Annotated in this window: 46 protein-coding genes (2 of these 46 running past the window's edge); 20 read left to right on the plus strand and 26 right to left on the minus strand. The window is 33.5% G+C overall.

The genetic code is table 11. From position 1 onward, the window contains the following. From Trichorick_RS00565 to nuoG, 9 genes are all read right to left on the minus strand, one after another. Positions 1 to 336 carry the 5' end (the start) of a biotin--[acetyl-CoA-carboxylase] ligase gene (locus Trichorick_RS00565; protein ID WP_323738334.1) on the minus strand. It extends 420 nt beyond the left edge of the window, so only the first 336 of its 756 coding nucleotides appear in the window; it begins with the start codon at positions 334 to 336; its stop codon lies beyond the left edge, outside the window. 106 nt (positions 337 to 442) lie between these two features. After that, positions 443 to 1,825, minus strand: coding sequence for an NADH-quinone oxidoreductase subunit N (locus tag Trichorick_RS00570; protein ID WP_323738898.1), 1,383 nt, complete (start codon positions 1,823 to 1,825; stop codon positions 443 to 445). A gap of 300 nt (positions 1,826 to 2,125) precedes the next feature. After that, positions 2,126 to 3,613 carry an NADH-quinone oxidoreductase subunit M gene (locus Trichorick_RS00575; protein WP_323738335.1) on the minus strand — a complete coding sequence of 496 codons (1,488 nt, stop codon included), beginning with the start codon at positions 3,611 to 3,613 and terminating at the stop codon, positions 2,126 to 2,128. Between the two features lie 11 nt (positions 3,614 to 3,624). Continuing rightward, positions 3,625 to 5,547, minus strand: coding sequence for an NADH-quinone oxidoreductase subunit L (gene nuoL / locus Trichorick_RS00580; RefSeq protein ID WP_323738336.1), 1,923 nt, complete (start codon positions 5,545 to 5,547; stop codon positions 3,625 to 3,627). Between the two features lie 4 nt (positions 5,548 to 5,551). Beyond that, a complete protein-coding gene (gene nuoK, locus Trichorick_RS00585; protein ID WP_323738337.1) occupies positions 5,552 to 5,866 on the minus strand; it encodes an NADH-quinone oxidoreductase subunit NuoK in 315 nt (104 codons plus the stop codon). Continuing rightward, positions 5,859 to 6,470, minus strand: a complete 612-nt coding sequence (locus Trichorick_RS00590) for an NADH-quinone oxidoreductase subunit J (RefSeq protein WP_323738338.1) — start codon at positions 6,468 to 6,470, stop codon at positions 5,859 to 5,861. The genes nuoK and Trichorick_RS00590 overlap by 8 nt, the downstream gene beginning before the upstream one ends. 481 nt (positions 6,471 to 6,951) lie before the next feature. Next, complete coding sequence (nuoI, locus tag Trichorick_RS00600) at positions 6,952 to 7,431, minus strand: NADH-quinone oxidoreductase subunit NuoI (RefSeq protein WP_323738339.1); 480 nt, start codon at positions 7,429 to 7,431, stop codon at positions 6,952 to 6,954. Between the two features lie 215 nt (positions 7,432 to 7,646). Continuing rightward, the gene (nuoH, locus tag Trichorick_RS00605) at positions 7,647 to 8,663 is read right to left on the minus strand and encodes an NADH-quinone oxidoreductase subunit NuoH (protein ID WP_323738340.1); all 1,017 of its coding nucleotides are present in this window, start codon (positions 8,661 to 8,663) and stop codon (positions 7,647 to 7,649) included. Next, complete coding sequence (nuoG, locus tag Trichorick_RS00610) at positions 8,660 to 10,711, minus strand: NADH-quinone oxidoreductase subunit NuoG (protein WP_323738341.1); 2,052 nt, start codon at positions 10,709 to 10,711, stop codon at positions 8,660 to 8,662. Before nuoG ends, nuoH begins: the two co-directional genes overlap by 4 nt. A gap of 51 nt (positions 10,712 to 10,762) precedes the next feature. Between nuoG and Trichorick_RS00615 the strand changes: the two genes are divergently transcribed. The 5 genes from Trichorick_RS00615 (at position 10,763) to parC (ending at position 15,222) form a co-directional block, all read left to right on the plus strand. Then, entirely contained in the window at positions 10,763 to 10,906 is a 144-nt protein-coding gene (locus Trichorick_RS00615; protein ID WP_323738342.1) for a hypothetical protein, read from the plus strand. 6 nt (positions 10,907 to 10,912) lie between these two features. Beyond that, positions 10,913 to 11,626, plus strand: coding sequence for a UMP kinase (pyrH, locus tag Trichorick_RS00620; RefSeq protein WP_323738343.1), 714 nt, complete (start codon positions 10,913 to 10,915; stop codon positions 11,624 to 11,626). Positions 11,627 to 11,996: 370 nt separating this feature from the next. Continuing rightward, positions 11,997 to 12,557 carry a ribosome recycling factor gene (gene frr / locus Trichorick_RS00625; RefSeq protein ID WP_323738344.1) on the plus strand — a complete coding sequence of 187 codons (561 nt, stop codon included), beginning with the start codon at positions 11,997 to 11,999 and terminating at the stop codon, positions 12,555 to 12,557. A gap of 59 nt (positions 12,558 to 12,616) precedes the next feature. After that, entirely contained in the window at positions 12,617 to 13,000 is a 384-nt protein-coding gene (locus tag Trichorick_RS00630; protein WP_323738345.1) for a coiled-coil domain-containing protein, read from the plus strand. Between the two features lie 17 nt (positions 13,001 to 13,017). Then, positions 13,018 to 15,222, plus strand: a complete 2,205-nt coding sequence (gene parC, locus Trichorick_RS00635) for a DNA topoisomerase IV subunit A (RefSeq protein ID WP_323738346.1) — start codon at positions 13,018 to 13,020, stop codon at positions 15,220 to 15,222. Between the two features lie 427 nt (positions 15,223 to 15,649). On the opposite strand, the gene Trichorick_RS00640 is transcribed toward parC, so the two are convergent. The 7 genes from Trichorick_RS00640 to queF form a co-directional block, all read right to left on the minus strand. After that, positions 15,650 to 19,294, minus strand: coding sequence for a pentapeptide repeat-containing protein (locus Trichorick_RS00640; RefSeq protein WP_323738347.1), 3,645 nt, complete (start codon positions 19,292 to 19,294; stop codon positions 15,650 to 15,652). Positions 19,295 to 19,420: 126 nt separating this feature from the next. Then, positions 19,421 to 20,473 carry a COX15/CtaA family protein gene (locus Trichorick_RS00645; RefSeq protein ID WP_323738348.1) on the minus strand — a complete coding sequence of 351 codons (1,053 nt, stop codon included), beginning with the start codon at positions 20,471 to 20,473 and terminating at the stop codon, positions 19,421 to 19,423. A 281-nt stretch (positions 20,474 to 20,754) separates the two neighbouring features. Next, a complete protein-coding gene (locus tag Trichorick_RS00650) occupies positions 20,755 to 21,738 on the minus strand; it encodes a polyprenyl synthetase family protein (protein WP_323738349.1) in 984 nt (327 codons plus the stop codon). A 137-nt stretch (positions 21,739 to 21,875) separates the two neighbouring features. After that, entirely contained in the window at positions 21,876 to 23,567 is a 1,692-nt protein-coding gene (locus Trichorick_RS00655; protein ID WP_323738350.1) for a hypothetical protein, read from the minus strand. A gap of 21 nt (positions 23,568 to 23,588) precedes the next feature. Further along, positions 23,589 to 25,100, minus strand: a complete 1,512-nt coding sequence (locus tag Trichorick_RS00660) for an Npt1/Npt2 family nucleotide transporter (protein ID WP_323738351.1) — start codon at positions 25,098 to 25,100, stop codon at positions 23,589 to 23,591. A 219-nt stretch (positions 25,101 to 25,319) separates the two neighbouring features. Beyond that, the gene (locus Trichorick_RS00665; protein WP_323738352.1) at positions 25,320 to 25,880 is read right to left on the minus strand and encodes a hypothetical protein; all 561 of its coding nucleotides are present in this window, start codon (positions 25,878 to 25,880) and stop codon (positions 25,320 to 25,322) included. 77 nt (positions 25,881 to 25,957) lie between these two features. Further along, positions 25,958 to 26,779 carry an NADPH-dependent 7-cyano-7-deazaguanine reductase QueF gene (gene queF, locus Trichorick_RS00670; RefSeq protein WP_323738353.1) on the minus strand — a complete coding sequence of 274 codons (822 nt, stop codon included), beginning with the start codon at positions 26,777 to 26,779 and terminating at the stop codon, positions 25,958 to 25,960. A 384-nt stretch (positions 26,780 to 27,163) separates the two neighbouring features. On the opposite strand from queF, the gene Trichorick_RS00675 reads away from it, so the two are divergent. Then, positions 27,164 to 28,996: a ribonucleoside-diphosphate reductase subunit alpha gene (locus tag Trichorick_RS00675; RefSeq protein WP_323738354.1), complete on the plus strand. Its 1,833-nt coding sequence runs from the start codon at positions 27,164 to 27,166 to the stop codon at positions 28,994 to 28,996. Between the two features lie 419 nt (positions 28,997 to 29,415). On the opposite strand, the gene Trichorick_RS00680 is transcribed toward Trichorick_RS00675, so the two are convergent. The 7 genes from Trichorick_RS00680 to Trichorick_RS00710 all read right to left on the minus strand — a co-directional run bounded on the left by Trichorick_RS00680 (position 29,416) and on the right by Trichorick_RS00710 (position 36,843). Beyond that, on the minus strand, positions 29,416 to 30,468 hold the full coding sequence (locus Trichorick_RS00680) for a phage minor head protein (protein WP_323738355.1): 1,053 nt from the start codon (positions 30,466 to 30,468) through the stop codon (positions 29,416 to 29,418). A 42-nt stretch (positions 30,469 to 30,510) separates the two neighbouring features. Beyond that, positions 30,511 to 31,116 (minus strand): hypothetical protein, encoded by a 606-nt coding sequence (locus tag Trichorick_RS00685; protein WP_323738356.1) that lies wholly within the window; start codon positions 31,114 to 31,116, stop codon positions 30,511 to 30,513. 70 nt (positions 31,117 to 31,186) lie between these two features. Next, a complete protein-coding gene (locus Trichorick_RS00690; RefSeq protein ID WP_323738357.1) occupies positions 31,187 to 32,029 on the minus strand; it encodes a hypothetical protein in 843 nt (280 codons plus the stop codon). A gap of 279 nt (positions 32,030 to 32,308) precedes the next feature. Continuing rightward, a complete protein-coding gene (locus Trichorick_RS00695; protein ID WP_323738358.1) occupies positions 32,309 to 33,484 on the minus strand; it encodes a cation:dicarboxylate symporter family transporter in 1,176 nt (391 codons plus the stop codon). Between the two features lie 94 nt (positions 33,485 to 33,578). After that, positions 33,579 to 34,217, minus strand: coding sequence for a 3-oxoacid CoA-transferase subunit B (locus Trichorick_RS00700; RefSeq protein WP_323738359.1), 639 nt, complete (start codon positions 34,215 to 34,217; stop codon positions 33,579 to 33,581). Between the two features lie 4 nt (positions 34,218 to 34,221). Beyond that, on the minus strand, positions 34,222 to 34,920 hold the full coding sequence (locus tag Trichorick_RS00705) for a CoA transferase subunit A (protein ID WP_323738360.1): 699 nt from the start codon (positions 34,918 to 34,920) through the stop codon (positions 34,222 to 34,224). A gap of 207 nt (positions 34,921 to 35,127) precedes the next feature. Then, the gene (locus tag Trichorick_RS00710) at positions 35,128 to 36,843 is read right to left on the minus strand and encodes a hypothetical protein (RefSeq protein WP_323738361.1); all 1,716 of its coding nucleotides are present in this window, start codon (positions 36,841 to 36,843) and stop codon (positions 35,128 to 35,130) included. 227 nt (positions 36,844 to 37,070) lie between these two features. Here Trichorick_RS00710 and pgsA point away from each other — a divergent pair, with 227 nt between their 5' ends. The 5 genes from pgsA to Trichorick_RS00735 all read left to right on the plus strand — a co-directional run bounded on the left by pgsA (position 37,071) and on the right by Trichorick_RS00735 (position 41,335). Further along, positions 37,071 to 37,619, plus strand: a complete 549-nt coding sequence (pgsA, locus tag Trichorick_RS00715; protein ID WP_323738362.1) for a CDP-diacylglycerol--glycerol-3-phosphate 3-phosphatidyltransferase — start codon at positions 37,071 to 37,073, stop codon at positions 37,617 to 37,619. A gap of 150 nt (positions 37,620 to 37,769) precedes the next feature. Continuing rightward, positions 37,770 to 39,197 carry an NAD-dependent succinate-semialdehyde dehydrogenase gene (locus tag Trichorick_RS00720; protein WP_323738363.1) on the plus strand — a complete coding sequence of 476 codons (1,428 nt, stop codon included), beginning with the start codon at positions 37,770 to 37,772 and terminating at the stop codon, positions 39,195 to 39,197. Positions 39,198 to 39,610: 413 nt separating this feature from the next. Then, a complete protein-coding gene (locus tag Trichorick_RS00725) occupies positions 39,611 to 40,270 on the plus strand; it encodes a hypothetical protein (RefSeq protein WP_323738364.1) in 660 nt (219 codons plus the stop codon). 32 nt (positions 40,271 to 40,302) lie between these two features. Then, on the plus strand, positions 40,303 to 40,809 hold the full coding sequence (locus tag Trichorick_RS00730) for a hypothetical protein (RefSeq protein ID WP_323738365.1): 507 nt from the start codon (positions 40,303 to 40,305) through the stop codon (positions 40,807 to 40,809). After that, complete coding sequence (locus Trichorick_RS00735; protein ID WP_323738900.1) at positions 40,763 to 41,335, plus strand: phage minor head protein; 573 nt, start codon at positions 40,763 to 40,765, stop codon at positions 41,333 to 41,335. The genes Trichorick_RS00730 and Trichorick_RS00735 overlap by 47 nt, the downstream gene beginning before the upstream one ends. A 215-nt stretch (positions 41,336 to 41,550) precedes the next feature. Here Trichorick_RS00735 and Trichorick_RS00740 read toward each other — a convergent pair whose 3' ends face one another. Further along, the gene (locus Trichorick_RS00740) at positions 41,551 to 43,224 is read right to left on the minus strand and encodes a ribonuclease J (protein ID WP_323738366.1); all 1,674 of its coding nucleotides are present in this window, start codon (positions 43,222 to 43,224) and stop codon (positions 41,551 to 41,553) included. 76 nt (positions 43,225 to 43,300) lie between these two features. On the opposite strand from Trichorick_RS00740, the gene Trichorick_RS00745 reads away from it, so the two are divergent. Next, positions 43,301 to 43,987 carry a phosphatase PAP2 family protein gene (locus Trichorick_RS00745; RefSeq protein ID WP_323738367.1) on the plus strand — a complete coding sequence of 229 codons (687 nt, stop codon included), beginning with the start codon at positions 43,301 to 43,303 and terminating at the stop codon, positions 43,985 to 43,987. Then, positions 43,960 to 44,892: an NAD kinase gene (locus Trichorick_RS00750; protein WP_323738368.1), complete on the plus strand. Its 933-nt coding sequence runs from the start codon at positions 43,960 to 43,962 to the stop codon at positions 44,890 to 44,892. Before Trichorick_RS00745 ends, Trichorick_RS00750 begins: the two co-directional genes overlap by 28 nt. Before the next feature lie 536 nt (positions 44,893 to 45,428). Here Trichorick_RS00750 and Trichorick_RS00755 read toward each other — a convergent pair. Continuing rightward, positions 45,429 to 46,733, minus strand: coding sequence for a hypothetical protein (locus Trichorick_RS00755; RefSeq protein ID WP_323738369.1), 1,305 nt, complete (start codon positions 46,731 to 46,733; stop codon positions 45,429 to 45,431). A 300-nt stretch (positions 46,734 to 47,033) separates the two neighbouring features. Here Trichorick_RS00755 and Trichorick_RS00760 point away from each other — a divergent pair, with 300 nt between their 5' ends. From Trichorick_RS00760 to Trichorick_RS00775, 4 genes are all read left to right on the plus strand, one after another. Further along, positions 47,034 to 48,395, plus strand: a complete 1,362-nt coding sequence (locus tag Trichorick_RS00760) for a TolC family protein (RefSeq protein WP_323738370.1) — start codon at positions 47,034 to 47,036, stop codon at positions 48,393 to 48,395. 31 nt (positions 48,396 to 48,426) lie between these two features. Then, the gene (locus Trichorick_RS00765; RefSeq protein WP_323738371.1) at positions 48,427 to 48,822 is read left to right on the plus strand and encodes a DUF2497 domain-containing protein; all 396 of its coding nucleotides are present in this window, start codon (positions 48,427 to 48,429) and stop codon (positions 48,820 to 48,822) included. After that, entirely contained in the window at positions 48,809 to 50,377 is a 1,569-nt protein-coding gene (locus Trichorick_RS00770; protein WP_323738372.1) for a hypothetical protein, read from the plus strand. Before Trichorick_RS00765 ends, Trichorick_RS00770 begins: the two co-directional genes overlap by 14 nt. A gap of 92 nt (positions 50,378 to 50,469) precedes the next feature. Then, positions 50,470 to 51,129 (plus strand): hypothetical protein, encoded by a 660-nt coding sequence (locus Trichorick_RS00775; protein ID WP_323738373.1) that lies wholly within the window; start codon positions 50,470 to 50,472, stop codon positions 51,127 to 51,129. Between the two features lie 186 nt (positions 51,130 to 51,315). Here Trichorick_RS00775 and Trichorick_RS00780 read toward each other — a convergent pair whose 3' ends face one another. Beyond that, on the minus strand, positions 51,316 to 52,236 hold the full coding sequence (locus tag Trichorick_RS00780; RefSeq protein WP_323738374.1) for a DMT family transporter: 921 nt from the start codon (positions 52,234 to 52,236) through the stop codon (positions 51,316 to 51,318). 127 nt (positions 52,237 to 52,363) lie between these two features. Here Trichorick_RS00780 and miaB point away from each other — a divergent pair, with 127 nt between their 5' ends. From miaB to Trichorick_RS00795, 3 genes are all read left to right on the plus strand, one after another. Further along, positions 52,364 to 53,701 carry a tRNA (N6-isopentenyl adenosine(37)-C2)-methylthiotransferase MiaB gene (gene miaB, locus Trichorick_RS00785; protein ID WP_323738375.1) on the plus strand — a complete coding sequence of 446 codons (1,338 nt, stop codon included), beginning with the start codon at positions 52,364 to 52,366 and terminating at the stop codon, positions 53,699 to 53,701. 67 nt (positions 53,702 to 53,768) lie between these two features. After that, complete coding sequence (locus Trichorick_RS00790) at positions 53,769 to 56,135, plus strand: penicillin-binding protein 1A (protein ID WP_323738376.1); 2,367 nt, start codon at positions 53,769 to 53,771, stop codon at positions 56,133 to 56,135. A 213-nt stretch (positions 56,136 to 56,348) separates the two neighbouring features. After that, positions 56,349 to 57,671, plus strand: partial view of a hypothetical protein gene (locus Trichorick_RS00795; protein WP_323738377.1) — the 5' end (the start) only. It continues 1,434 nt past the right edge of the window; the window shows 1,323 of its 2,757 coding nt (coding positions 1-1,323); its start codon is at positions 56,349 to 56,351; its stop codon lies beyond the right edge, outside the window.

The following is a 57,671-nucleotide window of genomic DNA, read 5'->3' on the forward strand; positions in this document are numbered from 1 at the left end:
GACATCATTAGGCCACTTTAGTCCAATTGTTAAAGTAAGATTTGCACTCTTTGCTATAGCTATAACAGTATCATAAACAGCTAATGCTGTAACAAATGATAATTGTGGCTGTATTTCAATAGGAATATTTTTTTCAAGTAGTATACTAGCATAGAAATTACCAGGCTCTGAATACCATTTTTTAGAATATTTACCACGTCCAGCTGTCTGACTTTGAGCCCAAATGACAAAATTACCGGTTACTCCTGCTTTAGCTAACCTAATTGCCTCAGAATTTGTACTATCAATCTCATCAAAAATCAGTAAATTGTATTTTTTAAGCCATGGCAGATGCATTATTCATCTCTTACTGTCTAGTATAATAGCTGGGTTGAAATTGCCAACAACACAATTCCAAACGCTGAAGATTAGATTCAAGTATACATTTAAGCAGTCAGTAATTCTAAATAATTAGCAGTAACAATGAAAATAATAATAGGAAAGTTACCACAAGACAGGTAATAAATAATAAACCGTTGCTAGTTGGTATTATTTCTGTTTGCTTAATATTGTCAGCAAAATACATTGACCTAACAATCTTTAAATAATAATAACTAGCGATAATACTGCTAATCATCCCAATGACAGCAAGCACTATTTCTTGTTGTTTAATGGCCTGGTAAAAAATATAGTATTTACCAAAAAATCCTGCCAGTGGTGGCAAACCAATCATAGAAAACATCATCACTGCAATTGCAGCAGCAATTGCTTTTCTGTTTGTGGCTATACCGCTAATATTATCAAAAGTTGCTTCTTCAGCATTTTTTCCAAGCAACGCAATAAGACAAGCAAAAAAACCTAACGCTGCAATAATATAAATAACCATATAAATTATGGCTGATAAAATTCCAGCAACATTCTGCAAAGATATTCCCATTAAGACATAACCAACATTCAAAATTGTACTATATGCCATTAATCTTTTGATAGATTTTTGCATAATGGCTCCAAGTGAACCAATAACCATCGAAAATATAGCAACAATTTTAATTAAAGACCCAGTAATTTGTGGATATTCTCCAATCATTAAAGTAAGTATATTTAATAAAACAAATAGTACTCCTATTTTTTGCGCTGTGGCAAAATAGGCAACAGTAGTTACTGACGATCCTTCATATACATCAGGCGTCCACATATGCAGCGGTGCCGCAGAAAATTTAAATAACAAACCACTTAACATTAATACAGCACCAATAACAATCCCTATATTAGGAATCTGTACTGCATTATTAAACATCGCAACGATTACTTTAAAGTCCAAACTGCCAGCAAAGCCATATAAAAACGACATGCCTAACAAAGTGATACAGCTAAGTAATGCTCCCAATACAAAATATTTTACTGCGGCTTCTGCAGATTTTATATCTAGACTAAACCCTGCTAAAGCGTATCCAGTCAAAGCAGTTAATTCTAATCCACAAAATAATAATAATAAATTACGTGATGAAATCGATAAAAAAATCCCAAGCATTGAAAATAATAACAAGGTTATATATTCCATTCTGACGTTTAACGCAGATATCTTACAAAATTCATAATATATTATTATACTCATTATTGTAAAGCCAAGTACCAGTAATTTGTAAAATGAGGTAACAACACTGCTGACAAATGATCCGTTACATCCTATACCATGAGAACCTAATAATACCACCAATACTAACATTAAAAATATTAGTACTACAATCGTAACCTTAACAATTAAGTTTACACGCTCACGATAAAATACGGCCGCCACTTGCGCCAACAGCGCAAGAGCCGTCAATATAAACTCTGGTATTATCATCATAAAATGTGTTAACACAAATGTACTTCAATTAAATTCAACAATTCCAGTTTTTTACCAGGCTACTATCGAGGCATATGCGTCAAGTTTAAGGAAAAAGAGACTACATACAAACTTCTTACTTAAGCACACAGTTATTGCGATGGCTCTGCCTGAAGCAATCCAGTGAAATAATTATAACCAGATTGCCACGTTCGCTGCGCTCTCTCTCAATGACGGTGTGGTGTAGGTGTATACGGTTTACATCGCCTCTTTTCCTTAATTTGACGTGTATGACTACACTAATTCTCAAAATTTAACCTAGTAACCAGTGTAGATTTGTGTAAGACTATGCACTGGCAACCCCAATGCTTCCATAATCCCACTAGGTATAATCCCAAAATAAATAATACAGATAATTAACGGCAGCAAAGCTAGTGTTTCATACCATCTCAGATCTTTAAAATCTACGATCTTTTGCCCGACAGTGCCTAACATCACTTCCTTGTATAATTTTAGCATATATACTGCACCAAATATTACTCCAGTTGCAGCAAAAATCGCTGCTGTGATATTTATTTTTAAAATACCTACTAAACTAAAAAATTCTCCAATAAAACCACTAGTGCCTGGTAATCCTACCGATCCAAGCATACTAATCATAAACAACACTGCTAAAAGCGGCATTTTATGTGCAACACCACCATATTGATCAATCATCTTAGTATGATTTCTTTCATATAAGATACCAACGATCAAGAATAATGCAGCAGACACAATGCCATGACTGATCATCTGAAATATTGCTCCACTAATGCCAGCTTCGGTAAAAGTAAAAATACCAGCAGTAACATATCCCATATGAGCAACTGATGAATAAGCAATCATTTTTTTCATATCAGCTTGCGCAAGCGCTGTAAATGAAGCATAAATTATGGCAAAGGCACTAATAATCAAAACATATATTGAAAATTCAGCTGAAGCTATAGGTAGCATTGGTAAAGAAATTCTTAGAAAAGCATAAGCTCCTAATTTTAATAGAATACCTGCCAACATTACTGATCCTGCTGTTGGAGCTTGAACGTGAGCATCAGGCAACCATGTATGAAATGGCGGCATAGGCACTTTCACTGCAAAAGCAATAAACATTGCGATCCACAAGATTTTTTGTGTTGAATCTCTAAATCCTGAGACAATATTAACTAAAGCCGGAATACTAAAAGTGTGAGCATTGACATAAATATAAATCAAAGCTAACAAGAAAAACACTGAGCCAAAAAAAGTATATAAGAAAAACTTAAAGGCTGCATATATCCTGTTATCTCCACCCCATACTCCAATAATGAGATACATTGGTATTAAGATAACCTCAAAGAACAGATAAAATAATAATAAATTGAGCGAGCTAAACGCACCTATACAAAACGATTCTAGTAGTAAAAAACATAATAAATATTCTTTTATTTGTTTCTTTATAGTAAAAACACTTGATATGATGCAGATCAAAGTAAGTAAGGCTGTTAGAAAGACGAAATATATCGATATACCATCAATACCTACATAAAATTCAAGCCCAATAGCATTAATCCAATTATATTGCTCAACAAATTGATAATCAGGATTACTACTATCAAACATCACTAATATATATATAGTAGAGATTAAAGTTAGAATTGAGCTTAAGGTGGCCACATACATAGCATATAATTGCTTGTTAGCAGTTTGACTTTGGCTAATAAAAAAAGCAATATATAACGCACTAGCTAATGGTAACAAAATACTAATGGATAATACTGGCAATTCTAACATTCCTAAAAGCTCTACAATACTTGTATAAAATTTATTACAAAAAACGTAACACACACAGTGATGGTCAGAATTATAACAAAAGCATAATTAAAAATATATCCAGTTTGTAATTTACTTACCACCCAACCACAACCATTAGTCAGTTTTGCAACAGCTCCTGGCCCTCCACAATCAATTACTCGCGAATCAAAAATAGCAGCTATTCTAGCCAAACAATTTATTGTCTTGATCAGTGCATAATCATATAGCTCATCTACATAATACTTATTTTGTAAAATACGATTTACAAAGCTAAATTGCTCAGCAATAGCTACAAACAGCTTATTTTTATATATATAAACCCCTACTACAATACCTATTATTCCAACTAATAATGGCAATAGCTGAATCACCGAAGCAACGGAATCACCGTGTGCATCATGCGGTAAATTATAAATACTATCCAGAAAATAACCAGGTATTTTACCAATATCTAAAATATACTCACCCGCAGCTCCAGCACAGATCGCGCAAGCAGCTAACAATATCAATGGTATGTTCATTATACCATTTGCTTCATGAGTATGAGCAAAAACTTCAACCGATAAATTAGTATAGCCGTGAAAAACCAAAATAATAATCTTCATCGAATAAATTGCTGTAAGGATAGCTGCAATAATTCCCAGGCCAAATACAATTTCGCCTATACCGCCAACCTCATAAGCAGATTCAAGGATTAAATCCTTGGAGTAATAACCAGCGAGCGGAAAAATACCAATAATGGCCAGCGAGCCAATTAAAAAATAAGCATAAGTAATTGGCATCTTGCTCCGCAGACCACCCATCTTAAAAATATCCTGCTCATGACAAGCATGAATTACATTACCGGCGCATAAAAATAATAAAGCTTTAAATGCAGCGTGAGTAGCTAAGTGAAATATCCCCGCTTGATATGCAGAAACTCCACAAGCAACAAACATATAACCAAGCTGGCTGCAGGTAGAATAAGCAATAATTTTTTTAATATCACTTTGTGTTACCGCAATTGTTGCCGCAAATAAACAAGTAATGCCACCAATAATCGCAATGAACTGCAATATTGCTGGACTATATTCAAACAGATAGGAACACCTTGCCAATAAGAATACTCCAGCAGTTACCATGGTAGCCGCATGGATCAAAGCTGAAACCGGCGTTGGACCTTCCATAGCATCCGGTAGCCATACGTGCAATCCAAACTGTGCCGATTTACCCATACAACCAATAAATAATATTGCGCATATCACATCCAGCACCACAAACTGTAATCCAGCAATATTAATAAACTCTTTAGATAAAGATTTTGCTTGTGCAAAAACATTATTAAAATCAGCACTATCTGTATAAATAATGATTATTACCACTCCCAGAATAAACGCACAGTCACTAACTCTATTGGTAATAAAAGCTTTCACTGCCGCACTATTTGCCGAATCCTTATGAAACCAGTAACCAATTAGCAAATATGAACATAATCCAACCCCTTCCCAACCAAAAAATAATTGGATAAAATTATCTGCCGCAACCAAAGCAAGCATAAAGAAAGTAAATAACGATAAAAAACAAAGAAATTTTGGTAAATGCTGATCATCATGCATATAACCAAGAGAATAAATATGAACAATAGTTGATACACCGAGGACCACTAAAAACATTATACTAGTAAGCTGGTCAACGTAGATTGCCCAATTCACTTTAAACGCTCCGAGTTCTATCCATCGCAACAATATTACATGATGTATATTGCCCTTAATCCCAACGTCAAAAAATATAACACAAGCACAAATTGTAGCGGTCAACATTAGCAAACAAGCTATAATGCTAGCATTTTTATGACTAATATTACGACAGCACAAACCATTAATGATTCCAGAGAATAACGGTAAGGCTACTATCAAAATTGCTAATATCTGCACTCGCTTAACCTTTCATTTGACTAATTTCTGTTAATTGCACAGAACGCTTATTCCTAAAATACACTACTATTATAGCCAAACCAATTGAGGTTTCAGCAGCAGCAATTGTAAGAATAATGATACTAAAAATTTGTCCGGACAAATCCTGCAAATATGCAGAAAACGCTACAAAATTGATATTAATTGATAACAACATTAGTTCTATTGACATTAAAACTGTAATCAGATTTTTACGATTCATGAATAGACCGGTAATACCGATAGTGAAAACTAAAGCTGCTAAAATCAGATAATGCTCTAAGGTAATGATATTAATCATATTGTATTTCCTGAACCCCTTGTTTTACACCTAGCTTAGTAACATTCATACCACTATCTTTATTACGTTTTAATTGTTGATTAATATTTTGACGTTTTACAGCTGTTGATGGCCTTAAAGTTAGAGCGATACAAGCAATCATTGCTACAAACAGGATCAGACCCGCTGCTTGAAACGGCAGTACAAAATCGGTATATAGTACTTTACCTATAGCTAGAGTATTACTAATATTAGCCGGAGTTGTAAATGCGACATTAGATATATTTATTGATTTGGTGCCCAATAAAATAATTAGTATAAGATCAGCAAACATAATAACAGCAATTATCGATGCAATCGATAAATTCTTTTTTAACTCCCCTTGCACTTCAGCAAATTTTATATCCAGCATCATTACCACAAACAAAAATAATACCGCTACCGCTCCCACATAAATAACTATTAACATCATTGCTAAAAATTCTGCACCTAATAGAATCATTAATCCTGAACCATTGCAGAAGGCAAAAATAAGCCACAATACCGCAACAACCGGATTACGACTAGTCACTACGCAAATGCTGCTGATAATTATTAGACTGGCAAATAAATAAAAGAATATCATTGTAATTCTACCAATTTATAGAGAGTGTTCACTGAATCATATAAACCGTCTGAGCTGAGACCATTTATGGTCGAAGCAATCCAGTTAAATAGCCTTCACTTCCCTGGACTGCTTCGGGCTTTAGCCCTCGCAATGACAGCTTGTATGGTTCATTAGACTTCTTTCAAAACTTGCTTCTGAGAGAGAATTTGAAGGAGACACGACACGCAGAACCGCAGCGCACTTTAGGGTGCGTGAGGATTCGAGTACCGAACCTGTGTACAAATCATCAGCAGAAGCAAGTTTCGAAAGAAGTCTATTGAACACTCTCATTTTATATACTTAGTGCACTCATTATTACTTAGTGTACTTGAATAAACAAAGGTCAAAATTGAATAAGTGCTAGGAGCATCAAAGCCTTCGGAGCGCAGCGTACTATACGTAAGCACCGCAGATCTTTAAGGAGACGACGCAATTCTCAATTTTCACCAAGTATTATATATTATCTGTACCGATAATCTTTCTTCAACTTCAACGCCAATTCTTGCTCCCAAATATCACCATTACGAAGTAAACGCTCTTTATTATAAAGAAGTTCTTCATGAGTTTCAGTAGCAAATTCAAAATTAGGGCCTTCCACGATTGCATCTACTGGGCATGCTTCCTGACATAAGCCACAATAAATACATTTCGTCATATCAATATCATATTTAGTAGTACGCCTACTACCATCATCTCTTTCTTCTGCTTCGATTAAAATTGCTTGCGCAGGACAAATGGCTTCGCATAATTTACAAGCTATACATCTTTCTTCTCCATTCTCATAGCGCCTTAGTGCATGCTCGCCTTTGAATCTAGGACTTACTTTACTTTTTTCATATGGATAATTTATCGTAACTTTCGGTTTAAATAAATATTTAAGAGTTAAAGCTAGCCCAGATATTATTTCAAACAGAAAAAATGACTTTAGATAATTAAACATATTACAGCTCTTATATTAGTCATGTTGAACCCATCTGATATACGAATCATCATTGCGAGACCATTTATGGTTGAAGCAATCCAGTTATAGTAAGTTAACTCGTTTTACTAGATTGTATCAAACTTTAACCCTCGCAATTGGTGTGAAAGTGGTTCAAAGTTTGACAGTCATAGCCTCTCTTTCCTTAACTTATGCATCCACCTAACTGAACGACGCTACACTGGTAAATTATCAGTATACACCAATATTGACGAAACTAACACCAGCCAAAACAATGTTAATGGTAAAAATACTTTCCAACCAAGTCTCATCAACTGATCATAGCGATATCGCGGTAAGGTCGCACGAATCCATAAAAAACAAAATAACAATATAGCTACTTTAAAAACAAACCAAATTACTCCTGGAATAACTCGTAAACTATCCAGATCAAATGGTGGTAAATAACCACCTAAAAAGAAAGTAGTGGTCATTCCACTAACTAAAATCATATTTGCATATTCGCCCAAAAAGAACAAAGCAAAAGTCATTGACGAATATTCAACATTATAGCCGGCTACAAGTTCTGATTCTGCTTCCGGTAAGTCAAATGGTAAACGATTAGTTTCTGCCAATACTGAAATAAAAAATACCACTGCCATCGGCGCTAGTAATAAATGCATCCACCACGGAAAACCGCGCTGCACTTCAACGATTTCAGATAAATTCAAGGTACCAGTAGTAAGTAATACCGTAATAATTACTAATCCCATAGATACTTCATATGAAATCATCTGCGCTGAAGAGCGAATCGCACCAAGAAAAGCATATTTTGAATTACTAGCCCATCCAGCCATAATAATACCATAGACGCCAAGCGATGAGATAGCTAAAATGTAAAGTACACCAACATTAATATTCGCCAGCACCATATCAGCATCAAAAGGTATCACCGCCCATCCAATAAGACTTAAGATAAAAGTAATCATAGGCGCTAATATAAAGACTGCTTTATTAGCTGGGGTTGGAACAATTATCTCTTTGAACATTAATTTTACAGCATCAGCAATAGGCTGCAACAATCCAAAAGGCCCTACTATATTAGGACCTACCCTCATTTGCATGAGGCCAATAACTCGACGTTCTGCAAGAGTTAAATAAGCAACACATAATAATAACGGGACGGTAATACATAATATACGGACAACGATCATGATAATAGGAACTATATATTCATAAAATAGCTCCATCATGCAACAATCTCCTTATATTGCTGCAATGCTTGTGTACATTTCGCCATTGTTATTGAAGCACGACTAATAGTATCAGTCATGTAATAATTACTCTTTATCTTTAAAATAGAATTATTTGATAATTTCTCTTTTTTAGCAAATTTTATTACTTTATTTGTTACCAACTGATCAATATTCGCAAATACCGGATACTGCTCTGCTATTTGTTTTCTAATTTTACCTAAATCTGCATATGCTTGACGAGCACCAAGCTGTTCAGCTAGTGCTTGAATAATCACCCAGTCGAATTTAGCTTGATACGGTGGCTGCACTGCTGCCCTAGCTAATTGCACCCTACCCTCCAAATTAACATAAATAGCATCTTGTTCTGTATAGGCAGCTGACGGTAAAATTACATCAGCTCTGTTTGCTCCAGCATCACCATGATGCCCTTGATATACTACAAAAGCCTCCCCAAGCTCTTGCATATCAATTTCATCAGCACCTAGCAAATAAACCAATCGAATCTCTCCAGTTTTTGCCTTTTGTAATATATCTTTAACATTATTACCTTTATCACCTGGAGTAAAACCAATATCCAGACTTCCTACCATCCCGGCATGATTATGCAATATATTAAAACCATTCCAATCCTGACGAACTAATTTATACTTATCTACAATCTCATGAATTATACTTAACAATGCATAGCCATCATTTCTAGAATAAACAGCGTCTCCAACAATAATCATTGGATATTTCGCATTCTTTAATATTTCAGAAAATTCATGCGTGCCAGTAGCAAGCAATTTTAGGATATTCGGTTCATTACCAAGCTCTTGAATTTTATAAGTCTGATCGTCTATCTCTCCTATTCTAGCTACAACCAACGCTCCTTGCCTTTGCATTTTACCTATACGTGCGTTTAAAACCGGAGCTGATTGTCTAGGGTTAGCACCGATCAATAAACAGACATCAGCTCGTTCTATACCAGTGATCGTAGTGTTAAACAGATAATTTCCTCTACTGGAAGTATCAAGCTTATAGTCATATTGATTAGCATCAACATTAAAACAGTTGAAATGCTGCAATAAATTTTTTAATAAAAACATTGGCTCAACCGCTGTTAGCGTACCAGCTATAGCTGCTATTTTTTCTCCATCAACCATTTTAAAAAATTTTGCTACATGAGATAAAGCTTCATCCCATGAAGCTTCAACTAATTTGCCTTGTTTTTTAACATATGGACGATCAAGCCTCATATTTTTTAGACCATCATAAGCAAACCTTGCTTTATCTGATAGCCATTCTTCATTAATATCTTCATTTAATTTTGGTAATATCCTCATTACCTCCATCCCTCTGGAATCTATTCTGATATTAGATCCTAAAGCATCAAGCACATCAATTGATTCAGTTTTCGCCAGTTCCCAACTACGAGCTTTAAAAGCATATGGCTTTGATGTAAGCGCACCGACTGGACAAATATCAATAATATTACCTGATAACTCTGAAGTTAAAGTACGTTCTAAATAACTAGTGACTTCCATATGCTCACCACGATACAACGCTCCTATTTCTGGTACGCCAGCCACTTCAGTGGCAAATCTTATACATCTGGTACAATGTATGCACCTGGTCATGCTGGTTTTGACCAACGGTCCCATATTTTTATCCTGCACCGACCGCTTATTATCACTGAACCTGTTACCACCACGCCCATATTTAAAAGCCTGATCTTGCAAATCACATTCTCCACCTTGATCACAAATAGGACAATCAAGAGGATGATTAATCAACAGCAGCTCCATCACCCCTTCTCTTGCCTTTTTTACTTTTGGAGTATTAGTATGGATCACTATACCTTCACTTACTGGCATAGCACATGACGCAACCAGCTTGGGTGATTTTTCCATTTCCACTAAGCACATACGGCAATTACCCGCAATATTTAATCTTTCATGAAAACAAAAATGTGGTATTTCTTTGCCGGCAATTTCACAAGCCTGCAAAACAGTTATACCATCTTCAACTTCAAGTGCGATGCCGTCTACGACCAGCTTTGGCATTAGGGTTATCCTTAAATTCTTTTAAGTAGCAATTATAATACTAATATATTAATGATTAACTCAAATTACTCCTATTTTCAAGCACAACTTACTACTGATTACAGTGATTTTCATGATGCTGATAAAAATAATACTTCTATTTTTTATGATTTACTCTATAAAAGTGAAGACGATACTATCCAGTATAAAATATAGGAATCAATGACAACATCAACATACAAGCGCGTATTACTAAAAGTTTCTGGTGAAGCCTTAATGGGTACCAAGCAATTTGGTCATGATTATGATACCATTAGAGCAATTGCCGATGATATTAAAGCGGTAGTAAAGCTTGGTGTTGAGGTATGTATAGTTGCCGGCGGAGGAAACATCTACCGTGGCAGCGATGCTTCACTACTTGGTATGGAACGAGCTGCCGCTGATTACATGGGCATGCTAGCCACCATCATTAATGCTTTGGCTTTGCAAAGTATTATGGAAAGCATTAATATCCATACCAGAGTACTCTCTGCCATACCAATGGCCAGCATTTGCGAACCCTATATCAGACGTAAAGCCAAACGTCATATGGAAAAAAAACGAGTAGTAATTTTTGCCGCAGGTACTGGTAATCCATTCTTCACTACTGATAGTGCCGCAGTACTGAGAGCAATAGAAATGAATTGCGATTTATTGTTAAAAGGAACACAAGTCGACGGTATATACGATTCTGATCCTCTAAAAAATCCTGATGCCATAAAATATGATCGCATCACCTACTCTGATATTCTGAAAGATAATTTACAAGTAATGGATATGGCAGCAATTGCCTTAGCTAGAGAAAATAAGTTACCAATCAAAGTGTTTTCTATCAAAGAAAAAGGTAATTTTTTAAAAGTGTTGCAAGGTCAAGGTGATTATACTAAAATTCAGTAATCTATCGAGGTTTGAAGAAAATTTTTTAAAAACATTTGACGTACAGATACATGATCAGTCATTCAGAGTACACGATGTCATCATAAACGCGTTAGTCGTCCAGAATGTACAACGTCATCCAACGTACAACGTCATCCCGAACTTGTTTCGGGATCTCATCAGGACTTCATAAGATCCCGAAACAAGTTCGGGATGACAACTGTGCTGTTCGGGACGACTAATGCGTTTATGATGACATCGTGCATTCATATGACATCGTGTACTCGAAATGACTAAAAAATTCAATATATGTAAAAATTTCCTCTCAAATTTTGAAAAATCACTAGTCTAATAATTTAATACCTATACCACATATTAGGGGATAAAAATCATGGATAAAACAACTATGCGCAAAGAATTGACTACCAGAATGGAAGGAGCGATGAAAGTACTAGATCATGAATTAAAAGGTCTACGTACCGGTAGAGCATCAATAAATCTATTAGATCCGGTAGTTGTTGAAGCTTATGGCAACAGAATGCCGATATCTCAAGTAGCAACTGTATCTACTCCAGATGCAAAAACCATTACTGTACAGGTTTGGGATAAAGGCATGGTTAAAGCAGTAGAAAAAGCTATTACCGAGGCTAATTTAGGATTAAATCCCTCATCAGATGGACAGTTAGTACGAATGACTCTTCCACCATTAACAGAAGAACGTCGCAAAGAATTGGTTAAGCTTGCGCATAAATATGGCGAAAATACCAAAGTATCATTACGTAATATAAGACGGGACGGTAATGAGGAGCTAAAAAAGCTGGAGAAAAATAACGAAATTTCTAAAGATGAACATCATAATTTATCAGAAGATATTCAGAAACTAACCGATGAGTTTAGCAATAAAATTGATTCGTTTATCAAACAAAAAGAACAGGAAATTTTAACTATTTGATGAATGTATAAAAAATGATATTATAATACTGATATAATTATTAGAAAAGAATAAAAATTATGGGAATAACAAATGCGCATAGTTTAGTTAACAAATTAATAACAATTGGGCTTACAAATAATCAAGTAGAGTTAGTTACTGAGATTGTAGATCAGTTTGTTACTAAAAATGAATTTAACGATATAAGTAAAATTTTAGCAACAAAAACAGATTTAGCTGAACTTAAGACTGAATTCAAAAGCGATATATTCGAACTCAGAACCGAGTTTAAAAGTGATATTGCTGATCTCAGGGCTGAATTTAAAAGTGATATTGCTAATCTCAAGACTGAGCTTAAAGGTGATATTGCTACAATAAAGATTGATATGTTAAAATGGCTATTACCTTTTTTACTAACCATAATTGGATTAGTTATGTCTGTATTCATAAAATTAATTGTATAAATTAATCATGTACAGATATGTCAGTCCAAAATATCGAATTCACTAACGCTCTATCAGAACGTTACTTATCATACGCCTTATCTACTATCATGGCACGCTCATTGCCTGATGTACGAGATGGCCTAAAGCCAGTACATCGCAGGCTACTATACGCGATGCTACAATTAAAATTAAATCCAGATGCTGCTTATAAAAAATGCGCGCGTGTAGTTGGTGATGTCATTGGTAAGTATCACCCTCACGGTGATATTGCTGTATACGATACTCTAGTACGATTAGCACAAAATTTTTCTCTACGTTATCCACTAATTGACGGTCAGGGAAATTTTGGTTCAATAGATGGTGATAATGCTGCTGCAATGCGTTATACCGAATCACGTATGACTGAAATTTGCACTTTCTTAATGGCCAATATTGATCAAGATACTGTTGATTTTCGCCCAACATATGACGATTCTGACCTTGAACCAGTATTAATGCCAGCAATGTTCCCCAATTTATTGGCTAATGGCTCTGAAGGCATTGCAGTAGGCATGGCAACATCTATACCTTCACATAATCTTCATGAGTTATGTGATGCGATGCTGCATATTATCGATAACCCTAAAGCTACTGTACTAGATATTTTAGAGTTTGTACAAGGACCTGATTTCCCTACTGGTGGCGTCATTATTGACGATGCTAACTCAATTAAACAAAGCTATACTATTGGTCGTGGTAGTTTTAAAGTTAGAGCGCGTTTTCATACTGAAGCGATTAAAGGCGATAATTATAAAATAATAATTAATGAAATTCCTTATCAAGTACTAAAATCCAAGATTTTAGAACAAATTGCTGCTTTACTTAAAGATAAAAAACTACCATTAATTAATAATATACGTGATGAATCAGCAGAAGAGATCAGGATTGTTATTGAAACTAAAGCAAGCTACCCTGCTGAAGCAGTAATGGAGTCTTTATTTAAATTTACTAATCTAGAATCAAGAATTCAACTAAACATGAATGTCATTGGTGCTAATCAAGTTCCACGAGTAATGAATTTACTTGAAGTACTACAAGAATTTTTAGCTCATCGACAAAATATTATTACTCGTAAATCCAAATTTTTAATCACTAAAATTGAACATCGATTGGAGATTCTACAAGGCCTAAAAATTGCCTATCTTAACATAGATGAGATTATCTCTATTATCAGAGAAGAAGATGAACCAAAACAAATAATGATTGATAAATTCAACCTCACTGATATTCAAGCCGAAGCCATATTAAACATTAGATTACGCTCTTTAAGAAAATTAGACGAATATGAGATAATTAATGAATATAATAATCTCCAAAAACAACATGCAGAACTGACAGAGGTCCTAGCTAACCCTAAACAATTATGGAAAATAGTAAAATCAGAAATCAAAACCCTACAAAGCAAGTTTGGAATCAGTACCACCCTTGGTAAGCGCCGTACCAGTTTCTCAGAACCATCCAATATCCCAGCAATAATTGATCTTAACACTATATTGCGTGAACCGGTAACTATTTTCTGTTCTAAAATGGGTTGGATTCGTTGCTTAAAAGGACATAATCATGACTTATCTACAATAAAATACAAAGAAGGTGATGCGGAACAATTTATCTTAGAAGTCTATTCAACTGATAAGGTTATTTTTTGCAGCACTGAGGGGCGAGTTTTCACTATTGCTGCTAATACTATCTATCAAGGAAAAGGACATGGAGAAGCGATAAAACTAATTGTTGATATTGGTAATCATTCTATAACTAACATGTTTACTTATACGCCAGACCAACAAATATTATTGGCATCTAGTTCTGGGAAAGGATTCATTGTAATGTCAAACGATTTACTCGCACAAACCAGATTAGGCAAACAGATCATGACCCTAGCTGATAACCATCAATGTATTGCTTGCATACCAGTCACTGGGGATACTGTAGCATGTACCGGATCAAATCGTAAACTGTTGATTTTCAGCTTAAACGAAATCCCAATCATGAAACGAGGGCATGGGGTAGTTTTACAAAAATTTAAAGACGCTCTATTAACTGATATCACTGTTTTTGATGCCACGAGTGGCCTTAGCTGGCGTCACAATAACAAAATAAAAACAGAAAAAGATCTTATAAACTGGCGAGCAAAACGCAGCAGTAGCGGTAAATTACCACCAGCTGGGTTTCCTAAAGATGGTAAAGCTTTTACGATTACTTAAACCTGTCTTAGAAGTAGATATAGAGAGGAATTTTTATGAAAAACGAAAAAAGTTCTACAGTGTAAGTTTATAAGCTCTCGATGTCATGAAATGACATGAGGACTCACCAATTTAAGACGAAACCGAAAACTCGCGAACAATACTCATCAACAAACCTTCTCACAAACTCTACACTCACGAGTTGCCAATTAAATGACCCCACAATTCGTGAGGATATATCAGCTCATCTCAGATATGGAAACTGGAGTTTCTGGAAATTTTAATTGGCAACTCACATTACATATCTTGTGGATAATTTGTACACAACTCCAATACTCGAATTCTCAAAACAAACCTAAATATGGCTATGAAGCTAAAGACCCAGCTGTAGTATCTCCTTCAAATCCTCTCTTATGCTTGAGTTTGTAAGAAAGGTCTAATTTTAAAACTACCTTTCAACCACAGAAGAACGTTTATTCTTTAAATCTTGGTTTATAGGTACTTCTTGGTGATGAGGTTTATCGCCATTCTGAGGCTTAATTAATCCTTTGATTTCTGGGTTTTGTATCATTGCTTGCTTTGCTAGTTCAGATATTTTTACCTTTTGATCTATTGATGGTTGCACTGAATCCTTTACCATTTGTTTTACTTTCTCTCTAAAATCTTCTTTACCGATTTTTGCTTCGTCAAGATATATACCACCAGTGACCATCCCAGCGCTAGTGTTAGTTGAGTTTTTATAGTATAATTCGGTAAGCTCTGTTCTAGCAGTCGTAATATACCCTTTGTCTACTTTTCCAACCATTTTATCTGTTTGTTGACTGATCGTATCTGATAAATCTACTCCATTATTCTCTTTTTTCAGTTGGTAAAATGTGTCTTTTAAATTCTGCTCAATAAGCTTGGTATCACTTTTTCTAGCACCATCTACCCCTGTACCAAATAAATTAGTGCCGATTTTATTTGCCATGGTTTCAATATTCGCTAGCTCTTGCTCATTGAGTTTAGTCGTACCACAACTATCATTCATTTGTACTTTTAACTTATTTATTAAAGGTTCAGTAAGAGCCTCAGGTGGTAGATAAATTCCTCCAGTAACTTTTCCGACAGTAGTATACTTTGTTTTGGATTGCAGCTCTTTACTAATTTCTCCAACTAAATTCTGTCCTTCAGGAGTTCCTAAAGATTTATTAAGATCAGCTCCAGGATTTTCCTGAGTAAATTTAGTCACAACCTGTTTCATTGCTTCTTTTATCAGCAGACCATCTTTACCTCTATTCTGACCTTTCTGAAATAAATTAGTTGTTACGGTATCAGCTATAACATTAGCAGCTATAGCATTACTGATTGCTTTGCTATCCCCATCTTTATTGGCCAAGAGAATTGTCATCATATTATTAGTTTTACCATTATAATCAGCAACATGGCTTATTTGTTTTGGCTTAATTGGAAAGTTTTTATTGATTGCGTCATTAGGAGTTGCACTTAACCCCTCTTGTATATATTTACCAACAGCACCACCTTCCTGAATAAGCTCTTTTATTGTAACTCCAAGCTTGGTTTTTTGCTCGGCACTCATTTTTTCTCCACCAACTGTATCAGCAACGCTAGCAATTTGTTCTACCGCTTTATCAACTACTTTATTTTGCTGTTCTTTCATTGTTTCCGGAGCAATTGCACCGACAGTTACCATCGCCTTATCAAGATTATAGGTATCGGTCAATAATTGACGATTTTCTGGAAATTTGCTATCAGTTAAATTAGTATCTTTAAGATTTACATCTTTCATTGAAGTAACTTTGCTAAGATCAGCACCTTTTAACGATACTCCAGATAAATCAACCCCAGTTAAATCACCAACTATTTTTACTCCATCTAAAGCAATGCCACCTTTCTTAACAGAATCGAGCATACTTTTTAAAGTAGTAGCATCTATAGTTGCTCCAGCAAAATCTACTCCTTTTAGTTTAACACCATCAAATCCAACATTGGTAAATACCGTATTCTTAAACGATGTGTTTTCTATAGTAGAATTAACAAAGCTATTTCCTTCAATGGTTAGATTCTCTAATTTTAACGGAGCGTCGATGCTACCTTTAATATTAACACCATCAAATAAGATGTTTCTATTAACTAAAGTATCTACTTTAGCTTGGTTCTCTTGATTTAAATTACTATTAGCAATACTATTTTTTACAAAATCATTAAGCTTTAATGGTTCTGTAACATTACTGCGATCCGTATCAGATAATTGCTGGACAATACCATTAACCAGATTTTGTTTTGCAGAATCTGCTCCTGATATCCACCCAGTTACAGCACCATATATTGCTCCAGCATTTTGCATGGCAATTTTTGCTCCTGTAATACCCATTGAAGCAACAGCAGCTACAGTTTCTATTTTGCCTTTACTATTCGCATATTTTTCATAGCTTTCTACTAAATCTTTAATTACTTTAGGATTTTCTAGAATACCACTGGCCAAATGCCCCACATCAGCACCGTTGGTATAGCTTTTTAATTGTGGTGACTTATCAATTACTGCAGTTACTATCTTAGCAAGATTTTCCTTGTTATCTTTCATATATTGCTTAAACTGCGGATCTTTGTCTATCAGATCACAGGTTGAGGTGATCACTTTAGTCCATTCACCTTTCTGATAGGACTCGAGGACTCCTTGAAGTTTTGGCGCATTTTCCTTATCCATTAATCTTTCAAAAATCTTGCCGACTTCATCATCTTTAATACCATATGCTTCCATTCCCATTGCTTTAGTTGAGATTTGTGTCAGCAATCCTCCTTTTTCCGTAAAATACCCTTTAATTTCCGGATCACTTTGTACCAGATCGATAAATTTTTTACCAACTTCACCGTAATTACCGGTATTTTGAATATTAATAATATCAGTTAATTCCTTAGGATGTTTTAGCAGAGCCGGCACTATATCGTACAACTCTCCTTTAAGGTTTAAGTCTTTAAGGGCAGGAGTATTTTCAAAAGTTTTATTTAAAACATCCACAAATATATCACGGTTGCCTTTAAAATATTCTGCAATTTCTGGCTTTCTATCAACCATAGACAGTAAATCTGTAGTCATTTTGGTGTAATTACCTGCTTGAAATCCATCAAATACTGTTTTTAAATCTTTTGGTGAATCCAATAAAATCGGAACAATACCTGCAAGAGCACCAGCTTTAGTTTTATCAAGACCATACGCTTCTTGTAAAAATGGTTGTGTTTTAGACGAAGTTTCTTCTGATAATGATTTTAGGCTCTCCTGTTGTAAAGCCGTTAATTTCATGAATTCAGGAATTGTATCAAAAGCCTGTGTTACGGAAGGATTGGCAAGATTATTAGCTATTATTTGAGTAAACTGATTTTTAAGTTCTGAGTTACCTTGCAACAAGGTTTGCGCTGAAGAATATTTAGCATTCTTAATTACATTATCAAGAGTTCTTGTAACATCCGCTTGGGTGACAGTAGTTAACTTAGCTGTTGTATATTCGCCGATTGCTTTACCATTACCTTTCAAGTACTGCGTCATATTTGGGTCTTTAGCTAACAACCCTAGACCATCTGAAGTAATCTTCATGTAATCAGCATTAGGTGAGATTGCATTAAGCGCAATATTTTTGATATCTTTTAAGGTTTCTTCATTTTTTAGAGCAGCACCAATATTTTTAAGTCCATTTTGATCTAAGATACCATCTTTACTAAATTCTTTGACTCCAAATCCGTCTAACATTTTGCCAACAGCAGGTAGACCATCAGCTTCTTTTTTGACTTTATCCCATAATTTTTGGTTTCCTAATACCTCTTTCTGAAAATCTGGGTCTTGATAAATTGCCGGATCTGATCGCGCTAATTTTATCATATTATAGGTATCGATAGGATGAGTAACAGCAAACTTTATGGCTTTCCAGATAGAACCGAAACTTAAACCTGGGGCTTTGCCAGTAGTTTCATTTGGAGTAAAATCTTTGATTATACTACCCAATAAACTATCAGCCTTTCCAGAAAATACACTATCCAACGCATTCTGAATGCCCTGCCATGATTTCTTCTTCTTCTCTAACTCTAATTCTTCTGCCACCAAACCCTCATTATAAAAAATTATTAATTGAATTATACATAAGGATAAATTAATAATTAATTAATTTTATATGAATTTATATAATGTATTTATTTTTATAAAATGTAGAAATTTTTTGCAGAAAAATTAACTATTATTAACAGAGTCAGCGTAACTACTAATGCTATAATAACACCATAATAAACAAGATAGTAATATGACAGCTCCGATTTGATGAATCAAAGCCAAAGAAATAGGAACAGCGTATATAATTGTTAGAATACCGGCAGAAACCTGCAATATTAAAGCTAATATTATACAATAATTAATTATACGTAACTTGGAATTATTTATATAACACAACTTAAAAATAATCATACTCACTGTTACTATGATTAAATATGCACAACTTCTATGCAAAAATTGTATAAATACTGGATCATTAAGACTCTCAAAACCAATAGTGCTTATACTAATTTCTTCTGCAATAAACTTTGTTCCCATTAGTGGGAAACTATTATATACTAAACCAGCATCAAGCCCAGCTGTCAGTCCACCAATAATAATTTGCAAGTACATCATTGCTAATGATAACCCACATAATAATCTAAGCGGTTGTAAATTCATCCCAGGCAAAATCATTTTATTTTTGCATGAATTAATCATTAACTGCCAAAATAATAAAGTATAAATTATAAAAGCTATAATTAAATGTAGGGCTAATCTAAAATGACTAACATAAGGCATCTGCTCTAAACCGCTTTTTACCATATACCAGCCAATAAATCCTTGAACAGCAAATAATAATAATATTATTGGATATACTTTAGTAGTCCTTGCAATTATTCCTTGTCGATAAAAATATAATAGGGGTAATAAATATACTAATCCGGTTACTCTTCCGGCTAGTCGATGAACAAATTCTAACCAGAAAATAAATTTAAATTCGGCTAAACTCATACTATTATTAAGTTGTAAATATTCTGGAGAAAGCTGATATTTAGCAAATTCTTCTAGCCAGTGGTTATCAGTTAATGGTGGTATAATTCCCGAAATTGGCTTCCATTCTACTATCGATAGCCCAGAGTTAGTTAACCTGGTTAGCCCTCCAAGAAAAATCATTAAGATTACCATTAAAGAGCATATGCTTAACCAAATTATTAAATAATTCTTTTGATGTTGATTGAATAGTGATAACATTATTTATTCTATGAAATTATGTGAATTAAGTAGACAAAAAAAACTAAAATAAAAAAGTCATCATAATAAATCAAAAGTCATCCTGAACTTGTTTCAGGATCTGATACAGTTTTGACGAGATCCTGAAACAAGTTCAGGATGACTTTATAACTCATTCAGTAAACTTGTGACGATAAGCATACACAAAACGTAAGAATAAGTGAGAGAGGTCTATTCTGTAAATAAAGACCGATATTCTTGGCGATGCTAATGCTCGGTTAATTATTTATAAGATACCTTATCTAAAATGACCGGTTTACAGTAAACTCAACTAAATCAGCTAAATAATCCTTATATCTATTAGTAATACTAATTTGCTTTAACCATGAATGTGCTTCAATCTTTAAAGATTCTAAATATACCATTACCTGCTCTTTTATAGAATATTGGTCTAATAATTTTTTGATTAATAAAAAATCATCCCAAGATCGGTTATCATTTTCAATCATCGTCAATAACTTAGCCTGCTCTTCTGGAGCTAAGCTATCATACAGTAAAATTAGCGGTAAAGTGACCTTACCCTCTAAAAAATCATCGGCAATATTCTTGCCAATCTCTTTTTCACTACCAAAATAATCAAGTAAATCATCAATAATTTGGAAAATATTACCTAAAACCATCCCAAAATTCCATAAAATCTTACAGTGCGCCAATGGCTGGTCAGCAATAATAGCCCCAACTTCGCAAGCAGCTGCAAATAGCTCAGCAGTTTTTGCAGCGATTACTCCTTGATATTCTTCTATGGTAATTAAGCGCCTTTCTTTTAATTTTACCAACTGTGCTACTTCTCCTTCAGCAATAATAGCCGAAGCTTTTGATAATGATTGCATTGCTGAAATCGATCTAGTTTCAACCATTAATTTAAAAGACTGACTAAATAAAAAATCACCAACCAGAATACTAGACTTACTACCCCATATCACATTAGCTGTCGGTTTAAATCTACGCACTGCACTCTCGTCCACTACGTCATCATGCAATAAAGTGGCTGTATGAATAAACTCAACCGCAGCTGCAAGCCGAATATGATTCTCGCCACTATACTTAAACATTTTGCTGGACAGTATTGTAAGTAATGGCCTGATTCTTTTACCACCACCATCAATTAAATATTTACCTACCAAGGCTACTAATTCTTCTCGCGCTACTAAATAGCTTGCGATCATATCATTCATAGCGCTAAGATCTTCAGCTAAATTTTTTTGGATATCTCGAATAAGGCCCAAATTATGTGCTCCATGAAAATAATAAAGAATGTGAATAATTGTGAAGATCAAAATCAAATAAGAGCTCTAAGCTCTATGAATATTAAAGATCTCTGACATGACTAAGTAATTATTTGATTTTCATCAAAGTATCATTTTTACTCAATAAGCTGCTGCCAAGTATCCTGTTTCAATTCAAACGGCTTAAGCATTAATTGTTCTAAAAACTGCTTTTGATCTTGATCTAGTTCCGGCGCAAATTCTCTCATTTTATCTAAAATATTATCTCCAGCTTTAATTTGTTCAACGGTTTTTCTATATAAAGCCAGATAGTATAAGATTTTAATTTTGCCTAATTCCGTATTACCAATTTTGCTTCTAATCAAATTACTGGAATTGAAATTATATTCCAAACTTAGGTCATCTGATGCAGAATCAGGATAATCAGAAATAGTTTTTAAAAAATGCTTTGCTGTATCAGCATATAATAATCTACTAGCCTCAGTCTCTCCGCCAAATTTTTTGAATACATAAGCATTCTCTAATAACAAATCTACTATCTTTTGATAGTTATTAATAACGCCCAAACCTTTACTATGCCAATTTTTATCAGATTCTGCTCCAGTTTTTATTATACTCTCATTAGTAAGACGGATACCACTTCTACCAGAAGTTATACTAAAATTATTAACCTGCAGCTGCAAATCATCCTTCCGACGAGCAAAAGAAAAATCTAAATCAAAATTGTACTCTCTATTTTCTAACGTTTCTAATTTAAATTTATCTTTATTATCAACAGTATATTCTAACCAAACTTTAAATATAGTGGTCATAGGATTAGTGGGAATATTGACAATAACATATTTCAATAATTCAAATACCTCATTAAAGAATCCAGTTTTTAAAGCAAGATTTACCTCACAATTTACAATTAGATCAGTATTAACACCATCATGTTTATGTTTATAAAATATATTAGGCTTAAATTTATGCACTACTGAATCATCTGGAGCATAAGTTACGCCTATAACTAAATCATTTTTTAGATCAGTAAAATTTGTAGCTTCAGTCGTTATATAAATTTTACTCTCGCCATTAAATGCAAAAGGTACTATAAAATTATGCAGCAAATTTTCTGGAGCAAATCTTCTACCGGAAATTGCATGATTAACTTTTGTAGAATATGTAATGTCAAGTCTTTGTGGTATATTTTGTAAGAAATCCTGTAAACTGGTGTAAAACTTTTTTTTACTAAAAAATAATTTAATTAATTGATAATCGGCATCATATAATTTTTCATCATCTACTAAATCAAAAATTTGTACGGTTGATAATCTAGATTCAAAATCTTTAATAAAATTGATAATTTCAAACCAGTTATTGTTATTTATAATAGTTTTTATTAATTTACTACTAAATGGCAATCTAAAACTATTATAAGAATCGCCTATGATAATTTTTGACCCAAATTTAGATTGTACTGGTTTATACCAAGCATTAATTTCACCGGCAAAGTGAATAAATATTCTACTTTTGAGCAAATCATAGCCAATGATAAGAGGATCTTTATACTCAATTTTATTAGACTGACCTTCTTCATTCCAATTTATAAATTTAATCGCAATTTTAAAAGGATAGCCAACCGGAATCACTTTATCAAATTTTATATAATATTCTAAGCTCTGGTTTGGCTCGATTACATTTATTTGCTTATTAGCATATTGCTTGTTTATAGAAGCTGAAATTAGATTAAGTGATATATACCAAGCTAAACTATAAATTATAACTAAAGAACATATTATCCAAAAACAATATTTTAAGAACCTTTTTAAATAAGAATTTCTATACAAAATCACCTCTAATAAACTGTATCAAACGGAGTTATTACATACTGCCAGATATTCTTTATTCAAATTAATTACACTTTGAACCCAAATTACAATAAATACCATAAAAATAATCATCAGATAAAATGATATTGAGTTAAAACTGGCCATCGGTAATATTATAAAAATACCCGACTGCACAAAAGCACCTAAAGATTTACCAAACTTAAGACCTATGACCTCAGCAGTTGCTTTTCCTTTAGTACGCAATTCAATAGATAAAGGAATATAAGCCATCTCCTTAGTAGAATCAAATAAGGAATATTTTGTCGATTTACTTAAAATATTTTGTATTGCTCCAACTATTACTGCCGCAAAAACTGGATTTACTGTAATATTCCAAATCGTAATTTCTTTGGCAAAAATTATAAAAGTAAAAAATATTGTGCCAGTAATAAAAATCATTGCTGGAGTAAATAAAGCTGCCGTAATCCAGCTCAATTTCCGCAAAATATTGCTGCCGATAATCATAAATGTAATGCTAGCAATTCCCATATAAATATTGAATTGGCCCATAAAATTAACATACTCAATAGTATTTGGATAACATTCTCTCAATTTTGCTTTCCAAGGTCCCTCTAATAAATTAATTACTAAACCGTAGCATAACACTAAAACTACGATATGGCATATATAACTGGAATTCATTATTAATCTAATACTTTCAATCAAAGAAAGCTTAGTCTTACTATCTTCTGTTACCCGATGAAATTTATCACGAAAACCTTCTTCTTTTAATATTATGCTATTAATAATTTTAAATAAAATCATTGCGGCAATGCCGGCAAAAACTATTGATAATATTATTGGCTGCAGCATCCTCTGACATTGCATCTTGTACTCTGGAGTCATGTAATCCAATACCTCAGCAACATCTGAGAAAGTCATTAATACATTACCAGCCAAGATCAAACCAAAATTGCCAACCATACCTAGAATTGGGTAAAAGCGCTTTGCTTGAGCAGTATTAAAAATATGATTAGCAAATTGCCAAAACATTAGATTAATTATTACCACACTCCACAATTCAGAAAATATATACATTAAGGCGTAGCTCCATTTGCCAGCTATTTGTATAAACCACTTTAAATTTGGATAATCCAAGGCTAATTTATGAATTAAAGCAATGTCTGGATGATAAGAAGCTTGATTAGGATAAAGCAAATATGCAAATAACAAAAAAATACACAGAAAAATACTTATCACTATATAAAAAACACGCTCAAAACTAAAAATGTTACTCAGTTTAGCGTAAACTATAGTAAATATCACAGACGACGGCAATACAAGCCATAATTTAAGAAAACTTATTGCTTCTGCTCCTATTTCCGGTACTACTAAACCATCTTTTAATGATCTAAGTGCAGCAAAATTAAATAACACACACAACATCATTAACGCCATAGGTAAGAAGAGTCTCATTTCTCCTTTTTCTATTGGCCATATTACCTCTTTAAAGGTAGCAAAAAAATTTTTTTTAAGTGTGCTCGTTGACATATATACAAAGAAAAATATTTGTTAGTCCACGAATGTTACAGCATAATTAGTAAGGAGGGTAGATGTAAATACAACATCAAGATGATTTTTAGGATGTTTTTTATATTTCATGCCAAATTTTATGATAATGGTAGTATATAGAATAAAATTTGGCATGGAAAAATTAAAAATAAACAAAAATGCAAGAGGTCTAATCAACGTTTTGTTTACATCTATTCTCTAAATAAAGCATTTAATATATTTATCAACAAAGCTTGTGGAATTTTCCATTTTTTTATTGACCAAACTTTGGCCAATATTACTAATATTTAAAAATAAATCAGCAAAATTATTGAAATTCTCGCTAACAACTTTACGTTGAAAATTTAGCATATCCGAGACGTCTCGCAATTGTAGTATATCTCTGCTAATAATCATATTTTCTTGTATAGCTTGATCAAACGTGGCGGTACAAGCACTCAGCACTTCTTCAGCAAAATATATATTTACATTTGTATCGTCAACTAGCTTATCAATAGTATTATTAGTAAGTTGTGTATAATTATTAACTACTTTATTTATATCTTCTGCAATATCACATTTTAAAATATTACCGGAAACCGCTAACGACTCACCGCTATTATCGTCTACTGACCTAACTTTCATTATTGTACTAGATAATGAAAAAGCTTCTTCTTGTATCATTTTCTGACCTTCATCGTCAATATTAATATCGGCAGAAACTGTTTTCTTAATTCTTGACTTATGTAACTTGGTGACATTTGCTTTATGTTTATGCATAAATATACCTACCTTTCTCCTAACTAAAACATTGCTATTTCAGAATGATCATCTACATTTACTGATATAGTCAAAAATTATTGACGAATTTGTCGGAAATTTTCTATATGCGTTACATTTAAATCAGTGGAACGAATAGGGTTAATATCAACACCCCCTCGCCTAGTATATCTTGCATACACCGTAAGTTTTTCGGGATTACATCTATTTTTTATATCAATAAAGATCCGCTCTACACACTGCTCATGAAATTCTTGATGATTACGAAAAGATATTAAATACTTTAACAACGCAGAATGATCTATTTTTAGTCCTTTATAACTAATTTGAATTGAAGCCCAATCAGGTTGACCAGTTACACAACAATTTGATTTCAGTAAATTTGAGTACAACACTTCTTCTACCAATAATTTTTCTTTAGATAGTGATAATAAATTTGCATTTATATTGTAATCACAAATGCTAACATCCAGCAAATCGATATTAATACCAGTAAAATTGCCTAGTTCTAAATTACGATATCCATCTAAAGTTTGACAACGAATAGTAACCGGAGATTCTATCGCCTTACTTAAATCGCTTTGCATTAACTCTATCACTTGATTATCGTCATTAAATTTAGTGTTATTCAATGAATTCAGGTATAATTTTAATGACTTTGACTCAATAATATTTTCAGAATCAGCTGAAATAATAATCTCCATCACTCTTACCTCAGGCTTACCACTATAATGAAGCCAGGATACCTCATAACAATTCCAAATATCAAATCCTTTAAATGGCAAAGGAGCCACTACCCCTATTTGATTTCTGGCAAGCTTGCGAGCAATTGGATATAGTAAGGTGGGATCGTATTCATCCTTATACGCTGTCTTTTTACCAAGCAATATATTTTCCATGATACTCGTTTGATTTGAAGAGTTGTAGACGAGGATCAACTTCAAGTTCGCTCAGAGTTCCTCCGTCTGCGCAGCGCAGCGTACGTGAGCAGCGCAGAGCTTCGAGAACAACAACGCCAATTCTTGAAGTTCATCGAGTATACTCCGAAATAATGAACTATACCACTACATCTATTAAATTCAACTGAAATAATTTAATAGAATATTACCTGATATAGGTTTGATTAAGCTTAAATACCATTAACTGACTAATTAAACTATCTCTATATATAGTATGTCAATACAAAAAACATACCAAATGTACTAAATTATTTGTTTGTCTAAATCAATATATTTAACTATATTAATATCAATTATAACACCAAACCAGATACAATCAATCTTATGGCTCATCAAAAATCGTTGAAATTTCAAATTCAAATTAACCAGGAACGCAATAATTTACTGAGCAATTTCGGTAAGGCGGTATTACAAGATAGATATTTATTAGATGGTGAAGATTTTCAGGATCTATTTGCTCGAGTTGCTAGCCATTATGCTGATGATATTAAACATGCTGAACAATTATATGACTATATTAGTAAATTATGGTTTATGCCTGCTACTCCGATACTTAGTAATGGTGGAACTAATCGCGGCATGCCGATTTCATGTTTCTTAAATGAAACTGACGATAGTTTAGAAGGAATAGTCGGGTTATGGACTGAAAATGTATGGCTAGCCTCCCGTGGTGGGGGTATTGGCAGCTACTGGGGTAATGTTCGTTCAATCAACGAATCAATACAAAGCAAAGGCAGCAGCTCAGGAATACTACCATTTATTAAAGTTGCAGATTCGTTAACTTTAGCTATTTCTCAAGGATCAATCAGACGTGGTAGCTCTGCAGTGTATTTACCAATTGATCACCCAGAAATTGAAGAATTTATTGATTTGCGCCGACCAACAGGCGGTGATACTAATCGCCGAGCTCTAAATATTCATCACGGTGTGGTTATTTGCGATGCTTTTATGCATGCGGTTGAAAATAATAGTGATTGGAAGCTACTTAGCCCAGTCGATAAGAGAGTAGTAAATACCGTCAAAGCTCGAGAATTATGGATCAAACTATTAACTACCAGAATTGAAACTGGCGAGCCATATTTATTATTTATTGACGCCGTAAATCGACAAATTCCTGAACATCATCGGAAACTCGATCTTAAAGTTAAGACTTCTAATTTATGTAGCGAGATTACCTTACCAACTGGTATAGACCATTTAGGTAATATTAGAACAGCAGTATGTTGTTTATCTTCTCTAAATCTTGAAACTTTTGATTTATGGCAGAATGATCAAGAATTTATTCCGGCAGTAATGCGATTTTTGGATAATGTATTGGAAGATTTTATCAATACCGCTCCAGACACCATGGCTCAAGCTAAATATTCAGCAATGCGTGAACGTAGTGTTGGTCTTGGAGTGATGGGCTTCCACTCATTTCTACAAGCACATAATGTGCCTATAGAGTCAGTAATGGCCAAAGTATGGAATAAAAAGATTTTCAAACATATTGCTAGTGAAGTAGATAAAGCGTCACTAATGCTCGCAACTGAACGTGGTGCATGTCCAGACGCTATCGATGCTGGAAAAGCTGAACGGTTCAGCAACAAAACCGCTATCGCCCCCACTGCTTCAATATCTATAATAGCAGGTAATGCTTCACCGGGTATTGAACCTTTTGCTGCCAATAGCTTTACTCAAAAAACTCTAACCGGGTCATTTAATGTACGTAATAAAAATCTGGAACAGTTGCTGCAACAAAAAGGATTTAATAATGATCAGGTATGGTCCTCAATTTCAACACACGAAGGTTCAGTGCAACATTTAACTTTTTTATCAACACATGAAAAAGATATTTTTAAAACCGCTTATGAAATAGATCAGAATTGGCTGATAGAACTTGCTAGTGATCGTACGCCTTATATTTCACAGGCACAATCGCTAAATATTTTCTTATTAGGTGACGTTAGTAAAAAGTACTTGCATGATTTGCATTTCAGAGCTTGGAAATGTGGCATCAAAAGCTTATATTACTGCAGATCAACTTCAATTCAACGAGCAGATAAAGTATCGCATGAAGTAATTAAGGTGGATTTCAAAGATATCGAACAACAACAAGATAAAATATTACAAGACAAAGATGCTGTACTATATGAAGAATGTTTATCATGCCAATAATTCTGTGGCCGTTCACGAGTTTTAAAATTGAACATGACTATGCAACGTACAAGGCGTCATCGCAAGTTTTGCACTTGCAAAACGTGGCGATCCAGAAAAGTCCGAGGGGCTTTAATTGACTGGATTGCTACGCGAACGATGTTCACTCGCAATGACTATTTTTTCAAAATCTGTGAATAGTAACATAATTATTCTTACTTTTATAAGAAGCTTGTGCTTGATGCTTAACTTTACTCACAAAATTGGACAAAAGGTTATCCCGAACCATGCCCTGAACTTGTTTCACGGGTTGTTTCGAGATCTTATAAAGTCCTACTGAGATCCTGAAACAACCCGTGAAACAAGTTCAGGGCATGGTTCAGGATGACTTTATATCTGGAATGACGGAGGAGAGTGCGCTGAATGACATTATTAGACAATCAAAACTCTACATACACTCCATTGACATTACGCATAAAATAAGCCAGAGCTTTCTTGTAATCATCGGCAGGATTAAGCATTATCGATTGTTCGATAACTATGAGATTATAAGGTACATCTTCTGCAACACAACGACAATTAAAGTCATCTCCCGGCATAGAACCACCAGGAGGAGCACTGCGTTTAAATATTCTACCTTCATAAGCGCGATGTGCGTCACGTACTTTACCATCCATCTGAGTTCGCCAAATAAAATAATCCTCATTTGGTTTATCCAAATACTGGTTGATCAGAAAAAGTGACGAATATTGACTAAAACCCAACGGAATTACAGTTTTGCCTAACACTACCTTTACCGGTTTTAAAGGCAATAGCGGATGACCAGGTGGAGTATAAAAAGGAGATTTAGTAGAATTTATTAACTCTGCACATGTGTTGCGATGGATTTGAATTCTTGGATCGTTCTTTCGGTTGGAATGATTTTTTACCTGATCTACTGCAGCGAGTAGGTAAGCTTTATCTTTAGTGTCTATATAATTATGAAGATAGTGTTTAAAATTTGTACCATTACGTACAAGGCCTTCACAGTTATAAAAAAGAAGCTCAATTGCCAGCCGCTCATTTCCTCGCAGCTTGTGCCAATCTGCGCCATATGATTCTTCTAACCGATCAAATCTAGATTTTCTAGCACGATCAAATAATACCCATGCTTGTTCCTTAGTAAATGATAATTTATGGGTTTTATCCTTCCCAAATGTTTCAAAATCTTTCTTGAATGCATCAAATGATGGTTTGTTGGGATCGTTACTAAATGCCTTATTCCATTCTTCTCTAGCACCTGGAGCTTCCATATTAAAGCCAACTCCGATTGTCATATAGCCTTCAGTATCACGATATACTTGCAGCTTCATACCTTCAAGCATAACAAACATTTGTTTAAGCAGTTTATCATATTGTGCTTTGCCAGATGGTGATTCCAGATCTAAATTATGAGTTAAATCACGAATTAACCGAGCTTCTTCTACTTTTTCTTTGCCGTCATCTCTACTCATTTGTTACCTGCTATAAGTTAAGTTTATTTATTTAGTTTTTATTTAGTATCTAATGATTAAAATTTTAGGAATAAAGTGATGATTATTACATTCTCGGTTACACTCAAAAGCTATGGCAACACCTCTAACTAGATATATTGCATAATGAGGCATAAGATCTCGAGTAACCAAAATATTGCCCCATTCCTGAACAGCAAAATTCTTATATTGAGCATCTTGCAGCACATCTTGTATCGTTGGGATATATGCATAAATCTGATCTTCGTCTTCTACATCCCATATTCCACGATATACAACAATGGTCATTGGCGTAGTGCATAAACTTGCAATCGTTTTACTATCTCCTTTTTGGACTGCTCTAACAAATTTCAAAGCGACTCTTTTGAATTTACGCCAATTTTTACCGTAAACGTGGTACATCACCGCATCTTGGCATTGTTCATCCCAATCTTCAGTGTAGCGTTTACAATATTTTTTACCGGTCGTGAACTCGTTAAATTCGATGCTACCAAAATTACGCCCAGAATAATCTCCATAAGTATAATTATAACTTTTGTTAGTAAGAACTAAAGGCTGCGGTTGTGTTAACCCTTTAGCACTACTTAAGTTTATTAATAATAGTAAAGTTATAGTAAATATTTTAAACATAGTTTTTATATATAATAACTTAGTTTTACATTAATTAATGTAATGCAAATAATAGCTTTTTAATAGTCAATCACTGACGACGATTTGTGTTAATATGAATAGCAACAATTCTTGGTAGAAAGTTACAAAAATTACCTTGATTATGTACAGATTTAAATTGATTACATCTATATTGAAATTCAATCTCAAAATATTCATTATTTAATTGTAAAGATATCGACCTCTTGAGCCTGTCAGAAACACGATCGCTAATATGACCGAAACTGAAATTTTGATATTTTATATTACGTATGTAATTTACAAATTTCGATAATCTTTCTTGGTATACCTCAATAAAATCCCAGTAATAATTTATTCGGTAATAGCTAACTCCAATATAATCTGCTCCACGATAATCTAGTATATCATATAACAAAGGCATAGCGCACAAACTAGCAACGCTCCATCTATCATCGGCAATGAACGCTTGTTGAAATTCTAAAGCCACACGCTTGAATTCACGCCAATTTTCACCATAAACATGATGCATGACTGCATCCTGGCATTGCTCATCCCAATTTGTACTGCCGCGCTTACAGTATTTTTGGCCGGTGATAAACTCATTAAATTCATGATTAAACTTATTGCTTCCATCACGATTAAGGTGATAATAATCGTAATCACGATTATCATCATTATGAGCCCCGTAATACTCATTATATTGGTTATTCCAATCTTCAATATCGAGCTTACAATATTGTTCACCAGTTAAAAATTTATTATATTCATTACCAGCAACACGATAGTTATTACTAATAAAAGACAAGCTGTAATTATTTTTATTAACAAACACCAATGGTTGTGGTTGTTCTAATTTTTGGGCATAACATAAATTGATCGTTGATAGTAGAATAATGATAAATAGTTTAAACATGATATTATTATATAAATATAAAATATCATTGTATAAGTGATATCATTTTAATAGTCAACCATTAATAGAAGTTTGGTTACTTTTTGAGCGAGTGAGTTGAAATGATGATTTAATTAACAAAACTTTAATGAGAGTGTTCATTGAACACTTGCTTTATCTTTAGCTAATTCAAGAGATGTAATCTTGAACGTATCAGAATCAGTTGCTGAATAGTTCGGTTGAATGTGTTCAAAATAACTAATATGTTCGGGATGAGATTATTAACTTAAGATATTGTTGTTATGATTGTTCTACTGAGCTTCTAAATTTTTTAGAAATCTTATTAAAAATAATAGCAAAGGCTCCATTTCCAGTTACGTTTGCAGCGGTACCAAAGGGATCAAATAATACATAAATTCCGGTAATTAGCGCTAGCATATCACCACTAAAATGAAGGTATGATTCAATTAATGGTGCTACCACTAGAATTACTCCTCCTGGAACCCCTGCAACTGCAAATTTTGACACTGCATAAAATAACGCAAAAAGATAAAATTCACTAAATTTAGGAACTTCCATGCCAAAGGCTGCAATGGTAGTCATACACAAAATAGTTATTGCTAATGCGCTGCCTAAAGTATGAATATTAATGGATGCTGGCACAATGATTCTTGCGGCAAGTTCATTACCAAGGTTTTTCTCCGAAGCCATTACTAGGATAGGTAAAGATGAAGCACTTGAAGAAGTGCTAAAACCAATTAGAGTTGCCGGCAGAACATTTTTGATATATTTCAAAAATAAAGAAAGCTGAAATTTTGAGGCTATTAAGTATAGTATAGTCAAATATAAAATTTGAGAAGAAACAACAATAAACAAAATTTTACTGTATATATGTAATGCTTCGGTTAATAAGCCATCATGCTGTAATTTAAACATCGAGCCAAGGATAAAGATTGGTAAAATTGGTATAAAGAAATATTTTAGAATATTTGCAGAAATATTATTTAATATTTTGCTGAGAGTATATATCTTTTGAGATGGATATATTGAGCAAATAATACCTAAAATAAAACCTGAAATTAGCGCTTGTTCATTAGCTATTAGTGGTTTGAAGCCGAAATGCCAAAGTGGTTGTAATGTAGTACGTGCTTTCGATAATTCTAGAGGTGGTATATCTATAAGATATGTTAACGAACTACCAATAAAATAACCAGTTAATATGCCAAGTAAGTTAGAAATAAAAACACAGCCAATTAGTAAGAAGACAAATCTTATAGCTTTTTTTGCATTTAAATTTATTAAAGAACAAAAAATAAAGCAAAATATTATAAATGGTAATATAGTGATGATTAATGATTTAATAGTAATACTTAATGTATAGCTAAATAATATAAATTTTTGTGGAATAAAACCACTACAAAATATCGGTATTATTATAGATAATATTGTAAAAAATAAGAATTTAGCTTTTTTCATTATTTAAGGATTTATATAAATTACAAAAATTCAGTTATATGCTGAATGATAAGCAAAAGCTTAAAAATTACATGTAGGAAGTAAAAGCTCTAAATCAACACTTATTTATAAAAGTAGCGGTAGTTTTGGCAGTAATCTCATCCAAAGTAACTCCCTCGGCTTTACGAATCAAGTGCATTTCATTATTAATAATATCAAAAATTCCCAAATCAGTAATTATTCGATCCACTACACGAGCTCCAGTAAGAGGTAAGTTACATTTGTCGACCAATTTAGGGCTGCCATCTTTGGCTGTATGTTCCATTATCACTACAATACGTTTAACATTAGCTACTAAATCCATAGCTCCCCCCATACCTTTAACCATTTTACCAGGTATAGTCCAATTAGCCAAATCTCCTGTTTGAGATACTTGTAGCGCTCCTAAAATAGTAAGATCAAGATGAGATCCTCTTATCATCGCAAAAGAGGTGGCGCTATCGAAGTAGCTACTATCAGCTAAGGCGGTGACGGTTTGTTTTCCAGCATTAATTAAATCTGGATCTTCTTCGCCTGGATAAGGAAATGGCCCCATACCTAGCATACCATTTTCACTTTGAAAGACTACGTTTATACCTTGAGGAATATAATTTGCAACATCTGTAGGGATCCCAATACCTAAATTAACATAACTACCATTTTTTAATTCAAGATCTGCAGCTATTTTGCACATTTGCTCTTTAGTCCAAGGCATATTTCTACCTATTTCGATTAGTAATGCGTTCTATACGTTTCTCATATTTCTCCCCTAATATCAACCTGTGAACAAAAATACCGGGAGTATGAATATTATTAGGATCCAGTGAGCCAATTTCCACTATTTCTTCTACTTCACATAATGTCACTGTTGCCGCAGTAGCCATTACTGGGTTAAAATTTCTAGCAGTTTTATCATAAATAACATTTCCTGATTTATCAGCCTTCCATCCTTTGATAATCGCAACGTCCGCATATAAAGCAGTTTCCATTAAATAATTTTCACCATTAAATTCACGCATTTCTTTTCCTGTCTCTGCTATAGTACCAATGCCAGTTTTAGTATAAAATGCAGGAATACCAGCGCCGCCAGCTCTAATACGTTCTGCTAACGTTCCTTGAGGATTTAATTCTAATTCAAGAGTACCATTTAAGTAATTTTGTTCAAAAATCCGATTTTCTCCTACATAAGAAGATATCATTTTTTTTATCTGACCATTCTTGAGCAGTAAGCCAAGGCCAAAATCATCGACACCACAATTATTGCTAATGACAGTTAAATCTCTAACTTCAGTGTGTAATATGGCATTAATTAGATTCTCAGGAATGCCACAAAGGCCAAAACCACCAGCCATTATCGTCATTCCATTGCGTAACAAGCCTGCAAGAGCTGCGTCGGCAGAAGTATAAATTTTATTCATAGGTGTTTATTTGAAATCTAGGATTGTTTTAGATAACATTAATTCAATATTTATCTAATTTAGATAAGGTATTAGTCTAGATAATATTATCAAAGAGTCAAACTAAATGAGGATTTATGATTTTATAAGAATAAATTTAGATATAGAGTGTAATAAAATAGAGCAAGAACTCATGCTAGAAATACCATGAGTTCTTTATTAAGTTAATTAATTGTTATCTTCAAAAAGGTCAAGCTGTTCACCAGCATTTTTAATTTGTATATCTTCTGGGGCATGATTAAAATCCATTTCCATTTGCTCTTGTTGAAAATTAGCTTCTTCCATTTCCATTTGTTGTTTTTGTATGTATTCAGCTTCTACGGTTTTTAAAACATCTTCTACGAAATCCCGTTGCTGCTGATTTTTACAATTCTCAAGAATAGCTGTTGTAAATTTTAAACCATTATCAAGGCAATCCGTCCATTGATTAAAACCAGATTTCACTAAAGCATTTATATGAGCATTACTAATCCAACCATTTTCATTAATAATAATTCTATCAACTATTATTGGTAAATATGCTGATGGCACTTTAGTAAAATGTACATCTTGGAAAATTGATAAAGCTTCTGATAAAGTAAGGTTCTGATGTTTGGTAAATAGAACTATTAGCAAACCTTCATTAATTTCGAATCCTAATTCTTTTATTGGTTCAGTAATTTCTTGCAGAGGTCTTCCAAAAGTTATTTGTTCCATTAACTTATTTAATATTAATGGAGCATTAAGTGTAAAGGTAAGATTATATTTTGCCTTAGTAATTTGTAACAGTTCAACTATATTATTACCTATTTTTTCGATATGAGCAATTTGATCCAATACCACGCTGCCACTAACATCTTCTAGTTGTTGATTTAACTCTACATTCTTAAATGCTTTTAATATTTTTATTAATTGCTGCAATGATAATTGGTCTGAACAGTTTTTGATTAAATTATTAAATAAGTCATTTTTATTTAACTCCAAACCTTTGATAAATAATTCCGTTATATTATTAAATTCTCCAGTTTTATTACCTTCTGGAGTTAAAGATAATTTTGATAACATTATCAAAGACTCATAGAGGGTTTTAGGATTACTCATAATAGTAGAAATTAATAATTCTTGCTGCTCAGCCATAAAAGAAGGTATGTTTTCATCAAGTATTACTATAACCTCTTTATCAAATGAAAATGACTTGTGGCTCAAGAGCTTAGAAACTTTATTATAATCTTCTTTAGATACTGCTTCTCTGAATTCATTCTTTAAAAAATGTGGTTTTAGTTGTTGTTCTAACGCAGAGTCTCCAACTTCACAATGTTGTAAATGTTTGTTAGCCCTTATCATGTTTAGCATAGTTGAACTATCTTGGTAACCACAAAGACCAGCAATGTAAAAGTATGTCAGATGTGTATTGTCAGCAAACATTTTTTTAGCTTTTTCTAATATAGCTGGTTTTTTGTTGTAGTATTCAGATGTAGCTAAACTATTTTTTTGGTCACGATAAAAGAAATGGAATGTGTTAATATCCGAGTTTTTATTTTCAGCAAAAAAATCTAAAACTAATGAATATAAATATTCATCATAAACATTTTTAATATTGGGGGTAAATATTTTAGTTAGGCCTTTAGTATTTAGTATGTCTAAATATTCAGCTTCACATGCCATAGTTAGATTACTAACATATATTGTTGATATTGTGTTACCAGACAGTGTAACAATATTTAATATTTGCTTAGCTGAAGCTCCATCAGACCAGATACTTCTTGCTCCTTGGATCTCTGGGTCATTGATAATACTTTCGTAATCGTTGGTAAGTTGATAACCATTAAATCTTAAAACTACTGTTTTTCCGGAGACAGCATAACCATTACTACTATAACCTGCCTCTTCAATTTTATATTTCATAATATCCACATTTATTAACATTGATAATATATTATCATATTTTATTAATAAATGTCAATAATTTGTTATAAAGTTTTAAATAGAAAAAGTTGGTGGTTTTGTTTTTATAAACAGCATAAAAATGAGAAATTTTATAACTAATCAGTAATTTTAATTATTGTATCATATAATTATGATGTATGCTCCTTAAGACGTTATAAGCACAAAAATAATCAAATTGATCAGCAATGAGTATTGATAAAAATTTACCAAATTATCTTACAATAGCAAGGATTGTCATTATTCCAATTATTGTACTTACTTTTTATTTTGAGGATGCTAAATTTGCTCATAGAGTAGGAGCCTTATTATTTATTTTTGCGAGTATTACTGATTTTGTTGACGGTTATTTAGCGCGTAAATTTCATTTAATATCAAGTTTTGGCAAAATGTTTGATCCAATTGCAGACAAGTTGTTAGTTGGTTGTGTAATTGTAATGCTAGTGAAGAAAGGGCGTGCTGGGGAAATTCCATGTTTGCTGATTTTGGCACGCGAATTTGTAGTAGCTGGCTTACGAGAATTTTTAGCTCAAGTTCGAATCAGCGTACCGGTATCCAGACTAGCTAAAATTAAAACATTTGTCCAAATGTTTGCGTTAAGCATATTAATTCTTGGTTCTCGTGGCTCTGGTATTGAATGTTTAGATATATTGGGTCAAATATCATTATGGGTGGCAGCGACACTTACAGTAATTACTGGGTTTTCATATTTAAAGGCTTGTAGCAAGTATTTTTAGCTAAATCTGTATAGCGTCGGTCAGTAGGCTTGTTACTCTCAAATTTTGCGTGATTCGCATGTGCTCACGTAGTAATCTACGCTGCGCATGCTCACACTAAAATTTAAAAGTAACAAGCTTACTAACTCTAGCTATAGGAGTAAAATAGAAATGGAATTGTTAAATTTTATTAATGGTAAAAATTATATTGCAGGGAACTGGGTGGAAGTAGTTGATCAATTGTCGGTAATTAATCCAGCAACCGGAGAAACTATTGCAACTGTCCCAAATTTAACAGAGGAGCTGGTATTGGCAACTATTGATAATAGTATTACCGGCTTTAATATTTGGTCACAAATGACTGTTGAGCAAAGATCAAAGATTTTGCGATCATGGCATCAGCTGGTGCTTAAACATATTGCAGAGCTGGCTTATATTGTAACTATTGAGAATGGTAAAATATTGGAAGACGCAAAACGTGAAATATTATATGGCGCAGCTTTTATCGAGTGGTTTACCGATATAATGACTCAGGTAAGCGGCACGATCGTCCAGGGTAATAATTTTAGGCATAAAGTAATTACCGAATATGAGCCGGTTGGTTTAGTTGCTGCCATCACTCCATGGAATTTTCCAAGTGCTATGGTTGCCAGAAAATTAGCACCAGCATTGGCCGCCGGCTGTAGCGTTATTTTAAAACCTTCCAGCCTTACTCCACTATCGGCTTTGGCGTTAGTAAAATTGGCAGCTGATGCTGGTTTACCACCTGGAGTAGTTAATGTTATTACTGGAGATTCCAATAAAATTGGCAAGATTATTACTCAAGATTTTCGCATTAGAAAATTATCTTTTACTGGTTCAACAGAAGTGGGGAAAAAACTTTACCAGGATTGTGCTGGTACGATTAAGCGTTTATCATTAGAATTAGGAGGAAATGCGCCATTCATAATATTTGCTGATGCTGATTTAGAAAAAACAGCTGCTGACCTAATCACTGCAAAAATACGTAGTGGTGGGCAATCTTGTGTTTCTCCTAACCGAATTTTTATTGAGGAGATAATTTATGACCAATTTATTGAAATTTTGGTAAGTAAATTCGCTTCTTTAAAAGTAGGTAATGGTATAGAAAGCACTTCTGATATTGGTCCATTAATTAATGCCAAAGCAGTAGAAAAAATTTTAGATTTATTAAGTGAGTCGACTAATTCTGGAGCAAAAATTATTTGCGGTGGCAAGGCTTTAAAGAATTTTTTAGATCCGACTATAGTAATAGATTGTAATGAGGAGATGAAAATTTTTCATACTGAAATTTTCGGCCCAGTAATTGCTTGCTATAAATTTAAAACAATTGAACAAGTGATAGAGTTAGCTAATAAAACCGAATATGGTCTGCAAGCTTATATATATTCCTCCAAGCTTGAGACTATTCATAAAATGTCGGCACAATTAGATTTTGGCATGGTTTCAGTTAATTCACCACTGCCGGCTAATGCAAAAGCTGCTTTCGCAGGACGTAAAGCCTCTGGTTTTGGTATTGAAGGCTCTAGAGATGGAATATACGAATATTTAAATACTAAATATGTAAATCTAACGATCTAACAACGTCCTTAAACTAAGAGTATTAAATAGACCATACGCGAGTCAAGTTAAGGAATAAAGAGACGATAACCGTCATTGCGAGCTGCTCCCTCCCGCTTCGTGTCATTGCGGAGACTATGTTAGTGCCCCCCTACGCATTGCTAGCGCTTCCTCGTCATTGCGAGGCTTTAGCCGAAGCAATCTAGACTATAACTGGATTGCTTCGGCTAAAGCCTCGCAATGACGAAGGGGTGACTTGTCTCTTTTTCCTTAATTTGACGCGTATAGGTTCATTGAACACTATCCTTAAACTCTATAAATTAAATCACCGTTTCAACCAATTTGTTCAAAAAAACAACCAAACTTCTATTAGTGATTGACTATTAAAATGATATCACTTATATGATGATATTTTATATTAATATAATAATATCATGTTTAAGCTATTTATCATTATTCTACTATCAACGATCAATTTATGTTATGCCCAAGAATTAGAACAACCACAACCATTGGTTCTTAATGATAAGAGCAATGACTACCAAGGTGACATGGTTGTATTCAATGAGTTTACTACCGGTAAAAAATACTGCAAGCGCGATACCGCGGATTGGGATGATCAATGCCAAGATGCGGTGATGTATCACATATATGGTAAAAACTGGCGTAAATTCAAAAACGTTGCTTTGGAATTTATCAAAGCAGCTAGAAGAGGAGATAGTATGGCGATCAAGAATTTATACTACACCACGCCACCAATGTGCTTTGAATGGATTACAGTACGTCTAGACAATAGTTTAGATTCCAAAATCGATTACGCAAGAGATGAACACCAGTTTTTATATACATTAGAACATAAATATCTGCCAATAATACAAAATAAAATGCGCCATCTATTTGTGCAATATAAGAATTTTAAGATTCCCAAGTACCTTGGTAAACCTGAAGATTTGCTAAGTCATCATATAAAGTTAGGTAAAGGTATTATTATAAATTTTAAGTCGCCTAGCCCAGAATTTGCCGATTATAACGATGACCACTATATTCCTAAAATTCTTATTCTTACTGTAATTAAATACCCAAGAGAAAACTAAATAAATAAACTTAACTTATAGTAGGTAACAAAATGAGTAGAGAGGACGGCAAAGAAAAAGTAGACGAAGCTCAGTTAATTCGTGATTTAACTCATAATTTAGATATGGAATCACCATCTGGCAAAGCACAGTATGATAAACTGCTTAAACAAATGCTTGTTATGCTCGAAGGTAAGAAGAAACGAGTATATCCTGATAATTCTTCTAAAAAACTTCCTACAATTGGTATTGGTTTCAATATGAAAGCCGATGGCGCTAGAGAAGAATGGAATAAAGCATTTAGTAATGATCCCAATAAGCCATCATTTGACGCTGCTATAAATGGCAAAATTGAATTAACTGATCAACAGATAGATACGTTAAGTGACTATAGTATCAAAACCAGAAAAGGGAGGATACAGGAGGGATACGGTGCAGATTGGCACAAGTTACGAGGAAATGAGCGGCTGGCAATTGAGGTTCTTTTTTATAACTGTGAAGGCCTTGTACGTGATGGCACAAAATTTAAACACTATCTTCATAATTATTATAGACACTAAAGATAAAGCTTACCTACTCGCTGTAGCAGATCAGGTAAAAAATCATTCCAATAAAAATAACGATCCTGGGATTCAAATCCATCGCAACACATGTGAAGAGTTAATAAATTCTACTAAATCTCCTTTTTATGTTCCACCTGGTCATCCGCTATTACCTTTAAAACCGGTAAAGGTAGTGTTGGGCAAAACTGTAATTCCGTTGGGTTTTAGTCAATATTCGTCACTTTTTCCGACCAACCAGTATTTGGATAAACCAAATGAGGATTATTTTATTTGGCGAACTCAGATGGATGGTAAAGTACGTGACGCACATCGCGCTTATGAAGGTAGAATATTTAAACGCAGCGCTCCTCCAGGCGGCTCTATACCGGGAGATGACTTTAATTGTCGTTGTGTTGCAGAAGATGTACCGTATAATCTCATAGTTACCGAACAACAATCAATAATGCTTAACCCTGCCGATGATTATAAGAAAGCTCTGGCTTATTTTATGCGTAATGTCAATGGAGTATATGTAGAGTTTTGATATATACTGCGAGTAAATGAAAAATTGACAAAATGTTTGTCATGCTGAACTCGTTTCAGCATCTTAAGAGTTTCTGACGAGATGTTGAAACGAGTTCAGCATGACTACTGCTATTTGCGGCTACGCACTGCAATTTTTCCAACTTTTCATTTACTCGCAATATACTCGATTCTTTCTGAGGATTGCGTTGTCGTTCTCGAAGAATCACCGAGCATCTAGTCTAGGGTTTGTACGTTTACTATAATAGATGGTGATTTATTAATCTCTTGTTTTATGACTCGACGAAGAGTTGAACGAGTTGCTTCTTCAATTTGATCATTAGTTAACCTACCACTGGTATTACTCTTTAAAATATTCAGCTTCTCGACAACTTCATTTTTTATATCATTAATTAGTTCTAGATCATCTTGAGGATCAAGTACACCAGGAGTAGATATAATGGGCTTAGATATTTTACCATGTTTGTCTACTACTACTGAAACAATTACTATGCCAGTATCTCTCATCTTTCTACGCATCTTAAATATCGATGATTCAGCTGGCAATAAATAATTTCCGTCTACTGCCAAATATCCTGTATCAACCTTACCAATTATTTTTGAATACACAGCATCCAATAATACTACGCTACCATTTTCTACTTCTACTGTTTGAGGAATGCCACTTTTTTTTGCAAGCTTGGCATGTTCATGAATATGTACCGGTTCGCCATGTACAGGAATACATAATTGCGGCCGAATCAAAGAATACATCTTCTTTAACTCATCAATTGCCGGATGACCTGACACATGAACAAAATGATCTCTTTCAGTAATCACTTCAATTCCAGCTTTAACACAAACATTAAATAAACGAAAAATCTTTTTTTCATTACCAGGAATAATCTTTGACGAGAAAATTACTGTATCTTTTGGCGCAAGTTTGATCGAATGATGATTATTGCTAGCCATCTTTGCCATTGCAGCCATAGCCTCTCCTTGACAACCAGTAGCAATTATTAATAATTCTTCTCTTCTGAACCTGGCAATATCACGCTCATCAACCAGAGGCGCAATATCCGTCAAATATCCACTATCTTGAGCCGCAAGCAACATTCGATGCAAACTACGCCCAGTAAGCGCAACTTTTCTTCCAGTTTGCTGACCAGCATGAATTAAAGTGTCAAGACGCGCTAAATTAGAAGCAAAAGTAGTTACTACTACCAGCTTGGGACAGCCAGCAATAATATCAACTATACTTTTACGAACATCTCCCTCAGAACCGGAAGTACCAGTATTAAATACATTAGTTGAATCACATACTAAAGCTAGAACACCTTCATCACCATATTTTTTTAACAAATCTTCATCAGCACATTTACCAATTACCGGATCATAATCAAACTTCCAATCACCGGTATGTAAAATATTTCCAGCTTCAGTACGGATCATAATCGCCTGCATCTCAGGAGCAGAATGAGTTAAAGAAGCCATTTCTAACGAGAACGGTGATAAATCTATTTTACTACCAGGGCTCACTGTATTAATTTTTATATTTTTAGCAAAACTATATTCTGCTAATCTTAGTTTTAAGAAATTAGCTGTAAAAGTTGTAGCATATATCGGACACTGAATACTATTCCATAAATATTGGACTGCGCCAAGGTGATCTTCATGTGCATGAGTTAGCACCAACCCTACTAAATCTTTCTTACGTGCAGCAATAAAATCAAGATTAGCTACTAACATTTCCACACCAGGTAGATATTCATCAGCAAAGCCACTACCACAGTCAATCATCAACCATTTTCCCTTATAATGGTACAAATTAACATTAATACCGATCTCATTGGATCCGCCTAAAGGAATAAATAATAAATTTTCGTGATGATTTTTATGATTGAATGACATATGAATTGTACTATGATGATGTATTTATTAATAAATTTGTTGAAATCCTTATAACCTATTCTCAGCTATCAGTCCAATGATTAATAATCGCCTAATCTATATTAATATAATATTATCCGGAATATTGTTTGGATTGTTAGTAAGCTATCCTGCCCTTGATCTCAAATTTTCTCAACTTTTTTATGATCATGATCACGGTTTCATCTACCGTAATAATTTCGTGGTCAGATTTTTATTTCTGCTAATCCCACCACTTACCAAGATTTTTGTTGCTGCTTGTATTATTTTTTTCTGTTTTCAACGTTATAAGCACAAAAACTTCAAAAAAACTTTATCGTCATGGATTGCCTATTTAATCATAGCAGTAACAATTGGCCCTGGACTAATAGTCAATCAAATATTAAAAAACGATATTGGCCGCGCCAGGCCGTCACAAATTACTGAATTTGGCGGTAGCAAGAATTTTACGGCAGCGGCAATAATTACTGATCAATGTCATTATAATTGCTCTTTTCCATCTGGTCATGCAGCAATGGCATACTATTATACTATATTAGCCTACACTACTTTACTATTTTCTAACAAAAACAAAAAATATTTTACTATAATCTATATTTCTGCACTTTTATTTGGTACATTAACTGGTCTTAGTCGAATATTAATGGGTGGACATTTCCTAAGTGATGTCATCGCATCATGTTTTATAATACTGACAATTAATCATTTGTTATTTCTATGGTGGCAAAAACAACAAATAGCTTAAATAATATTAGACCTCTCTCACAAATCGCTTCTAAGAAAGAATTTGAAGAAGACACGGAGCGCAGATCCGCAGCGCACTTTAGAGTGCGTGAGGACTCGAGCACCGGCTCGACATACAAATCATCAGCAGAAGTAGGGCTTGTGAAGAGGTCTATTTTTATTATACAAAATCAATCAACCAAAGCTCTAGAAATTATAGAGCGACTAAAAATATTTTATGATTATACTACACCGGAGAAAGCTGAGTTGATTGTAGTTATTGGAGGAGACGGTGAATTACTACATGCTTTGCATAAATATATGCACTTAAATATTCCGTTTTATGGGATCAATGCTGGAAGCATAGGCTTCCTAATGAATTCATTAATTGATTCAGATTTACCAATTAATATTCATGAAGCTACCATCACACATTTACACCCATTAACAATGGAAGCAATAGCTTTTAATGGCATTACTTATTCAGCACTAGCAATCAACGAAGCTTCAATATTTCGAAAAACTAATCAAGCAGCTAAATTTCGGATAGAAGTTGATGATATTGAAAGAATGCCGGAATTAATAGCTGATGGAGCGATAGTGTCTACCCCAGCTGGCAGCAGCGCATATAATTTATCTGCTGGTGGCGCCATCTTACCGCTATCATCAAATCTTTTATGTCTTACTCCCATCTGCCCATTTCGCCCCAGACGCTGGCAAGGAGCATTGTTACCATCGTCCTCTTTAATAAAATTTGATATATTTGAAAATTATAAAAGACCAGTAAATGCTGTAGCTGATTTTCAGGAATTTGAAAATATCAAATCAGTTACCGTACATTCCTTACAAAATAAAGTCATTAAATTATTATTCGATCAACATCATAGTCTTGAAGACCGGATCATTAAAGAACAATTTTATGGTTAATGAACCTTAATAAACTATATTAAATTTGCTTCGATCATTATTTAAATTTATGCTTGTCATCCTGAGTTTATTTCAGACAAGCTCACTGACCGACGCTATACCACGAACACACTGAGGTCATCCCCACGCTGTCGAAAGTTGATGTAAACCGCATACAAGTCGTCATTCAGAGCGAGCCATGGGCGAGCCGTAGGAATCCAAAATCAATCCAAAGAGCTAGGCATTGCGTACAAAGGCTGGGTTGCCACGGAGCTAAAGCTCCTCGCAATGATATTCCTAAAAGCCTTACACCAATTTTCAACAGCTGTGGGGTTATCCCCAGAACGGCCTAATGTCATCCCGAATACCTGATGTCATCCCGAACACCTGAACGTCACCCCGAACTTGTTTCGGGATCTCATGAAGTCCTGATGAGATCCCGAAACAAGTTCGGGGTGACGTTCAGGTGTTCGGGATGACATTAAGCAGTTATAAATTTATTTCATGGTGACAGGCTAATAGCAAAATGACTATAATTAATTTTACAGCATCAAACTCTAGCTCTTGCTCAAATTTTGTGGAGACAACTGTTTTTCCTGTTTGTCAAGACTTACCTCAGTCTTAAAATCTAACCCTAGAATCTTTGCAACTGATGATTCCTTAGCTTGTTTCAATAGTTTATCTGGTGAAAACAATAATATACCTTTAAGCAACCCCACCATATCTTTAGCAATAGCATCTGCCACTGTTTTACCTTGAGGTATTTTATTAAAATCAGCTTGTAATTCTTTGTGTAAAGTTAGAGTCTTTATTAATGATTCCTGTTGATGCATTATTTTTGCAAAAACACCAGCTACTGGAACAGTGGTTTTATCTAACGATTTTTCCACTTCAAGCATTTTATTGTCTATTTTTAGTTGCGCAGATTTTACCAAATCATTGGGTAAGTTATACTTATCTATTGTATTATATAAACCTGTTTTTAACGAACCTAACATTTCTTGCGTTTCTTTTTCATTGCTTGGCATTTTTTCGGCAATTTGAGCTATATCTTGAATAAACTTTTTATCATTCTCATTTTGTTTAACTGCTATAGATACAGTACTATAAGCTTCTGCACTTAATCCTAATTTAACTACTGATTTTATTGGAATAGAAGCAGCACTTGATAATTCATTAACTTCCTTAGCTGTATTATAAATCGGTTCTAGTTCTTTATTTTGTTTGATCTCACTCACTCTTTCTTGCAAAGAAGCAACTGTTTTTTCTAGATTATCACAAGCCAAAAAATTACTAATTTTATCAACAATTCCCGTTGCCTTTAACACTAACCCTACTACTGGAAAATAGGAACTTACCAAACCTACCAGGGCATTTCCAGCTGCTTTAATAATTTTTTGCGAAACTCCCGGAAAAATTTCATCTATTTGTTTCTCAAATTCTAAAATACCACCTAAAACTTTTGCAGCGGATGATGCGAGAGTACCATTGAATAATAATCCCTTTTTTTCTTTGATTCCTTTATTTAGATCATCTGAAGCGCTATTGATACTTGCTGTAATTGTATTATGATAAATCTTCTTAGCACCTTCTTGTACTTCTTGAGATTCTTCTGATAATTTTTCAGCAAAATCTTCAAAACCCTCTCTTTTTATGTTATCGAGATTAGTAACTAATTTTATGCCCACATCAGTTGCCTGACCATCTAATATCTTTAAATCATATAATGATCTAGCCTCAGCTGTGGTTAAATCTTTAGTGTCTTTCGAAATTAGTTTGACCAATTCAGGAGTTGAGCTGGTTAAATTCTCTATTTGTTCTAATGGGGTTAACTTTAAAAATTGATCTTTTTCTTTTGGCATATTTGGAGTTCCTCAAAGTTTCCTATCAATCTTAGAAAATTATATTCACTTTTGATATAATTTTTATTCAAACAAACAGTATATCTTATAACGATACGTGCCTGCTTTATCACATATAATAATGTGTTTATAGTAATAAATTATTATATAGATTGCGAATAAAGCTTTTTTTTCTTAAGATTGAAGGGTATATATAATTTCTTAAGATCCTTAAAGGTTTCTTGAAGGTTTTCTTATTAACGCCAAAAGATTAAATTTTGGCAAGATTTCACTAAACATAACCCAAATATTCAGTTTATTATGCTTAAATTTATTGCTGCAATTGTGATAATATTTGTTAACCTATCGGCTCTAGCTCTTGATTTACAAGAAGCAATGACTAGTGCCTATAATAATAATGACGCATTTAAAATAAGTAGACGTACTTTTATCAATGAAATTGAACAGTTTCCTCAGGCTTTAGCTGGATTTTTACCAGATGTTTCTGCTTCAGTAAATTCAAGCAACAATAAAAGTAAAAATATTGGGCAATTTGCTACTAACGCCTCAGAACGCAAAACTTTGCAAAATAATCTTACCGTAACACAATCAATCTTCAGCGGTGGTAGTGGAGTGGCTGGGTTGAAAGCGGCACAATCTGCATTCAAAGCCTCACGTGGTAAATATTACGCCTCTGAACAGCAAACTTTACTTGATGCTATTCAGGCATATTTAAACTATGTAGAAGCACAGGAGCTATATAAAGTATCTGAATCTAGCGTTAATTCTAATAAAAAGCAATTAGAAGCCGTAACCGAAAGGCTAAAAGTTGGAGAATCAACAGAAACTGAATTAGCCGGCGCTAAAGCAGGTCTGGCAGTAGCTGAAACTAATATGCTAACCTCATATGCTAATTTACAATCACTTAAAGCAAATTTTATCAAAATGTTTGGTACTGAACCTGTAAATACTAATATGCCAACCATACCAGAAGGCTTACCAAGCACATTTGATGAGTTGTCAAAAAGATCATTGGCTGCAAACCCTAGTATAGATCAAGTTAGACATACTATAAATGCTGCTAAAGCCAATGAAACTGTTGCTAAATCTACGCTATTGCCACAAGTAAATTTTCAAGTACAAACCGGAAAAACTTTATATGATCCAGAAACTCCTGCTGGCCTTTTCAATAGTGCAACTGCTAATTCTAAAAGCGTTACTTCCAGTGTATCAGTACAAATTCCACTTTTTACTAAAGGAGGAGCAGACTATTCCAGAATACGTCAAGCAAAAAATAGTACTCGTAATACAGTGCTGCAATTAGACGACTTATTGAAACAAAATAATTCTAATTGTGTTAGTAGTTGGGAAAATTTTGTTGCAGCAAAATCTAAAATTACCGCAACGACACAAGGAGTTGAAGCAGCACAAATTTCCTATGATGGCACTATCGAAGAAGAAAAGGTAGGCTCCAAATCAATATTAGACGTATTAAATGCAGAAGATAGGCTAAATAAAGCAAAAACAGATAAAGTTGCAGCATATAAGCAATATGTCTTAGCTGCATATCAAATGAAAGCTTTAATTGGACAGTTAACTGCAAAGAGTCTAAAATTAAAGGTAACTTACTTTGAGCCTGAGCAAGAATTTAAGAAAGCTAAGATGAAGATTATAGGATTCTAAAGTGAGTAGTAAGGAACAGAGAAACCATGGAATGTCAGTTGAAGAAATCATTAAATCAATTAGAGGAATAATTGATGATCATAATAATACCAATAAATTATCAGCAGACGATGTACTAGAGTTAACTGAAGTAATAGATACTCAAAAAGAAGAAATAGCTCCTACTTCCATAGAGAGCAGTACACAAGATAAATTAATTTCAGAAAACTCAGCTCGTGATACGACTAACACTTTTAAGCAATTTGCTAAAACTGCCAAAGTAGTCGTACAAGAAAATAAAAGACCTAAAGTCACTACTATTGAAGAATTAGTTGTAGAAATGATGAGACCACAGTTAAAAAAATGGTTAGATGAAAATTTACCGAAACTTGTGCAAGAATTGGTAGAAAAGGAAATTAGGAGATTAATTCCTGATGATAAAGAATAAATTCTGTCTTACACCCAAGTTTATTAAACCTACTGTCATACTAGATATAAAAGCTATTATGCTTATACAATTAATTATCTTGGTTGTAATAATTAGCACTAATGCCATAGCTGGAGAAAGCTTAAAATTACCAGAATTACCTGCTCTACCTAACTTAGAAGAACAAGACAAAGATGAACAAAAGCAAAAAACTACTAAAGTCACTGCTAATACTCAACAAGATGATGCTCCTGGTTTTTTCAGAAAGATTACAAATTTTTTAGGAATTACCAGCAAAAAAACAAGTGCTATTAAAACCAAGTCCAGTAAAAAGAATACTAATGAACAAGAAGAACCATTGTCGGTTGAGTTAGAACAAAACCCTACATCTTCTAATGCCACAGTTAATAATAAACCTTTAACTACAGCTAAAGAAGAATTAAAAATTCCGTCTCTGCCACCCGTAGACTTACCGGCATTGCCACCAACAAATACCGCTAATGCTCAAACTCAAGCACAACCGCAGTTACCGACAATCGATAATCAAAATAATCAACCTTTGCCTAAAACTGAAATTACTCAATCTAATGTTCAGTCTTTACCTCTACCCAATTCACCTAAGGATGTTCAAACTGATAAGCTGCCTGCAACTACCAAACCTGATGCAGAAGAATTAAAAATTCCGTCTTTACCACCAAGCGACAACTCTACAATAACTCAACTACCAATAGCAGAACAAGCTAAAGATATTTCTACTACAGCACAGCCATCTAATACGTTAGAATCATCAAATACACAACCATCACCATCTTCTGACAATTCAACAACTGCAGCTCCAGCTGCAACAAATAATATAGCTAATGAAAATGACGAATTACAATCTCCCCCTCCACTTACCTCTGATAAGTCTAAATCAGCACGCGATACAATTTTAGGTTGGTTCAAAAGCAAAAATAAGGAAGAATATCAAGCACCTGCACCCCAACAAACCCCAATATTAGATAAAAAACCAATAACCATTGAAAAAATTGTGATAGATAACCAAGAGCTGACCCTTGAGCAAAGTAAATTTGTTAATGATGAAACGAAGGTATTATTATTACCAAATGATGATATAGTTCTAGGTGAACTTTCTGAAGAAGCAAAGATATTATTAATGGATCTTTATAGCTATTCAAAGTTATTGAAACAAATTCAAGATAAAAATGATCGTACTATTGAAAGAGAAGCGATAGATAATTTTATACTTAATTATGATAGTTACTTTAATACTACTCCTGTGTTAACTATTGATGACGCTCGCATTGACGCATTTAATAATGTTAAGCATAATAATTTATTTGCCTTAAGAACTTTATTAGATAATTACCATGTTTTACAAAATACTGATGAAAATGGTAATACCTTATTGCATAAAACAGCAGAATTAGATAGCTATTTTTTAACTAAATTTTTATTAATGCGTGGTATTAATATTCAAGCACTAAATACTGATTATCAAACTGCATTAACTATAGCTGAAGAACAACAAAATGATGCCATCACAAGGTTAATAAGGAAAAGTGGGGCAAGATAATAAGATAAAGATTGTATTAATTTTTATTGCAATTCTATAAGATTAAGTGTATATTTAGTTAATAAAGTTATTAATTAAATGTAAGTGATCTTATGAAAAAAACTTATGTAGAAGAACCTAAAACCTCACAAACCGCACAATTAAATTCTCCAAAAAGTAAGAAAGAAGATCAGCAAATTTCAGTAAAATCAGCAGAAAAAAAACTTCTACCACAAGATGTTGTAAAAATAAGTAGTAATCAGGCCGAAGAAAACCAAATCTTACCAGAAATCCATGAACAATATAAAACTTACAATCAGTTACATGATCAGCTACTAGTAAGTAATATCCAAAAAAATCTTCAAGAAGCTCAAGTTAGTTATGCTGAAGCACAAAAATTATATGCTGACATTTATAAAGATATAACTACCGCAACTGCTAGCATGCAAACTATGCAAAATCAGTTAACAACCTGTGCATTTCAGCGTCAGTTAGGACAAATAACAGACAAACAAGCGCAAGAAATCATATACGGAATATTACCAGGTAGCGTTGAAGGAATCGAGTTGCTGGAGACAACTGCACAAAAATTAAATACTCTTGAAACAATATGCTCAAAATTAAATTCACTTGCGGGAGATATGCCAGAATACAATATCGCTCAATTTAGCATTGAATATACAAAATCAAGCATTGAATACTTGCGAGATCGTTTTCAAGAAAATTTAGATACCGTCGATAATATGGAAAATCAATTACAACAAAAAAAGTAGATTATTATTGTTCTAGGTTTATATTATACACCAATAAATGTCATTCCTAAATATGGGAATGACATACATAAGTGATTTACAATCCCAATAACTTACAATGGTTACGTTTTAAAAGGAGCCCAAATATAGTAAATTCTAAATTTCTGCTTAACTTGAAATCAGTTTAGTTCAGTGGTTAAGCTATCATCATCGATTCTTATTGTTAAAAAACCGAGTTATCAAAGGTAAATTAATACCAGTGAGAATAGTTATTATACCTATCAGATGAAAAAACTCAAATTGCTCTCCTAAAATCATCACTGCCATAATAGCTGTAAATAATGGAGCTGAATAAAATAATATCGCAGAAAGATTTGCTCCAATCTTTAATATACTAAGATTCAATGATAACATTCCAATAATTGAGACACAAAAACCTAAACAAAAAATTACACTCATATTTTGTAAGTTTAATACTAATATATTTTTAAAATAAAACACATCTATCAAATATAGAGGAAAAATCAACATTGTACCTATAGCAAAGGTAGCATATATAAAGCTAAGAAAAGTTAAATTATTAGGCTTAAATTTGACTGCAAATACGTAAATTGCCCAACATATTGCCGCTGCAAGAGCTATAAAATCTCCTATATTGTTAAACAATTCAGAGAGACCATATAAAACACGTCCATGAATAACAATAATTACAACACCAACAAAGGAAAATATAATTGAATAAATTTGTAACTTTTTTGGCTTTTCTTTACTTATAATTATTCCAAAAACCAATACTAATACCGGAAAAACACTGACAATAATTGAAATATTAGTAGAGCTAGTATATTGCAGAGCATAATAAACAAATAAATTAAAGAACGTTACTCCAGAAATTGCAATAATAGATAAAATTCGAATATTAATCCATACATTCGAAATTTCAGCAAGAAAATGTTTAATGGCAAAAGGAGTTAAAATGATAAGCGCAACTAGCCATCTATAGAACAATAAGCTGATAGGCGAAACCTCGTCATTTATTACATATTTGGATAGTACATAACTTACAGAACCCATAAAAGGTGGGATTAAAGCAATAATATAATACCACCATTTTATGTTAGGCTGCATATTTTATTCTCCACAAAAATGTTATTTATATTTACTATAATATATTAAGAAATTTAATACAGGATAATAGTTGATCAATGATGATAGTTTATTTAATATATGCCGTACTAATAATTATAGCAATGGAATGAGTAAAAATCTCTTTATTAAAACCTACGGATGCCAAATGAATGTCTACGATTCCATCAGAATGCAAGACTTATTAATACCATTCGGTTATCAAACCACAGAAGATATTGAAACAGCAGATATGGTGATTCTTAATACTTGCCATATTCGTGAAAAAGCTGCTGAAAAAATGTATTCTGAACTTGGACGTATTAAAAAATTAAAAGATCGAAAAAAGAAAAGTAGTAATAACAATATAATTATTGCTGTTGCTGGATGCGTAGGTCAAGCGGAAGGTGATGAAATTTTTGAAAGAGCTCCTTACGTAGATATAGTTGTTGGTCCACAATCATATCATACCTTACCTGAATTACTAACAAAAATAGCAAGACATGAAAAAAATGTAATTGAGTTAGATTTTATCTTGGAAGAAAAATTTGACAAACTACCAGAGCAGATGAGTGTACAAGGAGCTAGTTCTATAGTATCAGTACAGGAAGGTTGTGATAAATTTTGTACATTTTGTGTAGTACCATATACTAGAGGAGCAGAATTTTCACGCCCGGTAGCTCAGATTTATCGTGAAGTACTACAACTAGCTTCATCCGGTGCAAAAGAAGTAACTTTACTAGGCCAAAATGTCAATGCTTACCATGGTCGCAGTATAGATGATAATATTTGTAGTTTAGCTGATCTAATTAATCATATTGCACAAATTCCGTCTTTAAAAAGAATTCGTTACACTACTTCACATCCGATTGATATGACAGAAGATTTAATCTTGCTGCATGCAACTGAACCTAAATTAATGCCTTTCTTACATTTACCAATTCAATCAGGTTCAGATAAAATATTAAAAGCGATGAACCGTAAGCACGATCGTAATTATTACTTATCGATAATTAATCGTTTGCGTGAACTACGTGCTGACATAGTATTTTCTTCTGATTTTATTGTAGGGTTTCCTGGTGAAACTGAAGAAGATTTTGCGGATACTATGGATTTAGTTAAAAAAGTAAGATATGGTCAATGCTACTCTTTTAAATATAGCCCAAGACCAGGTACACCCGCAGCAATTAAACCTCAAGTACCGGAGTCTGTCAAAGCTGAAAGATTAGCTATTTTACAGCAAGAGATTAATGCTCAACAATTAGCATTCAACCAACAATGTGTAGGCAAAGTGCTGCCTGTATTATTTGATCGTGATGGCAAATTTAGCAAACAAATTATTGGCAAAACTCCTTATATGCAGTCGGTACACATCACTAATCAAGATGAGAGTTTATACGGAAAAATAGTAGATATTCAAATTACCAAAGCACTTCCAAGTAGCTTAGCTGGAGAATATATTAGTTAAATTTTTGTGAAATATTATTTAAAACCCTTTTATGAGGTTCCAGTGCTACGGAATAACAATATTATAAATGCTTAAACTATTATCTTTTTATTTTAAATTATTGGTTATGCTAAGCCTAGTTGCTATAGCAGTCGCAGTATATATAGTATATCACTATTCCAAAGATCTGCCCGATTACTCACAGCTTGCAAATTATCACCCACCTTCTGTAACCAGAATTTATTCACGCGACGGAAAATTAATAGAAGAATATGCCGTTGAGCATCGAGTATTCGTTCCGATTGGCAGCATTCCGCATTCTTTAATTGAAGCTTTTATTGCTGCAGAAGACAAGAATTTTTTCACTCATCCGGGAGTTGATATTTTTGGCATTATTAGAGCTGCAATTACCAATATCTCCAATATGTTACAACATCGTCGAGTCGAGGGAGGATCTACAATTACCCAACAAGTAGTTAAAAACTTTTTATTAACGCCAGAACGTTCATTAGAACGTAAAATAAAAGAAGCAATTCTTTCTTATATGATTTCACAAACATTCACCAAGGAGCAAATTCTTGAACTTTATTTAAATCAATTATACCTTGGTCATTCTGCTTATGGCGTTGCTGCCGCAGCACAAAGCTATTTTAACAAATCAGTTGAAGAATTAAACTTAAGTGAATCAGCATTACTTGCCGGGCTACCAAAAGCACCGTCAGCATTTAATCCGGAGAAAAATTATGCTAGAGCAAAAGAACGTCGAGATTATGTGATCTCAAGAATGTTAGAAGACGGCTATATTACTCAAGCCTCTGCGCTTGAAGCGATTGCATCACCAATCACTTTAGTTAAACGTGATCGTACAGAAACAGTAACTGCTGGCTATTACGCTGAAAAAGTAAGAGATGAAGCTGTACAAATATTTGGCAAAGAAGATTTCTACAAAGGTGGGCTCACTATTATTACAGCATTAGATACTAAAATACAGGCTTGTGCTGAACAAGCACTAAGACATGGTATTAGAGAATATGATAGAAAACATGGTTTTCATGGTAAAATAACTAATATTAATCTTGAACACTGGCAAACTGCATTAGCTAAAATGGAGAAGCCACCTTCGCTGCTTGAATATGAATTAGCTGTAGTCTTAGAAGTCTCAGATAAACATGCGAAAATTGGTCTTCAGAATAGTAAAATTTCGACTATTCCATTAACAGAAATGCAATGGACGGGATCTAATTTAAAATCAGCCAAATCTTTATTAAATAAAGGCGATGTAATAATAGTCGAAGCTATTAAAAATAATCATGAGCTTTATGGCTTAAGACAGATTCCACTGGTAAACGGTGGCATTATAGTGCTAAACCCCACTACTGGCGAAGTATTAGCATCTCTTGGTGGTTATGATTTCAGCACCAGTAAGTTTGATCGTGCCACTCAAGCACTACGTCAACCAGGTTCATTAAGCAAGACTTTTGTCTATTTAGCAGCTCTGGAAAATAATGTTCAACCAAATAAAATCTTTACCGATGGTCCTATTGAAATAAATCAAGGTGTAGGTATGCCCAGCTGGCGTCCTAAAAATTATAAAGGAGATTTTCTCGGTGAGGTTACTATGCGTACTGGTCTTGAAAAATCAAGGAATTTGGTAACAGTAAGAGTAGCACAAACTGTAGGACTCAATAAAGTTGCCGAAATAATCAAAAGATTTGGCATTAATAACGAACCTAAAAAAGTATACTCCATGGTACTCGGCTCAATTGAAACTACATTGGAGAAAATGACAATAGCATATGCAATTATTGCTAATTCTGGTAAAAAAGTGGTGCCCAAATATATTGCATTAATTAAAGATCGTAATGGTAAGGTAATTTATCGCAACAATACCGAAAAATGCGAAGGTTGTACAATTCAGCACTTACAAGACAGTATACCGCCAATTATCATATCTCAAGAACCACGTTTAATTACTGATGAAGCAAGTGCCTACCAAATCACTTCAATGCTAACAGGTGTGGTTGAGAGAGGTACTGCCGGGAAAGCTAAAAAACTTGGTAAAATTATTGCTGGTAAAACAGGAACTACCAATGATAGTCTGGATACATGGTTTATTGGCTTTACTCCACGAATCGTAGTCGGAACTTATGTTGGTTACGATACCCCAAAAACATTAGGTCGAACTGCAACGGGATCTAGTGTAGCTTTACCAATTTTCATTCATTTTATGGAAAACGCTTATACTGACATTCCTACATTGGCATTTAAAGTACCGGAATCAATAAGATTAGTAAATATTGACCAGCGTACCGGTCTCCCTATGACTAACACAGGTAGCATTACTGAAGCTTTTAAAATCCACGATATTATCAATGAGTTACCTGACTTTCCTATTGAAGATAACGATGTATTTCATAATTTACCAACTAAAGATCAATCTCAGGAAATATATTAGACCTCTTTCATAAACTATAGCTAGGATCAGTAAATTAAACACTCTAAATATTTCTATTGATTTATTGATTTCAAGATTATCTCTTATTTACACTTACAACAATCACCTCAAAATCTTAATAAAAATAAATAATTTTTTAAAACTCAAACAAATCATTGACTTCTAGATTGCAAAATATTATTATTAACATAAATTAATAAAAATATTGAGTATATGAAAAAAATTTACAATTTCCAGCAAGAAGATTCAATTATAGATATCACTTCTCATGATGAATTTACTAATTTTCTCCAATCTAATCAACCTATAGATTTATCTATAGAATATAAAGGTGAAAGACTGATAGATCACGTCTTAACCACTAAATCAACTATGGAAGTACAGCAAATTTTTGATGCAATAATCAATCAAATTTTTGCAAGTAAAACTTTGATCATTGATTTTAATACTCCTGACCAAAATGGTAAAAGCTTGTTCAGTAAATTATATGAGAAATATAGCGTTTCGCAAGCAAATGAAATAGAAGAATTATTAAATCAATTATTAACGATTTCTAATTTTTCTAAGAACTTCATTGATTGGAATCAACATGTTGATGTAAATGGTAATAGCTTAATGCTGGCTCTAGCACAAAATCCTAATCACCATATTATTGTCAACTCGTTTATTTCAGCAGTAAATGCGGAAAAGTTATCTTTATTCAAAATTAACCAAATCAATAATGCCGGTGAAAAGTTGATTGATGTTTTTAAAAAGCAATTAGATGCAAATCAAATCATAGATATATCCATATTTACTAAACTACGTGAATTAGGTTCTGGTGAGCCAAAATCTCTTTTTGTACCTGTTGCAGCTAAATTAGATACTGCTAATGTACATAATCAAATTAATGAACAACCAATTAAGAATATGCAACAAGAATTACATGGCAAGTATAATGCTATGTCTGAATTGGAGATTAAAGATGCTTTAACGGAGATTGAGCAATATATTAACATTAATAAGAATGAAAATAATATTATCCAATTACTAGAAGGCGCTCTAGAAATTTCTGCTATCGATGCGCTTCAGAATTTTAATATGCTTAAAAATGATACTGGGCAGCACAATGAGCATAATAATATTTGGATCTTTCCTACAGAATTTGCTTATATCTGGCAAGAAAGTAAGCAACTTGGATTACAAAATTTATTTGTACAAAAATTATCTGAACTTGGAGGGTGTTTCTGGGGGCAATTATTAAACATGTACCAGACTCTTGAGAAAGATGAAATAGTTTTATACAGGCCAGTGATGCCGTTTGAAAAACTATTTAGTGATGAGGCATTCTTAAATGACGTAACTAACAAAGCATTTATGGAATTAGAAAAACTAGGTCTTTCTAAAGCTACTATCAAAAATATTGCCAACAATTGGTATAAAGAACAAATTAAGACTGCTAAAGATCATGAGCTTTCAGTGGAATCTGAATTATTATTAGGTATTTTTAATAAAATATTTAAGGAGATGGTAGGCAATACAACGCTGTATAGCCAA

The sequence above is a fragment of the Candidatus Trichorickettsia mobilis genome, assembly GCF_034366785.1.
In the GTDB taxonomy this organism is placed as follows: domain Bacteria; phylum Pseudomonadota; class Alphaproteobacteria; order Rickettsiales; family Rickettsiaceae; genus Trichorickettsia; species Trichorickettsia mobilis_A.

Bases quoted from the DNA above. Each gene is read 5' to 3' on its own strand.
- Trichorick_RS00570 (WP_323738898.1), bottom strand. From the start codon at position 1,825: ATGATAATACCAGAGTTTATATTGACGGCTCTTGCGCTGTTGGCGCAA.
- Trichorick_RS00575 (WP_323738335.1), bottom strand. From the start codon at position 3,613: ATGTTAGAATTGCCAGTATTATCCATTAGTATTTTGTTACCATTAGCT.
- nuoK (WP_323738337.1), bottom strand. From the start codon at position 5,866: ATGATTAATATCATTACCTTAGAGCATTATCTGATTTTAGCAGCTTTA.
- Trichorick_RS00590 (WP_323738338.1), bottom strand. From the start codon at position 6,470: ATGATATTCTTTTATTTATTTGCCAGTCTAATAATTATCAGCAGCATT.
- nuoI (WP_323738339.1), bottom strand. From the start codon at position 7,431: ATGTTTAATTATCTAAAGTCATTTTTTCTGTTTGAAATAATATCTGGG.
- nuoH (WP_323738340.1), bottom strand. From the start codon at position 8,663: ATGATGGAGCTATTTTATGAATATATAGTTCCTATTATCATGATCGTT.
- nuoG (WP_323738341.1), bottom strand. From the start codon at position 10,711: ATGCCAAAGCTGGTCGTAGACGGCATCGCACTTGAAGTTGAAGATGGT.
- Trichorick_RS00615 (WP_323738342.1), top strand. From the start codon at position 10,763: ATGATTAACTCAAATTACTCCTATTTTCAAGCACAACTTACTACTGAT.
- pyrH (WP_323738343.1), top strand. From the start codon at position 10,913: ATGACAACATCAACATACAAGCGCGTATTACTAAAAGTTTCTGGTGAA.
- frr (WP_323738344.1), top strand. From the start codon at position 11,997: ATGGATAAAACAACTATGCGCAAAGAATTGACTACCAGAATGGAAGGA.
- Trichorick_RS00630 (WP_323738345.1), top strand. From the start codon at position 12,617: ATGGGAATAACAAATGCGCATAGTTTAGTTAACAAATTAATAACAATT.
- parC (WP_323738346.1), top strand. From the start codon at position 13,018: ATGTCAGTCCAAAATATCGAATTCACTAACGCTCTATCAGAACGTTAC.
- Trichorick_RS00645 (WP_323738348.1), bottom strand. From the start codon at position 20,473: ATGTTATCACTATTCAATCAACATCAAAAGAATTATTTAATAATTTGG.
- Trichorick_RS00660 (WP_323738351.1), bottom strand. From the start codon at position 25,100: ATGTCAACGAGCACACTTAAAAAAAATTTTTTTGCTACCTTTAAAGAG.
- Trichorick_RS00665 (WP_323738352.1), bottom strand. From the start codon at position 25,880: ATGCATAAACATAAAGCAAATGTCACCAAGTTACATAAGTCAAGAATT.
- queF (WP_323738353.1), bottom strand. From the start codon at position 26,779: ATGGAAAATATATTGCTTGGTAAAAAGACAGCGTATAAGGATGAATAC.
- Trichorick_RS00675 (WP_323738354.1), top strand. From the start codon at position 27,164: ATGGCTCATCAAAAATCGTTGAAATTTCAAATTCAAATTAACCAGGAA.
- Trichorick_RS00680 (WP_323738355.1), bottom strand. From the start codon at position 30,468: ATGAGTAGAGATGACGGCAAAGAAAAAGTAGAAGAAGCTCGGTTAATT.
- Trichorick_RS00685 (WP_323738356.1), bottom strand. From the start codon at position 31,116: ATGTTTAAAATATTTACTATAACTTTACTATTATTAATAAACTTAAGT.
- Trichorick_RS00690 (WP_323738357.1), bottom strand. From the start codon at position 32,029: ATGTTTAAACTATTTATCATTATTCTACTATCAACGATCAATTTATGT.
- Trichorick_RS00695 (WP_323738358.1), bottom strand. From the start codon at position 33,484: ATGAAAAAAGCTAAATTCTTATTTTTTACAATATTATCTATAATAATA.
- Trichorick_RS00700 (WP_323738359.1), bottom strand. From the start codon at position 34,217: ATGCCTTGGACTAAAGAGCAAATGTGCAAAATAGCTGCAGATCTTGAA.
- Trichorick_RS00705 (WP_323738360.1), bottom strand. From the start codon at position 34,920: ATGAATAAAATTTATACTTCTGCCGACGCAGCTCTTGCAGGCTTGTTA.
- Trichorick_RS00710 (WP_323738361.1), bottom strand. From the start codon at position 36,843: ATGAAATATAAAATTGAAGAGGCAGGTTATAGTAGTAATGGTTATGCT.
- pgsA (WP_323738362.1), top strand. From the start codon at position 37,071: ATGAGTATTGATAAAAATTTACCAAATTATCTTACAATAGCAAGGATT.
- Trichorick_RS00720 (WP_323738363.1), top strand. From the start codon at position 37,770: ATGGAATTGTTAAATTTTATTAATGGTAAAAATTATATTGCAGGGAAC.
- Trichorick_RS00725 (WP_323738364.1), top strand. From the start codon at position 39,611: ATGTTTAAGCTATTTATCATTATTCTACTATCAACGATCAATTTATGT.
- Trichorick_RS00730 (WP_323738365.1), top strand. From the start codon at position 40,303: ATGAGTAGAGAGGACGGCAAAGAAAAAGTAGACGAAGCTCAGTTAATT.
- Trichorick_RS00735 (WP_323738900.1), top strand. From the start codon at position 40,763: ATGGCACAAAATTTAAACACTATCTTCATAATTATTATAGACACTAAA.
- Trichorick_RS00740 (WP_323738366.1), bottom strand. From the start codon at position 43,224: ATGTCATTCAATCATAAAAATCATCACGAAAATTTATTATTTATTCCT.
- Trichorick_RS00745 (WP_323738367.1), top strand. From the start codon at position 43,301: ATGATTAATAATCGCCTAATCTATATTAATATAATATTATCCGGAATA.
- Trichorick_RS00750 (WP_323738368.1), top strand. From the start codon at position 43,960: ATGGTGGCAAAAACAACAAATAGCTTAAATAATATTAGACCTCTCTCA.
- Trichorick_RS00755 (WP_323738369.1), bottom strand. From the start codon at position 46,733: ATGCCAAAAGAAAAAGATCAATTTTTAAAGTTAACCCCATTAGAACAA.
- Trichorick_RS00760 (WP_323738370.1), top strand. From the start codon at position 47,034: ATGCTTAAATTTATTGCTGCAATTGTGATAATATTTGTTAACCTATCG.
- Trichorick_RS00765 (WP_323738371.1), top strand. From the start codon at position 48,427: ATGTCAGTTGAAGAAATCATTAAATCAATTAGAGGAATAATTGATGAT.
- Trichorick_RS00770 (WP_323738372.1), top strand. From the start codon at position 48,809: ATGATAAAGAATAAATTCTGTCTTACACCCAAGTTTATTAAACCTACT.
- Trichorick_RS00775 (WP_323738373.1), top strand. From the start codon at position 50,470: ATGAAAAAAACTTATGTAGAAGAACCTAAAACCTCACAAACCGCACAA.
- Trichorick_RS00780 (WP_323738374.1), bottom strand. From the start codon at position 52,236: ATGCAGCCTAACATAAAATGGTGGTATTATATTATTGCTTTAATCCCA.
- miaB (WP_323738375.1), top strand. From the start codon at position 52,364: ATGAGTAAAAATCTCTTTATTAAAACCTACGGATGCCAAATGAATGTC.
- Trichorick_RS00790 (WP_323738376.1), top strand. From the start codon at position 53,769: ATGCTTAAACTATTATCTTTTTATTTTAAATTATTGGTTATGCTAAGC.